The 52,019-nt window shown below is 70.7% G+C and carries 43 protein-coding genes and 3 pseudogenes (1 of these 46 running past the window's edge); 19 read left to right on the top strand and 27 right to left on the bottom strand.

The window, feature by feature from the left end; translation table 11 throughout:
* Positions 1–33: 33 nt before the first annotated feature.
* Both AB0D34_RS26445 and AB0D34_RS26440 read right to left on the bottom strand, forming a co-directional pair.
* Positions 34–2,337 carry a caspase family protein gene (locus AB0D34_RS26445; protein WP_362665423.1) on the bottom strand — a complete coding sequence of 768 codons (2,304 nt, stop codon included), beginning with the start codon at positions 2,335–2,337 and terminating at the stop codon, positions 34–36.
* A complete protein-coding gene (locus tag AB0D34_RS26440; protein WP_362665421.1) occupies positions 2,334–2,714 on the bottom strand; it encodes a hypothetical protein in 381 nt (126 codons plus the stop codon). Before AB0D34_RS26440 ends, AB0D34_RS26445 begins: the two co-directional genes overlap by 4 nt.
* 316 nt (positions 2,715–3,030) lie before the next feature.
* On the opposite strand from AB0D34_RS26440, the pseudogene AB0D34_RS26435 reads away from it, so the two are divergent.
* Positions 3,031–3,252 (top strand): annotated as a pseudogene (locus AB0D34_RS26435) (LacI family transcriptional regulator); the annotation flags it as partial.
* Between the two features lie 90 nt (positions 3,253–3,342).
* On the top strand, positions 3,343–4,368 hold the full coding sequence (locus AB0D34_RS26430) for a prolyl oligopeptidase family serine peptidase (RefSeq protein ID WP_362665419.1): 1,026 nt from the start codon (positions 3,343–3,345) through the stop codon (positions 4,366–4,368).
* A 44-nt stretch (positions 4,369–4,412) separates the two neighbouring features.
* Here AB0D34_RS26430 and AB0D34_RS26425 read toward each other — a convergent pair whose 3' ends face one another.
* Positions 4,413–5,945 carry an alpha-L-fucosidase gene (locus AB0D34_RS26425; protein WP_362665417.1) on the bottom strand — a complete coding sequence of 511 codons (1,533 nt, stop codon included), beginning with the start codon at positions 5,943–5,945 and terminating at the stop codon, positions 4,413–4,415.
* A 13-nt stretch (positions 5,946–5,958) separates the two neighbouring features.
* Positions 5,959–7,782, bottom strand: a complete 1,824-nt coding sequence (locus AB0D34_RS26420; protein WP_362665415.1) for a family 20 glycosylhydrolase — start codon at positions 7,780–7,782, stop codon at positions 5,959–5,961.
* A 247-nt stretch (positions 7,783–8,029) separates the two neighbouring features.
* Between AB0D34_RS26420 and AB0D34_RS26415 the strand changes: the two genes are divergently transcribed.
* Positions 8,030–9,373: an amidase family protein gene (locus tag AB0D34_RS26415; RefSeq protein WP_362665413.1), complete on the top strand. Its 1,344-nt coding sequence runs from the start codon at positions 8,030–8,032 to the stop codon at positions 9,371–9,373.
* Between the two features lie 124 nt (positions 9,374–9,497).
* Here the strand turns inward: AB0D34_RS26415 and AB0D34_RS26410 are convergent, their stop codons facing one another.
* Entirely contained in the window at positions 9,498–9,671 is a 174-nt protein-coding gene (locus AB0D34_RS26410; protein WP_362665411.1) for a hypothetical protein, read from the bottom strand.
* Between the two features lie 470 nt (positions 9,672–10,141).
* Between AB0D34_RS26410 and AB0D34_RS26405 the strand changes: the two genes are divergently transcribed.
* Positions 10,142–10,537: an HD domain-containing protein gene (locus AB0D34_RS26405; protein ID WP_362665409.1), complete on the top strand. Its 396-nt coding sequence runs from the start codon at positions 10,142–10,144 to the stop codon at positions 10,535–10,537.
* A gap of 25 nt (positions 10,538–10,562) precedes the next feature.
* A pseudogene (locus tag AB0D34_RS26400) lies at positions 10,563–11,227 on the top strand (SDR family NAD(P)-dependent oxidoreductase).
* A gap of 4 nt (positions 11,228–11,231) precedes the next feature.
* Here the strand turns inward: AB0D34_RS26400 and AB0D34_RS26395 are convergent.
* From AB0D34_RS26395 to AB0D34_RS26370, 6 genes are all read right to left on the bottom strand, one after another.
* Positions 11,232–11,384, bottom strand: coding sequence for a hypothetical protein (locus AB0D34_RS26395; RefSeq protein WP_362665407.1), 153 nt, complete (start codon positions 11,382–11,384; stop codon positions 11,232–11,234).
* A gap of 89 nt (positions 11,385–11,473) precedes the next feature.
* Positions 11,474–12,979, bottom strand: a complete 1,506-nt coding sequence (locus tag AB0D34_RS26390; protein ID WP_362665405.1) for an SDR family NAD(P)-dependent oxidoreductase — start codon at positions 12,977–12,979, stop codon at positions 11,474–11,476.
* 105 nt (positions 12,980–13,084) lie between these two features.
* Positions 13,085–14,413, bottom strand: a complete 1,329-nt coding sequence (locus AB0D34_RS26385) for a wax ester/triacylglycerol synthase family O-acyltransferase (protein WP_362665403.1) — start codon at positions 14,411–14,413, stop codon at positions 13,085–13,087.
* A 563-nt stretch (positions 14,414–14,976) separates the two neighbouring features.
* A complete protein-coding gene (gene glgC, locus AB0D34_RS26380; RefSeq protein WP_362665401.1) occupies positions 14,977–16,197 on the bottom strand; it encodes a glucose-1-phosphate adenylyltransferase in 1,221 nt (406 codons plus the stop codon).
* 48 nt (positions 16,198–16,245) lie between these two features.
* Positions 16,246–17,400: a glycogen synthase gene (gene glgA / locus AB0D34_RS26375; RefSeq protein ID WP_362665399.1), complete on the bottom strand. Its 1,155-nt coding sequence runs from the start codon at positions 17,398–17,400 to the stop codon at positions 16,246–16,248.
* A 39-nt stretch (positions 17,401–17,439) separates the two neighbouring features.
* On the bottom strand, positions 17,440–18,174 hold the full coding sequence (locus AB0D34_RS26370; RefSeq protein ID WP_362665397.1) for a (2Fe-2S)-binding protein: 735 nt from the start codon (positions 18,172–18,174) through the stop codon (positions 17,440–17,442).
* 210 nt (positions 18,175–18,384) lie between these two features.
* Between AB0D34_RS26370 and AB0D34_RS26365 the strand changes: the two genes are divergently transcribed.
* On the top strand, positions 18,385–19,773 hold the full coding sequence (locus AB0D34_RS26365) for a DMT family transporter (protein ID WP_362665395.1): 1,389 nt from the start codon (positions 18,385–18,387) through the stop codon (positions 19,771–19,773).
* On the opposite strand, the gene AB0D34_RS26360 is transcribed toward AB0D34_RS26365, so the two are convergent.
* A complete protein-coding gene (locus tag AB0D34_RS26360) occupies positions 19,763–20,887 on the bottom strand; it encodes a transglycosylase family protein (protein ID WP_362665393.1) in 1,125 nt (374 codons plus the stop codon). The two genes, AB0D34_RS26365 and AB0D34_RS26360, sit on opposite strands and share 11 nt — an antisense overlap.
* A 282-nt stretch (positions 20,888–21,169) precedes the next feature.
* On the opposite strand from AB0D34_RS26360, the gene gndA reads away from it, so the two are divergent.
* Positions 21,170–22,609 carry an NADP-dependent phosphogluconate dehydrogenase gene (gene gndA / locus AB0D34_RS26355; RefSeq protein ID WP_362665391.1) on the top strand — a complete coding sequence of 480 codons (1,440 nt, stop codon included), beginning with the start codon at positions 21,170–21,172 and terminating at the stop codon, positions 22,607–22,609.
* A 653-nt stretch (positions 22,610–23,262) separates the two neighbouring features.
* On the opposite strand, the gene AB0D34_RS26350 is transcribed toward gndA, so the two are convergent.
* Together AB0D34_RS26350 and panD are read right to left on the bottom strand one after the other, a co-directional pair.
* Positions 23,263–23,613: a GNAT family N-acetyltransferase gene (locus AB0D34_RS26350; RefSeq protein WP_362665389.1), complete on the bottom strand. Its 351-nt coding sequence runs from the start codon at positions 23,611–23,613 to the stop codon at positions 23,263–23,265.
* Positions 23,614–23,650: 37 nt separating this feature from the next.
* The gene (panD, locus tag AB0D34_RS26345) at positions 23,651–24,070 is read right to left on the bottom strand and encodes an aspartate 1-decarboxylase (protein ID WP_099932992.1); all 420 of its coding nucleotides are present in this window, start codon (positions 24,068–24,070) and stop codon (positions 23,651–23,653) included.
* A 466-nt stretch (positions 24,071–24,536) separates the two neighbouring features.
* Between panD and AB0D34_RS26340 the strand changes: the two genes are divergently transcribed.
* A complete protein-coding gene (locus tag AB0D34_RS26340; protein ID WP_362665387.1) occupies positions 24,537–26,222 on the top strand; it encodes a ribonuclease J in 1,686 nt (561 codons plus the stop codon).
* Positions 26,223–26,534: 312 nt separating this feature from the next.
* Here AB0D34_RS26340 and AB0D34_RS26335 read toward each other — a convergent pair whose 3' ends face one another.
* From AB0D34_RS26335 to AB0D34_RS26315, 5 genes and pseudogenes are all read right to left on the bottom strand, one after another.
* Entirely contained in the window at positions 26,535–26,846 is a 312-nt protein-coding gene (locus AB0D34_RS26335) for an SCO5918 family protein (protein ID WP_362665385.1), read from the bottom strand.
* A gap of 52 nt (positions 26,847–26,898) precedes the next feature.
* Positions 26,899–27,303 (bottom strand): CBS domain-containing protein, encoded by a 405-nt coding sequence (locus tag AB0D34_RS26330; protein WP_362665383.1) that lies wholly within the window; start codon positions 27,301–27,303, stop codon positions 26,899–26,901.
* A 52-nt stretch (positions 27,304–27,355) separates the two neighbouring features.
* The gene (locus AB0D34_RS26325) at positions 27,356–28,831 is read right to left on the bottom strand and encodes a DEAD/DEAH box helicase (protein ID WP_362665381.1); all 1,476 of its coding nucleotides are present in this window, start codon (positions 28,829–28,831) and stop codon (positions 27,356–27,358) included.
* Positions 28,832–29,087: 256 nt separating this feature from the next.
* Complete coding sequence (locus tag AB0D34_RS26320) at positions 29,088–29,291, bottom strand: cold-shock protein (protein WP_362665379.1); 204 nt, start codon at positions 29,289–29,291, stop codon at positions 29,088–29,090.
* A gap of 445 nt (positions 29,292–29,736) precedes the next feature.
* Positions 29,737–29,838 (bottom strand): annotated as a pseudogene (locus tag AB0D34_RS26315) (MerR family DNA-binding transcriptional regulator); the annotation flags it as partial.
* 202 nt (positions 29,839–30,040) lie between these two features.
* On the opposite strand from AB0D34_RS26315, the gene AB0D34_RS26310 reads away from it, so the two are divergent.
* Positions 30,041–30,319, top strand: a complete 279-nt coding sequence (locus AB0D34_RS26310; protein ID WP_362665453.1) for an SDR family oxidoreductase — start codon at positions 30,041–30,043, stop codon at positions 30,317–30,319.
* On the opposite strand, the gene AB0D34_RS26305 is transcribed toward AB0D34_RS26310, so the two are convergent.
* Positions 30,232–32,211 carry an ABC transporter ATP-binding protein gene (locus AB0D34_RS26305; protein ID WP_362665451.1) on the bottom strand — a complete coding sequence of 660 codons (1,980 nt, stop codon included), beginning with the start codon at positions 32,209–32,211 and terminating at the stop codon, positions 30,232–30,234. The two genes, AB0D34_RS26310 and AB0D34_RS26305, sit on opposite strands and share 88 nt — an antisense overlap.
* A 150-nt stretch (positions 32,212–32,361) precedes the next feature.
* On the opposite strand from AB0D34_RS26305, the gene AB0D34_RS26300 reads away from it, so the two are divergent.
* Complete coding sequence (locus AB0D34_RS26300; RefSeq protein WP_362665377.1) at positions 32,362–33,339, top strand: lysylphosphatidylglycerol synthase transmembrane domain-containing protein; 978 nt, start codon at positions 32,362–32,364, stop codon at positions 33,337–33,339.
* Between the two features lie 208 nt (positions 33,340–33,547).
* On the opposite strand, the gene AB0D34_RS26295 is transcribed toward AB0D34_RS26300, so the two are convergent.
* The 3 genes from AB0D34_RS26295 to AB0D34_RS26285 all read right to left on the bottom strand — a co-directional run bounded on the left by AB0D34_RS26295 (position 33,548) and on the right by AB0D34_RS26285 (position 37,700).
* The gene (locus AB0D34_RS26295; RefSeq protein WP_362665375.1) at positions 33,548–34,780 is read right to left on the bottom strand and encodes an NAD(P)/FAD-dependent oxidoreductase; all 1,233 of its coding nucleotides are present in this window, start codon (positions 34,778–34,780) and stop codon (positions 33,548–33,550) included.
* Positions 34,777–36,144 carry an FAD-dependent oxidoreductase gene (locus AB0D34_RS26290; protein WP_362665449.1) on the bottom strand — a complete coding sequence of 456 codons (1,368 nt, stop codon included), beginning with the start codon at positions 36,142–36,144 and terminating at the stop codon, positions 34,777–34,779. Before AB0D34_RS26290 ends, AB0D34_RS26295 begins: the two co-directional genes overlap by 4 nt.
* Before the next feature lie 116 nt (positions 36,145–36,260).
* Positions 36,261–37,700, bottom strand: coding sequence for an FGGY family carbohydrate kinase (locus AB0D34_RS26285; protein WP_362665373.1), 1,440 nt, complete (start codon positions 37,698–37,700; stop codon positions 36,261–36,263).
* A 299-nt stretch (positions 37,701–37,999) separates the two neighbouring features.
* Between AB0D34_RS26285 and AB0D34_RS26280 the strand changes: the two genes are divergently transcribed.
* From AB0D34_RS26280 to AB0D34_RS26270, 3 genes are all read left to right on the top strand, one after another.
* Positions 38,000–38,989, top strand: a complete 990-nt coding sequence (locus tag AB0D34_RS26280; RefSeq protein WP_362665371.1) for a hypothetical protein — start codon at positions 38,000–38,002, stop codon at positions 38,987–38,989.
* 39 nt (positions 38,990–39,028) lie between these two features.
* The gene (locus AB0D34_RS26275) at positions 39,029–40,552 is read left to right on the top strand and encodes an amino acid permease (protein WP_362665369.1); all 1,524 of its coding nucleotides are present in this window, start codon (positions 39,029–39,031) and stop codon (positions 40,550–40,552) included.
* A gap of 160 nt (positions 40,553–40,712) precedes the next feature.
* Entirely contained in the window at positions 40,713–41,798 is a 1,086-nt protein-coding gene (locus AB0D34_RS26270; RefSeq protein ID WP_362665447.1) for a mechanosensitive ion channel family protein, read from the top strand.
* Positions 41,799–42,137: 339 nt separating this feature from the next.
* Here the strand turns inward: AB0D34_RS26270 and AB0D34_RS26265 are convergent, their stop codons facing one another.
* The gene (locus AB0D34_RS26265; RefSeq protein ID WP_362665367.1) at positions 42,138–43,670 is read right to left on the bottom strand and encodes a M1 family metallopeptidase; all 1,533 of its coding nucleotides are present in this window, start codon (positions 43,668–43,670) and stop codon (positions 42,138–42,140) included.
* A gap of 206 nt (positions 43,671–43,876) precedes the next feature.
* Here AB0D34_RS26265 and AB0D34_RS26260 point away from each other — a divergent pair, with 206 nt between their 5' ends.
* From AB0D34_RS26260 to AB0D34_RS26235, 6 genes are all read left to right on the top strand, one after another.
* Positions 43,877–46,096 carry an NADP-dependent isocitrate dehydrogenase gene (locus AB0D34_RS26260; protein ID WP_362665365.1) on the top strand — a complete coding sequence of 740 codons (2,220 nt, stop codon included), beginning with the start codon at positions 43,877–43,879 and terminating at the stop codon, positions 46,094–46,096.
* Positions 46,097–46,307: 211 nt separating this feature from the next.
* Complete coding sequence (locus AB0D34_RS26255) at positions 46,308–47,171, top strand: helix-turn-helix transcriptional regulator (protein ID WP_362665363.1); 864 nt, start codon at positions 46,308–46,310, stop codon at positions 47,169–47,171.
* Positions 47,168–47,398, top strand: coding sequence for a DUF397 domain-containing protein (locus tag AB0D34_RS26250; protein WP_362665361.1), 231 nt, complete (start codon positions 47,168–47,170; stop codon positions 47,396–47,398). The genes AB0D34_RS26255 and AB0D34_RS26250 overlap by 4 nt, the downstream gene beginning before the upstream one ends.
* Before the next feature lie 70 nt (positions 47,399–47,468).
* Positions 47,469–48,002 carry a hypothetical protein gene (locus AB0D34_RS26245; RefSeq protein ID WP_362665359.1) on the top strand — a complete coding sequence of 178 codons (534 nt, stop codon included), beginning with the start codon at positions 47,469–47,471 and terminating at the stop codon, positions 48,000–48,002.
* Positions 48,003–48,019: 17 nt separating this feature from the next.
* Complete coding sequence (locus AB0D34_RS26240) at positions 48,020–48,805, top strand: N-formylglutamate amidohydrolase (protein ID WP_362665357.1); 786 nt, start codon at positions 48,020–48,022, stop codon at positions 48,803–48,805.
* Positions 48,806–48,863: 58 nt separating this feature from the next.
* Positions 48,864–50,087, top strand: coding sequence for a cytochrome P450 (locus tag AB0D34_RS26235; RefSeq protein WP_362665355.1), 1,224 nt, complete (start codon positions 48,864–48,866; stop codon positions 50,085–50,087).
* 9 nt (positions 50,088–50,096) lie between these two features.
* Here AB0D34_RS26235 and AB0D34_RS26230 read toward each other — a convergent pair whose 3' ends face one another.
* The 3 genes in view from AB0D34_RS26230 to AB0D34_RS26220 are tightly spaced (at most 59 nt apart) and all read right to left on the bottom strand, a layout consistent with a single transcriptional unit that may run on beyond the window.
* Positions 50,097–50,591 carry a hypothetical protein gene (locus AB0D34_RS26230; protein ID WP_362665445.1) on the bottom strand — a complete coding sequence of 165 codons (495 nt, stop codon included), beginning with the start codon at positions 50,589–50,591 and terminating at the stop codon, positions 50,097–50,099.
* A gap of 5 nt (positions 50,592–50,596) precedes the next feature.
* Positions 50,597–51,172, bottom strand: a complete 576-nt coding sequence (locus AB0D34_RS26225) for a sigma-70 family RNA polymerase sigma factor (RefSeq protein ID WP_362665353.1) — start codon at positions 51,170–51,172, stop codon at positions 50,597–50,599.
* 59 nt (positions 51,173–51,231) lie between these two features.
* Positions 51,232–52,019, bottom strand: partial view of a S8/S53 family peptidase gene (locus tag AB0D34_RS26220; RefSeq protein WP_362665351.1) — the 3' portion only. The gene runs 640 nt beyond the window's last position; the window shows 788 of its 1,428 coding nt (coding positions 641–1,428); its start codon lies off the right edge, out of view; it ends in the stop codon at positions 51,232–51,234.

The following is a 52,019-nucleotide window of genomic DNA, read 5'->3' as shown; positions in this document are numbered from 1 at the left end:
GTACCGCTTCGTGTACTTGCTTCCCACCTGGTGCTACTTCCTCTGGAACCTCAAGATCCCAGTCTCCAGGTGTCCACGATCAAGGGGAAGCTTCAAAGCCCTGTTGAGCAGCGGATGGTCCAGGTTCTTCTGTAGTTCCTCCCAGGCCGTGCGGTCGGTTGTCGAGGAGCCCGCGAAGCTCGACGGGTCGTACGACGGCGTGGAGACGAGCGCCAGGATGGCACCGCTGCGCGGGTCAAGGGCGACAACGGCCCCCTGGCTCTCGCCCAGCGCCCGGAAGGCGGCCTCCTGCGCGGCGGAGTCGATGGTGGTGGCGATGTTCCGGCCCTTGTTCTGGCTGGATCGGGTGGCCGTGAGGACGTCGTCCTCCGTACTCTCCAGCGAAGAGGTGCCATAGAGCTGCGAGGCATAACCCGTGACGGCTGCGTAGAGCGGGCCGTCCCTGTAGGTGCGCAGGTAGGGCGGGCCGCCTCGGGTGGCCTTTGCCCCGGTGACCGGTGCGCCCTCCACCAGGATGTCCCCGCGAGGGCGGTCGTAGCGTGCGACGGCCCGGTCTGCGGGTGGGCGCAGCAGCGCCACGGTGGCGATGGTGGTCATGATGAGCAGCGTGGCCGCGGCATACCGGAGCCTGGCCGTCAGGGGACGGCCGGTGAGCGGGGACCAGGTGCTTCCCACGACGTACAGCAGGGCGCCGCCCGCGAACACGAAGAACCCGTCCGCCTCATGGGTGCGCGTGACGAGGATGCGAATGCCCAGGGCCGCCACGCCGCTGACGCACAGGAGAACGGCTGTGGCGTTCCGTCCACTCACGACGTATCGGTCCGTGAACCAGGTCCTCGACCAGGTGGAGACGACGACCGCAACCGTGAGTCCCACCGTGGCCGCGAGCACCAGCACAGGCCAGAGCCCCGGATCCCAGAGTCGCTCGGTCGCCCCCGCCATCATGAGAGCGCCCCCGACGGTCTTGCTGCCGAGCGTGAACCAGCGGGCCGCCGGTCCTGGATGCGAACTCCCAGGGGACGGTTCGGTCTTCCGCAGGGTTACGACAGGGGGCTCGGGGTGTTCAGCCACCTCTGCCCGGACGGTCAGCGTGCAGTCCCCTGTCGCGGAACGCACCACTACGTTGCCGTGGCCGACGCCCGGCGACTCCGCGAGCACCGACAGCACGATCCCCTGGTCGCCGGGCCGCACGCGCAGCCAGTCACTGTCCGAGGAGATCTCCAAAGTCGCCCGCACCACAGGTGGACCCAACACCTGCACGGCGTGTTCGGGACCCGGCCGGCCGGCCGTGGTCATGCCGAGGTCCACGTGGGTGTGAGCGGTCCGGGGAGCCGCGGCCGCCAGTGTCCGCCGCGCCGCTTCACGCACGCGTGTGTCGGGGTCCTGGGCGAGCCGGTCCAACTCGCCGAAGGCATCCAGCGCCTGCTTGGTGTCGCGGCCGTTGAGCAGATCCCGCAACGCGGCGACCTCGCGGAGTCGCTGTTCGTGTCCGATCGGCTCGGCCTGGACAGCGCCTCCCGTCGGCAGAGTCCCGCTGTCCCGGCGCCGTGCCGTGCGTGCGATGGTGAGGTCGCCGTACGCGCCGAACATCCACAGTTGCGGATTCTGGTTCGACGTGGCCGCGCGCACGCGCCCGCCGACGTACTCGGCGAGTTCCGCGAGCCCGACCACGCCGTCTCCGCCGAGGTCGGCGTCGCCGGTCCGCAGGCCTTCGATGAGCGCGCCGGTGAAGAGGGACGGCCCGGCACCCATGGTCGATCCGGCAGCCGGGCTCACCACCATGCGGGTGCCCTCGAAGGCGTACTCCACAGCGCTCGACGCGGTGAGCACCGCCCGGCCCCGCTCCCCACCGACGCGCTCCAGCGCGGTGAAGCTGTCCACGACGTGCACCTCGGAGTCAGCGCGGCTGAACAGGCCGCGTTCGAAGGCACCCGCGTAGCAGCAGTCCAGCAGCACCGCGGCCCGTCCGGCGCGGCTTCGCATCATGAGTCGGCTGACGTACTCGGCAGGAACGGCCGTCGACTCCAGACGTCCTCGGACGGTGTCCGCGGCCGCGAGAAAGAGCTTCCCGCCCTCGTCCTTCAGACCGTGGCAGGCGAAGTGCAACAGGAGCGTGTCCGTCACCGTGCAGTCCGCGAAGAAGTCCTCCACCCCACGACGCAGTTCGTGTGCTCCGGGGTCGACGAGCACCTCGACCGTGAAGGCGCCGATCGCCGGGTCGCCCAGGACACCGGCGAGCTCGGTCGCATCGCGCATCGGCGCCCGCAGGGCTCGCAGTCCAGGATCCTCGTAGGTGCTCGTGGCCACCAGCAGTGCGTGGCGCCGTCGTTCTTTCATGAACGGTCTGCCGTCACCGCCGCCAACCACTCGTCGGTCAACCGCTGCTGAACCGCACTGTCGACCCCGGTGAGTTCGAGCCGATTTCCGTCGATCTCCAGCACGACGGTCCGTGAGCCGGTCCGGGACATCCAGTCACGGACGATCGCGACGGCGCCTTCCAGCAAGGGCAGCGACGGTTGCAGGACAACCAGCAGAGCGCCGATTGTCTCGACTCCGCCGGACCGGGCGCCCGGCGGGGTGGGCCCACCCGGGAGCGGGCCCACTCGGTCGACGTCAAGCCCTAGCAAGTCCTCACGCAACGCATCGAGTTGCCAGGTTTCGGGGGCGGGATCCGTCTCGGACCCGAGGGCGAAGATACCCAATTCCCTTGCCATACGTCCTCCCCCGTACGGGCCCCGTCAGTCGGGCGGAACCGGGCCTCAGCGCGTCCAGTGTGGCAGCGAAGACGCGCTGCGGCGACCTGGTTCTGACTTCCCGTCAGCCCCTGAAATCGTCAACCACCGCTCTGAGCACACTCGTTGCACCATGTTCCACCCGTCTCATGGCCAGGCTCGCCGCAATCCACGGCCGTTCCAGAAGCGTCGCCCGGACCCGCCGGAACGAGTCGTACAGGGTGTCCAGGAGGCGGTCGGTCTCGGGGGCGGGGAAACGCGGGGCCGGCAGGAGAGACACGCGGACGACACGGGTGCGGCGCTCGGCCACCGGCGGATCGTGCGCATCGCGGGCCCGCCGGGGCCCGCGCACACCGAGCGCCGCATCCGCGCGCCCGCGGAGGCCGCGCGGCGCGGGCTGACCGGTGTGTGGTCGGTGACCACCTGCTCCACGGATGCGGAGGGCGCGGCTGTGACCCGCCAGGTCCTGGAGGCGCCCGCTGCGCCGACCGTGCTGATCCACGACCACGACGTGATGGCCCGACCGTACGGCTGCCACGCGACTGACCGCACTGCTGGACGGCGACGCGGACCTCCTGACAGGCACGGAGGCTAGGGGGACAATGGCCGTATGCGGTTCAGGGGAACGCTCTGTGTCACCGCCGCACTGGCCCTGTCGGCCGCGGTGGGCTGCACGAGCGGCGACAGCGAGGACCGGGCACGCCCGAGCAGCCCGGCGGCCTCGACGCCCCGCACCACGAGCCCGGCCCCGACTACCGCCACGCCGGCGGACCCCGTGTCGCTCCCGGCCCTGATCCAGCGCGACCACAAGGGCTCCGGCCTCAAGCTGGGCAAAGTACTCACCCGCACCTCTGCCTACACGAGCCACGAGGTGACGTACGAGTCGAACGGCCTGACCGTCTCGGGCCTGATGAACATCCCCGAGGGCAAGGGCCCCTTCCCCGCCCTGGTGCTGGCACACGGCTACATCGACCCGGCGATCTACACCACCGGCCGGGGCCTCACCCGCGAGCAGGACCTTCTCGCCCGCAACGGCTATGTGGTCCTGCACACCGACTACCGCAACCACGCCCGCTCGGACAAGGACCCCGACAACGACGTGGGCCTCCGCCTCGGCTACACCGAGGACGTCATCGGTGCGGCGCTGGCTCTACGGTCCTCTGGCCGCCCGGAGATCGACACCGCCCGCCTGGGTCTGCTCGGCCGCTCGATGGGCGGCGGAGTCGTCTACAACACCCTGGTGGTGGCCCCGGGCCTGTTCGACGCGGCGGTCGCGTACGCCCCGGTCAGCGCGCACCCCGAGGAGAACATCGACCAGTTCCAGCGCCCCGAGGGCGACCCCCTCGTCGCCGAGATCGAGTCCGAGCACGGCACCCCCGAACAGAACCCGAGGTTCTGGCGCGAGGTCTCCCCCGTCACCTACGCCGGGCGCGTCACCGAGCCGCTGCTGATCCACCACGGCACCGCGGACACGACCTGCCCGATCCGGTGGACCCGGCACGCCGTGGCCGCGTTCGAGAAGGCGGGCAAGGACGTCGAACTGCGCACATACCGGGGTGAGGGGCACACCTTCTACTCCCAGTGGGCCCGCTCCATGAACGTCACCATGGCGTTCTTCGAACGGCATCTGAGCTGAGGAGTGGCCACCGGATCGCGCACGTCCCGGTGGCCACCCCTTCCTCACACCTGAGACCGGTACAGGCCGAACTCGTTGATGTGTACGGCACTTCGGGCCTGGGTCACCCGCAGCCGCCACCGCCGGGCCCGCACCGGAGCCGTGAGCAGCAGGATGCGGCTCGCGCCGATCGTTCCGGCGTCCGCGACCTCCGTCCAGGCGCCGTCACGGAACGCCTCGACGACGAAGCTCTCCACCTGCTGACCGTGCCGGATGTCCTCCGCGAGACGGATCCGGTCCACTTCCTGGTCGCGGCCCAGGTCGAGAGTGACGCGTCCCGGTGCCGTGGCCCTGCGGGCGCCCTGTGCCAGGTCGCGGGGCAGCTCGCGTTCGATCCGTTCGCGGAACTCGCGCAGCCGCACGACGTCCGTGCTGTGCAGCAGGCCGTCCGTGTCCGGTGGGACGTTGAGCAGCAGTACGGCGTTGCGGCCCACCGAGCCGAAGAAGATCTCCGTCAAGTAGTCCACGGACTTGGGCTGTTGGTCGGCGTGGTAGAACCAGCCGTCGCGGATGGAGACATCGCATTCGGCGGGCCACCACTGGAGGTAGTCCGTCGCGGGCTGCGCCTTCACCAGCGCGGCCCGGCTGCCCTCGTCGGGGGTGTCGTAGGAAAGGGCCCAGTCGGTACGGCCGTACTGGTTCTCCTTGACCGGGATGACGCTCCACTCGTCCTCGCGCGCGATGCCGCTCTCGTTGCCGACCCAGCGCAGGTCGGGGCCGGTGACGGCGATCGCCGCGTCCGGGGCGAGGGACCGCACCAGGGTGTACCAGCTGTCCCAGTCGTAGCTCTCCACCTTGTCGGGCGGGATGTGCCCCTGGGCGCCGTCGAACCACACCTCGTCGACCGGTCCGTACTCGGTGAGCACCTCGTACAGCGTGTTGAGCATGTGGGCGCCGTAGTCGGTCGCGTCCAGGGTGTAGAGGCGGTCCGGCGCACGGTCGTCGCCCGGCACGAGTGTCGGGATCGTGCGCGGGGAGCGGGTGCTGCCGTTGGCGTACACGCCGTGCAGGTACTGGTTCTCGTCGGCGGGCGAGATGTAGACGCCGACCTTGAGGCCGTACCTGCGCATGGAGTCGGCGAAGGAGCGCAGCACGTCCCCCTGGCCGTCACGCCAACTGCTGGAGGCCACCGTGTGGTCGGTGTAGCGGGACGGGTAGAGGACGAAGCCGTCGTGGTGCTTGACGGTGAGGATGGCGAGCTTGAAGCCGCCGTCCTTCAGGGCCGCCGCCCACTGGTCGGTGTCGAGTCCGGTGGGCTGGAAGACGTCCGGGTCCTCGTCGCCGGTGCCCCACTCCAGGCCGGTGAAGGTGTTCACGCCGAAGTGCAGGAACGCCGTCCGTTCCAGGCTCTGCCAGGCTATCTGCCGTGCGGTGGGCCGGACTTGGGAGGCTGTGCGGACGAGGTCGGCCTCGGTGTCGTCCGCGGACACCGGGATGCGGTAGAAGCGGTCGTCGGAGGCCGCCACGGCGAGCCGGGGTACGCCGGTCACGGCGAGCGCGGTGGCGGCGGTGACGAAGAGGCGTCTGGAGACAGTCATGGGATGGGACTCCTCAGCTCAGGTGCCAGACGGTGGGGGTGTGTTGGTCCGGCGGGTACTGCACGATCCGGCCGTCGTCCGTGACGCTGAGCGCCATCCGCGTGATCGCGTTGACGAGCCGGTAGCCGCCCCCGGCGGGCGCCAACTCCCAGCGCTGCAGGGTGCTTGACGTGTCACAGGTGTCCCAGGTCGCCTCGACTCCGGGCTGCAGCGGCACGTTGAGCGTGAGCTTGCCGCCGCTGATCGCGAGGCAGCCGGCCGCCGAGCGGAGGGTCGCATAGCCGTCCGCCGTGCGCTGCACGGTGGCCGTGAAGGACCGCCCGAAGGTGTACGTCCCGTCTTTCACCGGCACCCGGGTCAGGTCCCGCCAACCGGGCGCGTGGCCGATGGCCGTACCGCGGGCAACGAACTCGGCGTAGGTCGAGTCGGGATGCGGATCGCCCCACGTGGCCTGGGCGATGTGCCGCAGCGCCGGCCAGAGCCGTACGGCGACCTCGTTCTCGGTCTCGCCGCGCCCGTTGTCCGGCCACAGGCTGATCTTCGCGCCGGTGACGCCTTGTGCGGATGTCAGCTTCTCGCCCTCGAAGCTGCGCGGATCCCAACTCTGGTCATAGAGCGACTCGGTGTCGCTGTGGAAGCCGCCGCGAATCAAGTACAGCGAATAGGCGGCGTTCATCACCGAATAGCCCTGCGCGATGAGTTGACTCGGTTTCACCGCCACGTCGAGCCAGTGCTCGACGGTGGTGTCGGTCTTCACCGGCACGGTGTTGGCACCGGTCAGACCGTCGTTCCAGATCCGCAGCTTCACGCCCTTGCTCGCCGCGTAGTCGTGGACCCGGTTGATGAAGTCGACGAACGCGTCCTGCGGGGTTGCGCCCGAACCGTACTTCTCCTGGGCGTACTTGAGGATCTGCGGGTACTTCGCGAAGTCGGAGCCGAGCATGTACTCGTCGGCGCCCATGTGCCAGGACTTCGCCGTGAAGACCTGGGCGTACTCGTCCATCAGGCTCTTGTAGTAGTCGAAGGACGCCTGCTGGGTGATGTCGAGCCGCGAGGGCTGCTTGTTGCCGTCGGAGTCGGTGAGCTGGAGGTCCGGGCGGTTCTCGATCCACGGGTCGATGTGCCCCGGGGAGTTGATCTCGGGGATGATCTCGACGTGGTACTTGTCGCCGAGCGCGACGAGTCGCCGTATCTCGTCCTTGGTGTAGTAGCCCCAGGCGTTGGCCTCGGGGTGGGCGTCGCTCCTGACCTTCAGCTCCACGAGCAGCTGGTTGAGCTTGTTGTAGGACATCTCGCGGACGAGGTTCTCCAGCCAGGGCAGCGAGATGTGGATGTAGCAGGCGCACACGCCGACCCCGCGCTCCTTGTAGCGCGGCACGTCGACCGTGCGTCCGGCGGGTATGCGGTCTCCCTGGGCGAGGAGCTGAAGGAGGGTCCGAGTGCCGTAGAAGGCGCCGGTCTCGGTGGCGCCGGTGATCGACAGGCTCCGGCCGGCGCGGAGTTCGTAGCCCTCGGCGCCGAGGGTCTTCCTGGACGGCTGGACGTCGATAACGATGTCACCGGTCCGCGCTCCGCCCGGTACGACGGAGACCTTCCCGTGGCCCGCCGTGCGGAGATCGCCGGCCAGGGTGTCGGCGACCCGGCGTTCGGTGGGGGTGTCGGCCACCAGCCGGGTGCCGTCGGACCGATACGCGTAGCTGCCGGACTCCGCGGTCCACTCGGTCAGGGCGGGCACGGTGACCGGCGGTGCCTGGTCCGAGCGTGCGACCGCCGGAACGGGTGCCAGGAGCAGCGTCAGCAGCGCCACGACAGGGGCGAATCTCAGCCGTTTCCTCATGAGCGACTCCCTATTCATCGGATGGCTGATAATTGAGGCCACCCAGATGGCTGTCAACGGGGCTGAATGAGCCGAGAGTTGAACCAGAGATCGGATGACCTGCTGGTCAGTGCACTCCCCCGGCCTCGCCCCTCGCGAAAAGTCCAAGAAGACCGGTCCGAATGTCCAAGCGCGAGTGCTCTCGACGCGAGGTCCGCCGCCGGGCAGAGTTCTTCCCACGTACTCGCGAGTAGCCCTAGGAGCGCACGTGACCAGCTGGGTCGGCCGCACCGCCGCCGAGATCGCCGCCGCCGTCCGTGAGAAGCGGGCCACGCCCCGGGAGGTGGTGGCAGAGCACCTCGCCCGGATCGAGAAGCTCGACGGGCGGATCGGGGCGTTCCGGGTGGTGCGCACCGAGGCGGCACTGGCGGAGGCCGACGAGGTGGGCTCCCGCGGCGACCTGGGCGAACTGCCCCTGGCCGGGGTGCCGGTGGCCGTCAAGGACAACCTCTCCGTGCGCGGCGAGACCAACCGTGTCGGCTCCACCGCGACCCCGGAGACCCCCGCCGAGGCCGACCACGTCGTCGTGGCCCGGCTGCGGGCCGCGGGTGCGGTGGTCGTGGGTCTGACGAACGTACCGGAACTGTGTGTCTTCGGCACCACGGAGGGCGTCCACGGCACCTCCCGCAATCCCTGGGACACCTCGCGCACCGCGGGCGGCTCGTCCGGCGGCAGTGCGGCCGCCGTCGCCGCGGGCCTGGTCCCGCTCGCCCTCGGCAACGACGGCATGGGCTCGCTGCGCATCCCGGCGGCCAACTGCGGCCTCGTCACCCTGAAGCCGGGGTCGGGGGTGGTCCCGGCGGGCATCGGCGAGGGCGACTGGTTCGGCATGTCCGAAAACGGCCCGCTCGCCACCACGGTGGAGGACGCGCGCCTGCTGCTTTCGGTCATCGGGGACGAGGAGTTCGTACGCCGGGACGCGCCCGCCACGCTCGACGTCGCCGTGTCCCTGCGCAGCCCGCTCGCCGGGGTCACGATCAGCGCGCCGTACACGAACGCGGTCCGGGAGGCCGCCGGGCTGCTGATCAAGGCGGGGCATCAGGTGCGGCGCGCGGACCCGCCGTACCCGCTGTCGCTGAGCCTCACCTCGCTCGCCACCTGGACGGCGGGCACGTCGGTGGACGCGGCGGGGCTCGACCCGCGGCTGTTGGCGCGGCGCACGCGCGTGCACGCGGCGATCGGCCGGCGCTTCGTCAAGACCGTGCGGACGGGCACGGCCCGGCAGGCACTGCGCGAGCGCCTGGAGCCGTTCTTCGCCGAGCACGACGTGCTGCTGCTGCCGGCGCTGGCCCGTCGCTCCCCCAAGGCCGAGGCCTGGCACGAGCGGGGCTGGCTGCGCAACGTCCTGGTCAACACCAACTACTCGCCGCTGACCCCGCCGTGGAACCTCACCGGCTGGCCGGCCATGTCGGTCCCGCTCGGCACCCTGCCCTCGGGCGCCCCCACCGCCGTACAGCTGGTGGCGAGGCCGGGCTCGGAGACCGTACTCCTAGAAGTGGCCGAGGAGTTGGAGCGGCGGCAGCCGTGGCGGCGAACGGCACCGCTGGACTGAGAGCGGTCCTCAAGGGGCCCCGGAAAGGCAGGAGCCGCGGCCGGTCGTCGGCCGCGGCTTCTCTGATCGGCGGGGGCGTGGGACTCGCACGCCCCTGCCGTCGGCGAATGCGAAGGTACTGCGGTCAGTCCACGCTGGGCAGGATGTGGGGCTCGGCGAGGTCGTCCTCGTAGCCCGCGAGACGGATGGGGGCGGAGCGCGCCCACACGTCGAGACTGCCGATGTCCCCGGGCCGTTGGCCCGCGCGCTCCGGGCGTTCCTTGGGGCGCTGTTCGCGATTCGTCTTCTCCGGTGTCACCGCGCACTCCTTATGTGTCGGGCTCACCCTCGGGACGTACCTGTCCAACCTACGGTCGGTGCCTGGACGTCCGCTCGGGTCTGGGTCGAGATCGGGTTCGGACGCGGTGGCGCCGTGCAACTCAGGTGAGAGCAGGCCGTGGTGACCGGCTTGTCCCGGGACGGACTGTGGGTGTGGGTGGGACCCCGTACTGCCGTCCGTCCGCTACAGATTAACCAAATGAGCGGAGGGCCGCTCGATAGGGGCTGAAAACATGGCGTAACCATTACGAGTCACCCGTGGTCTTCGGCCACTGTATGGCGGATTTTGCCCCCGTTGCACGCTATTTGGGAGTCACCCGGTCGGCCTACACCGTCGCGCGGCTCTTCGACCGACCGTGGTCATGTAGTTCAAGTCCCGTTGGCCGAATCGCAAGCAGCCCATGATCTGCTGACGTTCGGCAACGGCTGGACCGGCGGAAGGTCTGACGTATGGAGCTGCGCAGCGTCGAAGAGCTGATGGATCTGCTGTACGCCTGTCGGCATCAGCACGCGTTGCGGACCGCCGCCCTGCTGCGCCGCAGCCGTCCCGCCGACAAGGAGCTCCAGGTGGCGGGGCTGGTCCACGACATCGGACAGCTGCTCGGTCCCGCCGAGGGCGCCGCTCGCGCCGACCGCGCGGCCGAGGCCGTACGCCCCCTGCTCGGTGAGCGCGTCCACCACCTCGTACGCCACCACGGCCCCACCACCGACGAGGACCTGCTGCGCCTGCGCGAGGCCGTCGAGGAGAGCGGGTCCGCCGGCTTCGACGCCGGGGTCCTGGAGGACTGGCGCGCGGTGCTGGAACTCGTAGCCGCACGCAACTCCCTTCTGGAGTCTGTCGACTGACGGTCCGTCATGAGACCGTACGGCGATGACGGCGTCGTACGGACTGCACGGCAGGGCCGCCCTCGTGACCGGCGGCACCCGCGGGATCGGGCGCGAGGTCGCCCGCCAACTGGCCGGCGCCGGGGCGCTGGTGTGTGTCACGGCGAGGGACGCGGAGGACGTGCGGCGGGCCGCCGGCGAGCTCGGCTCATCGGGCTCGCGGGCAGCGTCGCCGATCCCGCTCATCTGCGCGCCCTGGTGGACCTCGTCCTGCGCGAGTTCGGCCGGCTCGACGTCGTGGTCGACAACGCGGCGACGAACCAGCCGTACGGCCGGCTGGTGGATGCGGGAGCACGGGGGGTCGGTGGTCAACGTGTGCGCGGAGGGCGCCACGCATGTCGGGCCGAACGTCGGGGCGTACGGCACCAGCAAGGCGGCGCTGCTGCCCCTCACCCGGCAACTGGGGCGAGCTGGACCCCGTCGTCCTGCCGGCGGGCCGGATCGGTGAGCCCGGGGGCGTGGCGCGGGCCGTGGTGTGGCTGGTGTCCGACGCCGCCATGGGGGTGCCCCCGCGCGAGCGCAGTTCGAGCGTGGGGGAGGATCACCGGGGCGGATCTGCTGGTGGACGGGGGCACGCGGGTGCGGGCGGCGCGGCCGGGCGGTCACGCCGTCCATGACCGGCTGCGGTCTTATGCGCCGCCGGACTCCTGAGGCCTCACGGGAAGAGCGCGATGCCCATGAGGATGATCAGGGCCGCGAGGACGACGAGCCCGATCATGCCCCAGCTCCAGGAGTGCCGGACCGGAGGGTCGCTCGCGTGGAACTCCTCGTCGAACGCGCGCGGATCGATGCGGTGTGAACGTGCCATGACGACTCCTGGCGGAGAACTGACCGGTGTCCGGGTTCCCCACCGCCGACGGCCCACACGTCAGGGCCGTCGGCGACGCTGCCGCCGGTTCACCACTTCCCGGGCGCGTAGTCCTTCAGGAAGACCCCGTAGACGTCCTCCCCGCCTTCGCCGAGCACGATCGGGTCGTAGACGCGGGCCGCGCCGTCGACCAGGTCGAGCGGGGCGTGGAAGCCCTCCTCGGCGAGGCGGAGCTTGTCGTAGTGGGGGCGTTCGTCGGTGATCCAGCCGGTGTCGACCGAGGTCATGAGGATGCCGTCGGTCTGGAACATCTCCTGGGCGCTGGTCCGGGTGACCATGTTCATCGCGGCCTTGGCGGCGTTGGTGTTGGGGTGGCCCGCGCCCTTGTAGCCGCGGCCGAAGACGCCCTCCATCGCGGAGACGTTCACCACGTAGGCGCGGCCGCTCCTGGCCTTCTTCGCCGCGTCGGCCATGGCCGGGCGCAGGGCGCTGATCAGGATGAACGGCGATGTGTAGTTGCAGAGCTGGGTCTCCAGGAGCTCCACCGGGGAGATCTGGTCGATGGTCTGGACCCAGGTGTTGCTGTCGACGACGTCGGGGACCAGGCCGCCCGCGTCGATGGCGGTGCCGTCGAGGTGCCGGGCGACACTGGCGTTGCCCGCGACCAGGGCGAGGTCGGCGACCTGCTGCGCGTCCATGCCGGAGATCCCGGCGGGCAGGGACGCGAGTCCGTCGACCGCGCCGGAGCCGAAGGCCCCGATGACGTGATGGGCGGGGAGCTCACCGGCGGGCAGCGGGGCGCTCTCGCCGTCGACCAGGGCGGCGTAGGCGGACGGCAGCCGGCGTACGGTCTGCGTCGCGTTGTTGACGAGGATGTCGAGCGGGCCCGCCTCGGCGACCTGCTCGGCGAGAGCCACGGCCTGCGCCGGGTCACGGAGGTCGATGCCGACGACCTCCAGGCGGTGGATCCAGTCCCCGGAGTCGTCCATGGCCTTGAAGCGGCGGATGGCGTCCTTCGGGAAGCGGGTGGTGATCGTGGTGTGCGCGCCGTCGCGCAGCAGCCTCAGCGCGATGTACATACCGATCTTGGCGCGGCCGCCGGTGAGCAGGGCGCGCTTGCCGGTGAGGTCGGCGCGGACGTCACGCTTGGCCCGGTTCAGGGCCGCGCAGTCGGGACAGAGCTGGTGGTAGAAGTAGTCGACCTCGACGTACCGGGTCTTGCAGGTGTAGCAGGAGCGCGGGCGCTGGAGTATCCCCGCGATCCGGCCCTCCTCGGTGATCGACGACGGCAGGATGCCCTCGGTCTCGTCGTCGATGCGCTGGGCGGAGCCGGTCGCCGTGGCCTCCGTGACCGCCTTGTCGTGGGCGGTCTTGGCGGCCCGGCGCTCCTGCCTCCGGCGCTGCTTGACCGTGCGGTAGACCCCGGCGGTGGCCCGGCGCACGGCGATCGCGTCCGGGTGGTCGACCTCCAGCTTGTCGAGCTCCTCCAGCACGCCGAGGCAGACGGCCAGCCGCTCCGGGTCGATGCCGGGGCCGTACACGACCTCGTCACCGGGCTCGTGCATGGTCGCCGAGCCGTCCTCTGTCACCGTCATCGCGCTGCCGTTTCCCTGATCACCCGTGCGGCACCCTGGCCGCGTCCGCTGGTCGAACGCGGAATTTTACTTCAGCCCCGGGCCCGCACGGTAAACCGGAAACGATCAAGAACCGCAGGCGACCATCAGCTCCTTCACCTCCGCGGACAGGGCATGGGCGAACCGGTCCAGGTCAGGCACCGCTTCCGCGTCGGCGACCAGGCCGTAGTGGACCTGTCCCCGGTACGTGGAGATGGCGACCGCGAGGGACTGGCCGCGGGCGAGCGGGGCGAAGGGGTAGACCTCGGTGACCGGGTTGCCGCCGAGCTTCAGGCCGATGCCGGGCAGCGGCACGCTGGTGACCAGGATGTCGAACCAGAGCCGGGCGCCCTGGCAGACCAGAGGGCCGGCGAGGCGGTGTCCCAGGGCAGGGACATGATCGGCGAGCAGGGCGACGGCGCCCGCGCCGCGGTTGGGACCGGCGTCCTTCTTGCGGTCCATGGCCGCCCGGACCGTGTCCAGGCGGCCCAGCGGGTCGGGGTCGTCGACCGGAAGCCGCACCAGGTACCCGGAGAGCCGGTTGCCCTGCGGGTGCGCGGTCCGCGGACGGCGCTTCGAGACGGGGATCAGGGCGCGGGGTGCCACGCCCTCACTGCCGTCGCCGCGCTCGTCCAGCCAGCGGCGCAGGGCGCCCGCGACGACGGCGATCAGGACGTCGTTGACGGTGCCGCCCCGGCTCTTGCGCACCAGGTGCACGTCGTCGAGGTCGACGACCACTCCGGCGGTACGACGGGTGCCGCTCGGTTCGGCGGCGAGCGCGGCGGAGGAGCGCACGTCAACGGAGGACAGGGCGACCGAGGCGCCGATGTCGAGGGCGCGGCCCATGTCGGAGACGGCGCCCCGGACGAGGTCGGGCAGCTTGCGGACGTCCGGCAGCAGTTTCTTGGGCGGCTCCTCGGGGCGCGGTCTGCGCGCGGGCAGGTCCATCGGGTCCAGCACGGCGGCCGCGAGCGTCAGCGCCCGCAGTCCGTCGGCCAGGGCGTGGTGGAACTTGAAGAGCACGGCGAAGGAGACACCGTCCTCCCCCGGCAGCACATGCGCCTCCCACGGCGGCCGGTCGCGGTCGAGCGGTCGCTGCATGAGCCGGCCTGCCTCGGTGTGGAAGTCCGCGGTCGGGGCGTGCAGCAGGACGTGCCGGAGCGGGTCGAAGCCGGGGTCCGGTTCCCGGGCGGCTCCCCCGAAGGCGTACGGGAAGCCGAGCGGCCACACGTCCCGGATCCGCATCCTGAGGCCGGGCACGGCGGCGGCCCGGCCCGCGAGCAGATCGGCCGCGTGGGCACCGGCGGTGGGCGAGTGTGCCGCGAAGACGCCGAGCGCTCCCAGGTGCATCGGGTGCTCGGCGGATTCCATGTTCCAGAACGCCAGGTCGAGTGGTGCGAGCAGGTCAGAAGTCAATGGCTTGCCTCGCGTCGACGAAGGGTGAGCAAGCAGTCAACAGCCCTCCCGTGATTACGGTCAAGTACGATCAAGCTACGCACAGTTAACGTCAGGTTAAGTCCCGCCCCCTCCGAAAGGGGTGAGCCTCATGGTGCGGATGTGATCAGCCGTCAGTTGTCGCACAGTCCGCCGGAGTCGGCCGGAGTCGGCCGGGAGGCGTCCCGGATGAGGGCCGGATGAGGGCCGGATGCGCGGCTTCACCCGTTCGGCGTCAGGTTCAGGACCTCGCGGTCGTAGGTGAGCAGGCGCGGGTGTCCCGGCCGGCCATCGGGGCCTCGTGGCCCTGTGGGCCGCTCTGGCCGCCGCGATCCCGGCAGGGTCCTCACCTCCGTCTGCACCCCACCCGGCACGGCTCTGGCGGCTTCGGGCACGGCGTCCTCGCCCGGCTGGAGTGCGCCGTTGCTGCCCTTCATGGGCCGACCGGGCCGGAGGCTCGCCGACGCCATCGGGGTGCGGGCACCGGCCACCGCCCGAGTTTCACGCTGCCGCACGGCAGCGGCCTGCCGAGCCCGGTGGTTGCGCTACGACACCAGTTGCCCCTTCCCGAGCGCGATCACCCCGCCCTTGGACACGGTGTACAGCTCCGCGTCCCGCTCCGGGTTCACACCGATCGTGGCGCCCGGTGGGACCTCGACGTTCTTGTCGATGACGGCTCCGCGGACCACCGCGCCGCGGCCTATCTTGACGTTGTCGTGCAGGACCGAGCCCTGGACCACGGCCCCCGGGTCGACCACGACTCCGGGGGACAGCACGGACCGGGTGACCTGGCCCCGGATGAGGCAGCCCGCGCTGATGATGGACTCGCTGGCGATGCCTCCGGCGTTGAAGCGGGCCGGGGAGAGCTGCCCGGAGTGGGTGTAGATGGGCCACTGCCGGTTGTAGAGGTTGAAGGCGGGGCGCTCGGCGATCAGGTCCATGTGGGCGTCGTAGTACGCGTCCAGGGTGCCGACGTCCCGCCAGTAGCCGCGGTCGCGGCTGGTCTCGCCGGGGACGTGGTTGGCGCTGAAGTCGTAGAGCTGGGCCTCGCCGCGGTCGGTGAGCTGCGGGAGGATCGAACCGCCCATGTCGTGCACGGAGTTCTCGTCCTCGGAGTCCCGTTGCAGGGCTTCGATCAGGGCCTTCGTCGTGAAGATGTAGTTGCCCATCGAGGCGTAGACGGTCTCCGGGTCGTCCGCGAGCCCGGGCGGGTCGGCGGGCTTCTCCAGAAAGCGCTCCACCGTCAGGCCGTCCGAACCCGGGGAGATCACCCCGAACGACGGGGACTCGGAGCGCGGGACGCGGATGCCGGCCACCGTGACACCGGCACCGGACTCGATGTGCTGCGCGAGCATCTGGCGCGGGTCCATGCGGTACACGTGGTCGGCGCCGAACACCGCCACGTACTCGGGGCGTTCGTCGTAGACCAGGTTCAGCGACTGCAGGATCGCGTCCGCACTGCCCAGATACCAGCGCGGACCGAGGCGCTGCTGGGCCGGGACCGGGGTGACGTAGTTGCCGAGCAGGCTGGACATGCGCCAGGTGGTGGTGATGTGGCGGTCCAGCGAGTGCGACTTGTACTGCGTCAGGACGCAGATGCGCAGGATGTCGCCGTTGACGAGGTTGGACAGGACGAAGTCGACCAGGCGATACGTTCCTCCGAAGGTGACCGCTGGTTTGGCGCGGTCCGTGGTCAGGGGCATCAGGCGTTTGCCTTCTCCGCCCGCAAGTACGATTCCGAGCACCGAAGGTCCGCCACGACGCATGGCCGCTCCCCTCACCTGGTTGAACCCATGCCTGCCCTTGTGCGGGGCCTAATACGCCTGTTTGAGGATCTCCTCGTAGAGCCGGACCGTACGCCGCGCGACCGCGTCCCAGCCGAACTCGCCCACCGCGCGCTCCCGTCCCGCCTCGCCCATCCGACGGGCCGCCTCCGGATCGCCGAGCAAGGAGTCGAGCGCCCGCGCGAGGGCCGGCTCGAACTCGTCGTCCACGGTCACGAGCAGACCGGTCCTGCCGTCGTCCACGACCTCCGGGATACCGCCGACCCGCGAGGCCACCACAGGAGTTCCGCAGGCCATCGCCTCCAGGTTGACGATGCCGAGGGGCTCGTACACCGAGGGACAGACGAACACGGCCGCGTGGGTGAGGAGTTGGATCACCTCGGGGCGCGGCAGCATCTGCGGGATCCAGTGCACGCCCTCGCGGACCCGGCTCAGTTCTTCGAAGAGCTCACGGAACTCCCGGTCGATCTCCGGGGTGTCGGGAGCTCCCGCACACAGCACGACCTGCGCGGCCGGGTCGATGTCCCGGACCGCGCGCAGCAGATGGGGCACGCCCTTCTGGCGGGTGATGCGGCCCACGAACAGCACGCACGGGCGGTCACGGTCCAGGCCGATGCGGTCCAGCACCTCGGTGCCGTGGTCGGGTTGGTACAGGGCGGTGTCGATGCCGTTGTGCACGATGTGGACCTTGGCCGGATCCAGCGCCGGGTAGCAGCCCAGGATGTCCTCGCGCATCGCTCCGGAGACGGCGATCACCGCGTCGGCGGACTCGATCGCGGTGCGCTCGGCCCAGCTCGACAGGGCGTATCCGCCGCCGAGTTGCTCGGCCTTCCACGGGCGCAGGGGCTCCAGGGAGTGGGCGGTCATCACATGCGGGATGCCGTGCAGGAGCTTGCCGAGGTGGCCTGCGAGATTGGCGTACCAGGTGTGGGAGTGGACCAGTTCGCGGTCTTCCAGCCCCGCCGCCATGGACAGGTCCACGGAGAAGGTGCGCAATGCGTCGTTGGCGGTGTCCAGCGCGGACCAGGGCCGGTGGCGGACGACACCTTCCGTGCGGCCCTCGCCCCAGCAGTGCACATCCAGGTCGACGAGGGACCTCAACTCCCGGGCGAGGAACTCGACATGGACACCCGCGCCGCCGTACACGTCCGGCGGGAACTCCCGGGTCAGCAGGCCCACACGCACCCGGAACCCCCTGTCTTGGCGACTGGTCGGCTTTCATGGTCACCCAGATGCGCCGCGCGGGGAAGAGCGCGGGGCTCGTGTGAAGCAACAGTCACCGCACACGCCACCCCCCGGCAACCGGTAGTACAGGCAGCAGCTGCGGCGCCGGAGCGTGGTGCTGTCGAGGGTGCCTGCGAGGAGCGGATGGGCGAGGAGTTCGGCGGCGAGCTCGCGGGCGCCGGTACCGCGGTGGCCCAGTTGCCGGGCGGCGCCCGCGAGGGCCGAGCTGGCGTTGCCCCACAGCAGCCCGGTGGCGAGCCGGTACTCGGCGTGCAGCCTTGCCGCCAGCGGTTCGAGGTGGCCGTGCAGCACGACCTCGGTGATCGTCGCGGCATCGCCCGGCAGCGGCTGCACGGTGTCCAGCCACAGATCGTCGGGGGCGCTCGCGTCGGGGTCCCAGTGCAGGCGGTGCGGCGACAGGTCGGGGATGTGGCCGTACAGGACGGCGCAGCCGAGCGCAACCGACCACAGCCTGGCCGCGAGGCCCAGGTGGGCGATGGAGGCGGCGATCCGGGGCTCGGGGGCATGCAGGGCCCCGGCGACCTTGCGGACGCGAAAAGTCATGGTATTTCCGTAAACATCCGGCGGCCGGTTCTCGTAGACTTGTGCGAGAGTCGGCAGCGCCGGAGGAGACGCCTCGGCAGGGCTGCCGAGGGTGCGCAGTACGAAGAAGCCGCCGAGCGGCCGCAGTGCCATGAGATCCGGGTCGAGGTCCACGACCAGCAGTAGTACCAAGGCCCCTAGGGGAGCCCTCCAGGGGGCCTCCACCCCGTGTCACCCGCCTTGGGGAGGACACGGACCCTTTTGTACTCCATCGGCAGTAGGACCCATTGCCTGCTCAGGTACGACGACGGGAAGAAGTTTTCCGGGCATCGTGTTGGTCATGGAAGACGACCGTTCGTCGCGCCGGGCAGCCAGCCCCCGCCTCACGCAGAGGAGCAGCTCATGAGTGCCCTCGCGTTGTCCGTGCTCCTCTCCCTCGTCTCCGCCGTCGCCTACGCGGGCGGAGCGATCGTGCAGGAGCAGGTCGCGGTGTCGCACCCCGACGAGCAGTACGCCCCGCTGCGCCGGCCCAGCTGGTGGGCGGCGGTCGCGCTGAACGGTCTGGGTGGCCTGCTGCACGTGGTGGCGCTCGCCTACGGTCCCCTCAGCCTGGTCCAGCCGCTGGGCGCCCTGACGATCGTGTTCGCGCTGCCGATGGCCGCGCTGTTCGTGGGCCGTAAGGCCGGAGCCACCGCCTGGCGGGGCGCGATCATGGCGACGGTGGGTCTGGCCGGGCTGCTCTCCCTGGTCGGAGCGTCCGATGCGCAGTCGCTGAGCACGGCCCAGCGGATCTTCGCCGGGCTGGTGACGGCCGTCGCGGTGGTCGCGCTGATGATCGCGGGTCGGGCCGCACACCGGCACCCGGTGGTGCGCAGCGTGCTGCTCGCGACCGCGTCCGGCATAGCGTTCGGTATGTCCTCGGTGTTCACCAAGACGGTCGCCGTCGACTGGAGCGGCGGTGTCTCGACGGCGGACCTCCCCTCGCTGGCCGCGATCGGCGTCCTGGCCACGGCCGGACTGATGCTGTCGCAGGCCTCCTACCGGGGCGCCGGTCTCGCGGCCCCGCTGGCCACGCTGACGGTCGTGAACCCGGTGGTGGCGGCCGCGGTCGGCATCACGATGTTCGGCGAAACCTTCCGCTACGGCACCACGGGCACCGCGCTCGCCCTGAGCTGCGGTGTGGTGGCGGCGGGCGGTCTGATCCTGCTGACCACGGAGCGGATCCAGCGCACCCACGCCGAGGCGGAGTCCGCAGCGACCGAGCCCGGGGGCGCGGTCGTCCCGGCGCCGGTCGAGGGGACGGTTCCTGCGGCGGCCCTGCGCGGAGGCGCACTCGCCGAGGCACCGGCCACGGCGAGCTTGCGCACGGGCGCCAACGCCGAGGAACCGGCCATCGCGGCCCTGCCCGGAGGCTCGCTCGCCAAGGAACCGGCCATCGCGGCCCTGCCCGGAGGCGCGCTCGCCGAGGCACCGGCCACCGAGATCCTGCGCGAGGGCGACTTCGCCCAGGCACCGGTCACGGCGCCCCTGGGCGACAGCGTGGCCGCGGCGGCGGTGCTGCGCGAGGGCGCGCTCGTCGAGGAGGTCGCCGCCCTCCGCCAGGAACTGCTCGTCCCGGCCCCCGCCGCACCGACGGCCGTCGAGACGGCGCTGCCGGAGGGCTCGGGCCCGTCCGACGAGTTCCTGGACGACCTGGGCTCCGAGCCGCCGGCGTACTACGGCCCCTTCTACGGCGCCGCGTACATCCCGATGCCAGTCCTCGACCGGCGCCGCAGCCGTGTCAAATCCTGACGCCGCCGGCCCTGAGATAGGCCACCGGGTCGATGTCCGTACCGAAGCCGGGCCCCGTCCGCACCTCGAAGTGCAGATGCGGGCCCGAGCTGTTTCCGGTGGACCCGGAGCGGCCGATCCGCTGCCCGCCGCCCACCGACTGCCCCGCCTTCACGGAGATCGCGGACAGGTGGGCGTACTGCGTGTAGCGGCCGTCGGCGTGCCGGACGACCACCTGGTAGCCGAAGGAACCTCCCCAGCCCGAGGTGACGACCTGGCCGGCCGCGACCGCCTTCACGGAGGTCCCGGTGGGCACCGCGAAGTCGACGCCGGTGTGGTAGCCCTTCGACCAGGCCGAGCCCGCCTTGCGGTACGGCGTGCCGAGCGAGGCGTTCACGGGGGCGGCCAGGCCCGTGTCGGTGGCCTTCTTCGTGCTCTCCTCGGTGGCGGAGGAGGAGGTGGCCTTCTTCACCGAGGCGGTGTCGGTGGTGGTCGTGCCCGCACCGGCCCGCAGTTTCAGGCGCTGCCCTGGCAGGATCAGGTCGGGGTCGGCGCCGACGGTCTGCCGGTTGGCCGCGTAGAGCTGCCGCCAGCCGCCGCGGACCTTCTGGGCGTCGGCGATCCCCGAGAGCGAGTCGCCGCGGACCACGGTGTACATCTCGGCGGTCCCGGCCCGCGACTGCGGGGTGGTCTGCGGCTGCACGTCCTGGACGGAGGCCGACCTCTTGGTGAGGGGCTGGATGTCCGGGCCGGCGCCCCCGCGCGTGAGCCCGGCCCGTACCGAGCAGGTCGGCCAGGCGCCCGGCCCCTGTCCGTCCAGCACCTTCTCGGCCACCGCGATCTGCTGGTCCTTGGTGGCCAGATCCGCTCGGGCCGCGTACCGGGTGCCGCCGTACGCCTCCCAGGTGGACCGGGTGAACTGGAGCCCGCCGTAGTAGCCGTTGCCGGTGTTGATGCTCCAGTTGTTGCTGGACTCGCAGGCGGCGACCTTGTTCCAGGTGTCCACGTCGGCCGCGTGGGCGGTGCCGGTACCGATGAGCGGGACCGCGATGCCGACGCCACCCGCGGTGACGGTCAGCGAGGCGCGGTTGATCCTGTTCGGCTGATACCGGCGATGCCGGCCGCGTACGGCCATGGAGGCCTCCCCCTACAACACGTCATGCGTCAGGAGGGGCAAAAGTAAGCGCCGCGAACAGGCCATGACAAGACGGCAACCGGCCGCGTCGGGGCGGGTGTCGAGCGCCAGTCCCCGGCTGAACACCACCCTGAACGCAACACGACGCGCGAACCGTATCCCTGGTGTGCGGACAGTCCCCCGACAGGCCAGGATGGCCCGTGGTCGATACTGACAAGCACGACCGGCAGCAGAGCGTTACTTGACCTACGCGATCCACGGGATCTTTTGGGAGCAGGCGGTATGAGCACAACAGCGCAGATCGGCGTCACGGGCCTCGCGGTCATGGGCCGCAACCTGGCCCGCAACTTCGCCCGCAACGGCTATACGGTCGCCCTGCACAACCGGACCGCGTCGCGCACGCACGCCCTGGTCGAGGAGTTCGGCTCCGAGGGCGACTTCATCGCGGCCGAGACCGCGAAGGAGTTCGTGGCGGCGCTGGAGCGGCCGCGCCGTCTGGTCATCATGGTGAAGGCCGGTGAGCCGACCGACGCGGTGATCCAGGAGTTCGCCCCGCTCCTCGAGCCCGGCGACATGATCATCGACGGTGGCAACGCGCACTTCGCGGACACCCGGCGCCGGGAGCGCGAACTGCGCGAGCAGGGCATCCACTTCGTGGGCATGGGCGTCTCCGGCGGCGAGGAGGGCGCGCTGCACGGACCGAGCATCATGCCGGGCGGCCCGAAGGAGTCGTACGACTCTCTCGGCCCGATGCTGGAGAAGATCTCCGCGAAGGCGGCGGACGGGGCGCCCTGTGTGACGCACGTCGGTCCCGACGGGGCCGGGCACTTCGTGAAGATGGTCCACAACGGCATCGAGTACGCCGACATGCAGCTGATCGGCGAGGCGTACCAGCTGCTGCGCGATGTGGCCGGGTACTCCCCCGCCCAGATCGCCGACATCTTCCGCACCTGGAACACGGGCCGCCTGGACTCGTACCTGATCGAGATCACGGCCGAGGTGCTGTCCCACGTGGACGCCGAGACGGGCAAGCCGTTCGTGGACGTCGTGGTGGACCAGGCCGAGCAGAAGGGCACCGGCCGCTGGACCGTGCAGATCGCCCTCGACCTGGGTGTCCCGGTGTCGGGTATCGCGGAGGCGGTGTTCGCGCGGTCGCTGTCCGGCCACGCGGAGCTTCGGGAGGCGTCCCGCGGTCTCGCCGGGCCGAAGGCGTCCCCGCTGTCGGAGGCGGAGGCCGGTGCCTTCGCGGACCGTGTCGAGCAGGCGCTGTACGCCTCGAAGATCGTGTCGTACACGCAGGGCTTCCACGAGATCTCGGCCGCCCGTGAGGAGTACGACTGGGACATCGACCTCGGTGCCGTCTCCGCGATCTGGCGTGGCGGCTGCATCATCCGCGCGGCGTTCCTGGACCGCATCCGCTCCGCCTACGACACCCGCGCGGACCTGCCGAGCCTGCTCTCCGACGACACCTTCGCCCAGGAGATCGCCTCGGCGCAGGACGACTGGCGTGACGTGATCATCGCGGCGACGCGGCAGGGTGTGCCGGTGCCCGGCTTCTCGGCGGCGCTCGCCTACTACGACGCGCTGCGCGCCGAGCGGCTCCCGGCCGCGCTCACCCAGGGGCAGCGGGACTTCTTCGGTGCGCACACGTATCGGCGGACGGACCGGGACGGCTCGTTCCACACGCTGTGGGGCGGGGACCGGTCCGAGGTGACGGGCTGAGCATCGCTCTGACATGGAGGAGGGCCACCGGTGCGGTGGCCCTCCTCCACTGTGTTCACGAGGCTGCCGTCAGCTGAGCGGTGGCCCCGGCTCCGGGTTCGGCACGGGCTCGGGGCCCGGCGGGATCGGGGACGGCGACGGATCGGGGGCCGGGCCGGGACCCGGGGTCGGGTCCGGAGGCGACGGGGGTTCCGGGGTCGGACCCGGCGTGGGGACCGGGCCGGGGCCCGGAGTGGGCCCCGGGGGGACGGGGTCGGGGTACGGGTTGGTCATGGGGTCCTCCAGCCAGTCGGACGTCGGCTCTGGACTACTCCCCCGCGTACCCGTGAGCCCTCCCGCCAGTCACCCACGCGCGTGAAGCGTGAGGCCCGCGTGGGGGTGCTCGGCGTGCGGGACGGGGGTGTTGAGGCGGGCAGACCTGCCACGGCGTACGACACCGACATGACCCGGCACACCGACCTGCCCCACCCGCGGCCACGCAACCCACCACACGGCCGACCCGACCACCGCCCGCGCAGAGCGCTCAACGTACGAACGGGAACTGCTGAGGTGCGGCGCAGCTCGGAGGGCGGGCGAGCAGGCCACGGCGTACGACACCGACGTGACCCGAGCAGAGGAGTGCCCCACCGGCGGCCGGGCTCGGCACCGACCGCTCAGAAGCCCTCGGGGTGGGCCTTGAGCCAGTCCTTCGCCGCGCGGAGCAGTTCCGGAGCGGCTGCCGGGGCCTCGTCCGGGTGGCGTTCGGCCCACTTGACGACGTACGGGCAGAGCGGGGCGACCTGGCTGTCTTCGCGGGCCGCGATGCCGTAGAGCTCGCGGGCCAGGGAGCCCGCGATGCCCTTTCCCTCGTGGGCCGGTTCCACGATGGTGTGGACCGGGACCAGGGCACGCTCGGGCGATTCGAGGACGAAGTACTGGAGGTGGCCGACGGCTTCGTCTCCCCCGGGACCGAAGGCCTCCAGGCGCCCGGCCTGTCGGTCGTCACGGATCTCGATGTCGCTCATGAACACGCTCCTGGTCCAAGGTCGTCGGGCGGCAGGGTCAGGCCGGCACCGCCTGGGGGCTGCGCTCCTGGTCGGAACCCGGCACCGGCTCGGACGGGTCGGCCCCCAGCGCGACGATGCGGTTGTCGCGGTCCACGTGCACGACCCGGGGTTCGAGTGCCCGCGCCTCGGCGTCGGTCACCTGAGCGTAACTGATGATGATCACCAGATCGCCGGGGTGCACGAGATGGGCAGCGGCACCGTTGATGCCGATCACCCCCGAACCCCGCTCGCCTTCGATGACGTACGTCTCCAGCCGGGCGCCGTTGGTGATGTCGACAATGTGGACGAGCTCACCGGGCAGCAGATCGGCGGCGTCGAGAAGGTCCGCGTCGATGGTCACCGATCCCACGTAGTGCAGGTCGGCCTGGGTGACGGTGGCGCGGTGGATCTTGGACTTGAATAGAGTACGCAGCATTTGAGGGCTCCTGCTGTTCGGCTCCCTGCCTGCTTGTGCAGGTCAAGGGCGGTTTTCACTCTACAACGGCGGCTTCGAACTGATTTCGGCGTCAGAGGTCGACAGGCCGAACCAGGCTACGGAACGGCACTCCTGACCGCACTGAGAGCCCCGTCACTGAAGACGGGAACGATGCCTCCCACAAGCGATACGTCCGCCTCACGGTCAGCGCGGCGGAGTCGTCACCCGACGCGGTGCGGGCGGAGCCGACCGTCACCGGCAGGGCGGCCGTGCCGTTCCATGCCGACTCACGGAACACCCTGGCGGACCGCGCCTTCCGCACCGGATCTGCTCGCGCAGGTCGCCGCCGGGGCGCCAGGGCGCAAGCGTCCCGGGGCACCCTCTGCGGACGCCCCGCCCCTTCGGGAAGAAGAGATCCCACAGACCGATGGATCATCCCGTCCGGCTCTCCGGGTAACGTCAAGGCATGAGTCATCCGCACCCCGAACTGAAAGCCGCCCCGCCCCTTCCCGAAGGAGGGCTGCGGGTCATCGCCCTGGGCGGCCTGGGGGAGATCGGCCGCAACATGACCGTCTTCGAGCACGCCGGCAAACTGCTGATCGTCGACTGCGGCGTGCTGTTCCCCGAGGAGACCCAACCCGGCGTGGACGTGATCCTGCCGGACTTCACCTCGATCCGGGACCGGCTGGACGACATCGTGGCCGTGGTGCTCACCCATGGCCACGAGGACCACATCGGTGGCGTGCCGTACCTGCTGCGCGAGCGGTCCGACATTCCCGTCGTCGGCTCCAAGCTGACGCTGGCGTTCCTGGAAGCCAAGCTCAAGGAACACGGCATCCGGCCGCGCACGGTGCGGGTGCGGGAGGGCGACCGGCGCGGCTTCGCCCCCTTCGACTGCGAGTTCGTCGCGGTGAACCACTCGATCCCGGACAGCCTCGCGGTCGCGATCCGCACCAGGGCCGGGTTGGTGCTGCACACCGGTGACTTCAAGATGGACCAGTTCCCTCTCGACGACCGCATCACCGATCTGCGCGCCTTCGCCCGCCTCGGCGAGGAGGGCGTGGACCTCTTCCTCACCGACTCCACCAACGCCGAAGTACCCGGCTTCACCACCTCCGAGCGTGAGCTGAACCCGGCGATCGAGCAGGTGATGCGCACCGCGCCGCGCCGGGTCATCGTCTCCAGCTTCGCCAGCCATGTGCACCGCATTCAGCAGGTCCTGGACGCCGCCCACCAGCACGGACGCAAGGTCGCCTTCGTCGGCCGTTCGATGGTCCGCAACATGGGTATCGCCCGCGACCTGGGGTATCTGAAGGTCCCGTCCGGTCTGGTCGTGAGTACGAGAGAGCTGGAGAAGCTCCCGGACGACAAGATCACTCTGGTGTGCACCGGCTCCCAGGGCGAACCGATGGCCGCCCTGTCACGGATGGCCAACCGCGACCACATGATCCGCATCGGCAAGGGCGACACCGTCCTGCTCGCCAGCTCCCTCATCCCGGGCAACGAGAACGCCATCTACCGGGTGATCAACGGACTCACAAGGTGGGGCGCCCACGTGGTCCACAAGGGCAACGCGAAGGTGCACGTCTCCGGGCACGCCAGCGCCGGCGAACTCGTGTACTGCTACAACATCGTCAAACCCCGTAACGTCCTGCCGGTGCATGGCGAATGGCGCCACCTGCGAGCCAACGCCGACCTCGCCATCCGTACCGGCGTCGACCCCGACCGGGTCGTCATCGCCGAGGACGGCGTCGTCGTCGACCTCGTCGACGGGCGGGCGTCCATCACTGGCAAGGTCCCCGCCGGCAACGTCTACGTGGACGGCATGGAAGTCGGCGGCGCCACCGAAGCGTCCCTCAAAGACCGCCTCACCCTCGCCGAGGAAGGCGTCGTCACAGTGGTGGCGATCGTCGACGCGGACACCGGCGCCCTCGCCGAGGCGCCCGACTTCCTGGCCCGCGGCTTCGTCCACGACGACACCACCTTCGAGTCGGTCGTCCCTGTCATTGAGAAGACCCTGTCCACCGCGGCCGACGAAGGCGTCGGGGACGCGCACCAACTCGAACAGCTCCTCGCCCGCGCCGTGGCGAACTGGGCATTCCGCACCCACCGCCGCAAGCCCCTCATCATCCCCGTCATCATCGACGCCTGAGCCACAGGTCGGCAGGGCCGGGGTGGGACGTGGAGGCGAGCGCCGCGGCCTGGAAACAACACCACGGCCCTGCAGCACATCAGCTACAGCAGCGCCTGGGGGGCACCGAGCGCCAGCTGCCCGCCCATCACGTCCTGGAAGGGCCGCTCCTGGCCGTGCTCGACAGCAGGCTGTACTGCGTCCACCGCGGCGCAGGCCCCCGGTCCAGCATCGAACGGGTCGTATCGGACCACGTGTCCCAGCCTGCGCCCAGGGCGGTGATGGCGGCGATGCTCACTGCTGCTTTGACGACGGCTCGAGCCTGCCCGTGGGTCAGACGGCTGCGGCGGTCCCGAGCATCGCGGAAGCCTCTTGGAACGGGCTGAGCGTGCGCGTGGGTGCAGGGGCTTGGGATTGGTCGCGGCAGGTGAAGCCGAGTTGGGTCATGGCCCGCAGGACTTCGCCGGCGCTGAAGTCGCGGCGGTCCTGGCGTGTGACGACCTGCCCGACCTGCTTGACGGGGTAGGTGCGACGGCCGATGATCACGGACGCCCCGAGGGCTTGCTCAGGCTTGACACCCTTCATCGATTCCAGGACGCCGCTCTTGGTGAGTTCGAAGGGGAAGCGGGCGATGACGCAGCGCATGATGCCTCACAGGGAGAAGAACGAGGGGATGATTCTGCCGCGGTCGAGGCGGTCAGCGGGCAAGGGCGAGGATGCCCAGGGCGTTGCCGTGCTCGTCGACCACAGGCAGGGCCTCGAGCCGGCGGCAGCGCATCGCGTGCTCGGCTTCGACCATCGTGGTCACTGGGGAGGCGAAGGGCCGTCGGTCGACGAGGATGTCCCGCAGCTGGACCCGGTCCGTGTACACGGAGCTGCCGCGGACCGCGGTGAGCTGGGCCTGCGTGAGAATTCCGGTGCACACCCCGTCGTCGTCGCAGACGAGCAGGTACCCGGTGCGGGCGCTCGCCATGACGGACAGGGCCACCTCGACGGTCATGTCGTCACAGACCTGCGGTCCGGGGGTGTCCATGCCGTCGGCCACTGTCCTGGGTACGGGGGCGGCGCCCGTCGAGCGGGGCTGCATCTGAACCATCGTCAAAACGTGCCTCCTGCAGAGGTGGGCCGGTGTCTCGAACGTGTACATGAAGTCCTTACGCCGCCGGGTCGAACGAGGACTGTCGGGTCCTGCGCCGGGCGGCCGAGGCGGGGCTGCGTCGGCCGCGTGAGGACGACGTGCTGCGCTGACGCCGTTCGGCGACCGGCGCAGTGATCGTCACGGGGATGCCGGAGGGTGTCCGGGCACCGGTGATCTGGCCGAGTGCCTCTTCGCCGGTGCGGACCTGGGTGGTCCGGGGCGTGATGCCGGCGGCGGTCATGAGGCGGGTCATGTCGCGGCGTTGGTTGGGGGTGACCAGGGTGACGACCCGGCCGGATTCGCCGGCGCGGGCGGTACGGCCGCCTCGGTGCAGGTAGTCCTTGTGGTCGGTGGGCGGATCGATGTTGACGACGAGGTCGAGGTTGTCGACGTGGATGCCGCGGGCGGCGACGTTCGTGGCCACGAGCACGGTGACGTGCCCGGTCTTGAACTGGGTCAGGGTTCGGGTGCGTTGCGGCTGTGACTTGCCGCCGTGCAGGGCGGCGGCCCGCACCCCGCTGTCGAGCAGGTGCTGCGTCAAGCGGTCGACGGCGTGCTTGGTGTCCAGGAACATGATCACCCGGCCGTCACGCGCCGCGATCTGTGTCGTCGTCCAGTGCTTGTCCGCACCGTGGACGTGCAGCACGTGATGCTCCATCGTGCTGACCGCACCCGCGGACGGGTCGACGGAGTGGACGACCGGGTCGGTGAGATAGCAGCGGACCAGGCGGTCGACGTTGCGGTCGAGGGTGGCGGAGAACAGCATCCGCTGACCCTCGGGGCGAACCTGGTCCAGGAGGGCGGTGACCTGCGGCATGAAGCCCATGTCAGCCATCTGGTCCGCCTCGTCCAGGACGGTGATCGCGACCTGGTTCAGCCGGCACTCCCCGCGGTCGATGAGGTCCTTCAGCCGGCCCGGCGTCGCGACGACGAGCTCGGCACCGCCGCGCAGCGCATTGGCCTGCCTGCCGATCGACATTCCTCCGACGACCGTGGCGAGACGCAGCTGCACCGAGCGGGCGTAGGGGGTGAGCGCGTCGGTCACCTGCTGGGCCAGCTCACGCGTCGGCACGAGGACCAGAGCCAGCGGCTGACGGGGCTCGGCGCGCTGTCCGGCGGTGCGGGCCAGCAGGGCCAGGCCGAAGGCGAGGGTCTTGCCGGAGCCGGTGCGCCCGCGTCCCAGGACGTCACGGCCCGCAAGGGTGTTGGGCAGGGTCGCGCCCTGGATCGGGAACGGGACGCTCACGCCTTGTGCGGTCAGCGCCGCCAGCAGCGGCTTGGGCATGTCGAGGTCGGCGAACGCCTCGACCGCGGGAAGCGCGGGAGTGATCGTCTCCGGCAGGGCGAACTCGCCCTGGACCGCTGCGGCCCGCCGGCCGTAGCCGCCGGAACGGCTCGGGCCCCCTGAACGCCTCGGGGCGGGCGAGCCGAATGCGGCGCCGCCGGTACGGCTGCGACGGGAAGAGCGGTCATTCGTGCGTGTGGAGTTCATCGAGAACCCTTCCTTGATACGGCGCGCACCAAGGAATTCCCGCAGCGAAAGAGCAGCGCTGGGAATCACAGGAACGGGCCGAACGGAATGCGAAAGAAAAACATGGAGTGCGGCGCATCTGGCGCTGGTGGCATCGACGGGATACTCACGCCCGGCGATCGCGAAATCCCGGAAACCTGCCGGGCTGGGAAGGAACCCGCAGCTGGGGCCCGCACCCCGAGGGATGCGGGCCCCAGCGACGAAGTGCGCGTCAGCGTCAGGCGAGAACGATGTTCTCGGCCGTCGGGCCCTTCTGCCCCGCCGCGATGTCGAAGGTGACTTTCTGGCCTTCAAGCAGCTCACGGAAGCCCTGGCCGGCGATGTTCGAGAAGTGGGCGAACACGTCGGCACCCCCACCGTCCTGCTCGATGAAGCCGAAACCCTTTGCCGCGTTGAACCACTTCACAGTGCCTGACGCCATGGCATATCTCCTCTTGGGCAGTACGCCGGACCCGCGATGCGCGGATGCCGGGTCGCCGCAATGATGCCCCGAAAACGACCGGCATACGAAAACGCCCAGCGGCTGAAAACACCGGCGAAGGCGCTTGGAGTTTTGGGAACCACGACTGCAACTGAGATCGACAGTAGCACGAGGTAGCGGCCCAAGCACTGAAAATGACTCCATCCTGCCGATTACAGCAAAAGCGCTCCCCGCGCGAGACGTCAAACCCTCACCTCGCGACTATAGATATTGCCCCACCTGGAGTGCGAAGTTTCCGGAAAATCGGCCGCTCTTCACAGCAGGAAGGGCACGAAATTCCGGTGGCGGCCCCGGGTCGGCCCCCCAGGCCGTCCGGGACGCCGGCCGGTGGCATCCGTCGCGTGGCGCTTCCATGCAGCCAGCCACGCAAGTGGTGGCCGGGGCAGCGCAGTTGGTAGCGGGAGTAGCGACGGTGGCCGCCTGGGGAGCGCAGCGGGGTGATGAGGCGGGCGTCGCCGAGGAGACCCGGCAGGTGGTCGAGGAGCAGGGCCGCAGGTGTGTGTCTCCTGCTGCCGGGCGACCTGTGCGAGCCGGAGTTCTGCAAGGACGTCGTCGAGCGCGCACCGCACGGGAGTTCGCCAAGTTGAACATCCTGGTCAACAACGCCGCCTACCGCAACAGCAAGCTGCACCTGGAACAGGTGACAACCGACGACTGGGACCGGACGTTCAGGATGGACAAGGGCGACCCTGGTCACCTTCACCAAGTCCATCGCCCCGCACCTGGCGGCGTGGAGAGTGCGGGCCAACGTCGTGGCCCCGGGCCCCACGTGGACGGTGCTGAACGTCGCCGACCGGCACATGCCGCCCGGTGACCTGGCCCAGGTGGGCAGCGAGACGCCGATCGGCCGGCCGGCGCAGCCGGAGGAGATCTCGCCGGCCTATGGGTTCCTGGCGTCGGACGCGGATTCCAGCTTCGTCACCGGCGAGGTCATCGCGGTCACCGGCGGGGAGACGGACACCCGCTGACGGAGGTCCGCATCGACCGTATCCGTCACCTCGCCGTCGGCTGAGGCGAACTGGGTCCGGTACAGCTCGGCGTACCGTCCGTCGAGCGCGAGCAGTTCCTCGTGGGTGCCCCGTTCCGCGATCCGGCCGTCCTCGACCACCAGGATCAGGTCGGCCGTGCGGATCGTCGAGAGGCGGTGGGCGATCACGATGGCCGTCCTGCCGTCCAGCGCCTCGGTAAGGGCCTCCTGGACGGCGGCCTCCGAGGTGTTGTCCAGGTGGGCGGTGGCCTCGTCGAGGATGACGACACGCTGGCGGGCCAGCAGGAGGCGGGCGATGGTCATGCGCTGGCGTTCGCCGCCGGAGAGCCGGTAGCCGCGTTCGCCGACCACGGTGTCGAGGCCGTCGGGGAGGGAGCGGACGAGGTCGTCGAGCCGGGCCCGGCGCAGGGAGTCCCACAGCTCGCCCTCGCTTGCCTCCGGGCGGGCCAGGAGCAGGTTCGCGCGGACCGTGTCGTGGAAGAGGTGGCCGTCCTGGGTGACCATGCCGAGGGTGGCCCGCAGGGAGCCGGCGGTCAGGTCGCGGACGTCGACGCCGCCGATGCGGACGGCGCCCTCGTCGACGTCGTAGAGCCGCGGCAGCAGTTGCGCGACCGTCGACTTGCCCGCGCCGGAGGAGCCGACGAGGGCGATCGTCTGGCCGGGTTCGGCGCGGAAGGAGACGCCGTGCAGAACCTCGGCGCCGCCCCGGGTGTCGAGGGAGGCGACCTCCTCCAGGGAGGCCAGGGAGACCTTGTCGGCTGAGGGGTAGCCGAAGCGGACGTCGGAGAACTCGACGGCGACCGGTCCCTCGGGGACCTCGCGGGCGTCCGGTTTCTCCGCGATCAGCGGCTTCAGGTCCAGTACCTCGAAGACCCGCTCGAAGCTGACCAGCGCGCTCATCACCTCGACGCGGGCCCCGGCCAGCGCGGTGAGCGGGGCGTACATACGGGTCAGGAGGAGGGCCAGGGAGACCACGGCGCCCGGCTCCAGGGTGCCGCGCAGGGCGAACCAGCCGCCGAGGCCGTAGACCAGGGCGAGGGCGAGCGCGGAGACCAGGGTCAGGGCGGTGATGAACACCGACTGGGCGGTGGCGGTCCGTACGCCGATGTCCGCCACCCGGCGGGCCCGGGCCGTGAACTCCTCGGACTCCTGCCCGGGGCGGCCGAAGAGCTTGACCAGGGTGGCGCCGGGCGCGGAGAAACGTTCGGTCATCCTGGTGCCCATGGCCGCGTTCAGGGTGGCCGCCTCCCGCTGCATCCGGGCCATCCGGCTGCCCATGCGGCGGGCCGGGATCACGAACACCGGGAGCAGCGCGAGCGCGAGCAGGGTGATCTGCCAGGAGAGGGTGAGCATCACCACCAGCGTCAGCAGCAGGGTGACCAGGTTGCTGACCACGCCCGACAGGGTGTTGCTGAAGGCGCGCTGGGCGCCGATGACGTCGTTGTTGAGACGGGAGACGAGCGCTCCCGTACGAGTGCGTGTGAAGAACGCGACCGGCATGCGCTGCACATGATCGAACACAGCCGTGCGCAGATCGAGGATGAGACCCTCCCCGAGCGTGGCCGACAGACGTCTGGCATAGACGCCGAGCGCCGCCTCGGCGACCGCGATCAGGGCGATGAGCAGGGCCAGGCGTACGACCCTGCCCTCGTCGTCGCCCGACACGATCGCGTCGACGATGTGTCCGGCCAGTACGGGGGTGGCGACGGCGAGCAGCGCGGTCACCACCCCGAGTACGACGAAACGGGCGATTCGGGTACGGTGCGGGCGGGCGAACGCGCCGATGCGGCGCAGCGTCGCCCGGGCGAACGGGCGGCGCTCCTGCTCGGCGTTCATGACACTGTGCAGCTGTGTCCAGGCTGTGGTCTCCATGCTCATGGGAGAGAACCTAGGACCTCAAGCATTGTTGAGGTCAATGCCCGGACCTCTACCGCTCGACCGAAGGACTCGATGACCGTACGTAAGACCCTGGCCCCGCTTCCGCAACCCGCCGTTGGCGCGGCGCGGAGAACCTCTCCCGATGTGACAGCGGTAGAACTCCCCCAGGGACGCCCTCCCCAGCGCCTCCCCGTCCGCCGTATCCGCCAGATCCTGTGTCTGGTCCCGCTCCTGCTGGTCACCGTCGTGGCGGTGCAGCACCGGTCCGTGCTCGTCGAGGGCTTCGGACATCTTCGGCATGCCGAGTGGCCGTGGCTGCTGGCGGCGGTGGGTGCCACCTGCCTTACCTGGGTGGCCGCCTCCTTCACCCGGCAGGGTGCGGTGATGCAGCGGCTGCCCCGGCGGCGGCTGCTGGCCACGCAGTTCGCGGCGGGCGCGGCCAACCATCTGCTGCCGACGGGGCTCGGGGCGGGCGCTGTGAACCTGCGCTTCATGACCGTGTGCGGGGTCCCGCTCGCGCGCTCCTCGGCGGCGCTCGCCCTCTATCTGCTGGCGGAGTCGATCGGCCGGCTCGCCCTGCTGGCCGCGCTCTTCGTCGCCTTCCCCAACGCGCTGCGGATCGGCACGCTGCTGCCCGACGAGTCGGCCGGCCCACTGCTGCTGGGTGGCCTGGGCGCGGTGCTGGTGGTGGCCGTGGCTGTGCTCGTGTGTGTCCGCCGGGTGCGGACGGCCGTGGGTTCCTTCCTGCGGACCGCGCTGGGCGAGGCCCGCTCAGTGCACACCCGCCCGTCCCGGGCCCTAGCCCTGTGGGGCGGTTCGCTCGCCTTCCCCGCACTGCAGGCGGCCGGTCTCACCGCGGTCGGGCAGGCCCTGGGCCTGCCGGTGCCACCCGTGCACATGGCTCTCGCGTACCTCGCGGCGACCTGCGCGGTGGCACTGGTACCGACTCCGGGTGGTGTGGGCTCGGTGGAGGCGGCGCTGGTGGTCGCGCTGGTCGCGGCGGGCGGCCCGGTGGCCGTGGCCACGGCGGTGGTACTCGCCTACCGGATCATCACGGTCTGGGTGCCGCTGGTGCCGGGGGCGCTGACGCTGGGGGCACTGGTACGGCTGAAGGTGATCTGACGGCCGCCGGTTGGGGACGGGGCTCCGGGGCGGGCCCCGGCGGCAGGTACCGCGCCGGACCACTCGGTGGCCGCGGTCCGCGAGCTGCCGCACCGCTTCGAGGCCGGTACGGCGATTGGCGCCGGTCGCCACAGCGAGAGGCACATTGCCGGTGCGTTCCGCTGCCATCAGCGAAGGACCTGCGCGACCTCAGGGCGGGACGGCTTCTTCACCGGTGGGTGAGACGCACACGCACCGGGCCGCCCTCGGGGTCCACCTGGTGCGTCCAGCGTGCCGGCAGGGTGATGGTCCGGTTCGGGACCGCCGGCGTCCGGAGGCGTTCGTGGTGCAGGGCGCGGCCGTCCTGGGTGACGCTGAGGAGTGGACGGGGCACATGGGCCGTCGTGCGCAGCACATACGGCAGGCGGTCGGTCGGGGTGACGCGGTTCGGGGCGATCCAGCGCAGGGGCGGATCGGCCAACAGAGGGATGCTGTCCGGCCGTTCGGCTCCCGCTCCCGCGAGCCACTCCAGGACGGCACCGGCCACATGCGCACCCTCCCGTGCCGCGGTCGCCGCGCTCTCCACGGGGTGCAGCACGCTGCCGACGGCGAACACCCCGGGTCGTGACGTGTGCAGGGAACCGTCGACGACCGGGCCGCGGGTGCCCGCGTCGAGGGCGAGGCCGCCGCGCCGGGCCAGTTCGTGGTCCGGCAAGAAGTCCCCGGTGAACACGACGGTGTCGCAGGGCAGTACGACCGTTCTGCCGTCGCGGTGACGTACCCGGACGCCCGACAGCCGTCCGTGGCCGAGGAGTTCGGTGACCGTGGTGCCGGTGAGGAGTGGAATGCCCTGTCGCAGACGGGCGTCGGCGGCTCGCGCGGATGGGGCCTGCGGGCGGGGCAGGTCGGTGACCATCGCGACGACCGCGGCTCCCGACGCCCGTACGGTGGCGGCGGCAGCGTAGGAGACACCCTCCGCGCCGACCACCACCGCGCGCTCGCCGACGTGTTGGCCGTACAGGTGCACGGCCTGCTGGAGTTCGCCGGTGGTGTAGACACCGGCCGGGCGGGTGCCGGGGACCAGCCGTGCGGAGCGCGGGCGTTCGCGGGCGCCGGTGGCCAGGACGACCGCCCGTGCCGTGATCGTCTCCGGGCCGCCCGGGCCGACCGTGTTCAATGCCGACGGGCCTGTCCAGTCGAGGGCGGTCACACCGGTGCGTACGGCGGCTCCAGCGCTCTCCGCCGCCATGACGAGGAGTCGGGCGTAGGCGGGTCCGGTCAGCGGGCGCAGCCAGGTGCCGTAACCGCCGTGGGCACAGTGCCGTGGCACTCCCCCGGCCTGTTGCTCGCGGTCCAGGACCTCGACCCGGGCCACTCCGGCGGCGGCGAGGCGGGCGGCCGACGTGAGTCCGGCGGGACCCGCGCCGACGATCAGGACATCGACCTCACGCGGGGCACTCATGACTGTCCCTTCTCGAACAGCTCCCGTACCGCCGCCCCGCAGTGGGACCCCTGGCAGCGTCCCGCCCGGGCGCGGGTCCGGCGGCGCAGGCCGTCCAGCCCGGCCGGCGGGATCGTGGCGGCGAGGGCGTCGCGGATCTCACCCCGGGTCACGCGCTCGCAGTGGCAGACGAGGGTGCCGTACTCGGGGTCCGCGGCGATGAGTTCGGGCCGCTGGTAGGGGCGTGGGAAGGCCTCGCCCAGGTTCGGCATACGGACCGGTTCCAGTTCCTCGGCGGGCCCCGGGTCCAGCCCGGCGTCGGTGAGCAGGTCCGTCACGTAGGCGGCGATCGCGAGCGAGGCTGTCAGTCCGGTCGAGCGGATGCCGCCGACGGTGACGTACGTCCGCTCGGGGTGGGCGGAGATGCGGTAGTCCTCGTGCTCGGTGGCGGCGCGCAGGCCCGCGTAGACGGCGGTGACCTCCTCGTCCAGCAGACCGGGCAGGATGCGGCGGCCCTGGTCACGGAGCAGGTGCAGCCCGTCGGCGGTCGAGAAGGTGGCCCGTTTGTCGTCGAGGTCCTCGGCGGTGGGGCCGAGCAGGACGTTGCCGTACACCGTGGGGGCGACCAGGACACCCTTGCCGAGGGCCGTGGGGACGGGGAGGAGGATGTGCCGTACGAGCTCGCGGGCGAACTTGTCGAAGACGAGGAGCTGGCCGCGGCGCGGGGTGACGGTGAAGTCGTCGTGGCCGAGGGCGCGGTCGAGGGTGTCGGCGTGCAGGCCTGCGGCGTTGACCAGCCAGCGGGTGCGCAGGATGCCCCTCGGGGTCGTCAGATGGTGGCTGCCGTTCTCGTAATGAGCCTGCTGGACCGGTGAGTTGAGGTGGAGGTCGACTCCGTTGCGGACCGCCTGGGTGGCGTACGCCAGGGTCGTCGTCCAGGGGCAGATGATGCTCTCGCCGGGCACGTGGAGAGCGCCGAGCGCGCCGGGGCCGAGGTGGGGTTCGCGGTCGTAGAGCTCTGCCGGGCCGATCAGACGGGTGTCCGGGTAGTCGTTGCGCTCGGCCTTCTCCGCGAGGCGGGGCAGTGCGGCGAGTTGGTCCTCGTCCCAGGCGACGAGGAGGGCGCCGACGGGGTCTACGGGGATGCCGGACGCTGCCGCGTAGGAGGCGAGCAATCGTGAACCCTGTTGGACCAGGCGGGCTTCCAGGGAGCCGGGGGTGGCGTCGAAGCCGGTGTGCAGGATGGCGGTGTTGGCTTTCGAGGTGCCCTGGCCTATGTCGTCCTGGGCCTCTACGAGGGCGATGCGGAGGTGGGGGTGGTGGGCGAGGGCTCTGGCTATTGCGCTGCCGATCACACCGGCGCCGACGATTGCCACGTCATACAGCGACGAAGGAAGCGGGCCCTGGCGAGTGACGTCTTTCGGCTGCGGCTGCGTCGTGGCTGGTCGCGCCCACGCGGCGGAGCCGCCTGTTGATACGGCCCGCGCCTCTTCGGGGCGCTTCATCCGGCCGTTCCGTCGAGCAGCGTTGCGACCGCTCGCCGGAAACCGGCCAGCCGCTCCGCCGCTTCCTCCGCCGACACCCGCGGCTCGTACACCGCCGCCGGCTTCCAGTCCGGCAGGGCGTCGGGCAGCTCCAGACCCGGTTCCGCGCCGAGGCGGGCCAGTACGCCCACACCGAGTGCCGTCGCGTCCGGCAGTGCCGACACCTCCACGGGGCGTTGCAGCAGGTCGGCCTGGGTCTGCATGAGCAAGGAGGAACGGGTGAGGCCGCCGTCGACGCGGAGGGCGTCCAGGGGGGAGCCGAGGTCAGCCGCGGCGGCCTCGGCGAGGAGTACGACCTGGGCCGCAAGGCCCTCGCACAGGGCACGCACCACATGCCCGGGGCCGGTGTCCAGGCCGAGGCCCGTGAGGGAGCCGCGCAGGTCGCCCCGCCACCAGGGGGCCGCGAGTCCGGCGAGCGCCGGGACGAAGGTGACCCCACCGCTGTCGGGCACCGAACCGCCCACCGCGTCGAGGTCTGCGGCGCCCCCGATCACGCCCAAGTCGGTGAGCCAGCGGACGGCGGAGGCGGCTGTGTACACCTGGCCGTCGAGGCAGTAGCCGGTCCGCCCGTCGAGTCGCCAGGCCACGCAACTGACCAGTCCCGAATCGCCGCGCCGGGGCACGGAACCGGTATGGGCGAGCAGGAACGCACCTGTTCCGTAGGTGCACTTGGCGCCGCCCGGTGCGGTGATGCGCTGGGCGAGCAGGGCGGCCTGCTGGTCGACGGCCAGACCGGTGAGCGGGATCTCCGCGCCGAACTCCCTTGTCACACCGATCGGTTGGGCGTTGTCGACGACCTCCGGGAGCTGCTCGTCGGCGAGCCCGTACAGGTCGAGGGCGCGTGCCGACCATTCCGCGCGGTCGAGGTCGAGCAGCTGGGTGCGTCCGGCCGTCGCGGCGTCCGTGACGAACGCGCCGGTGAGCCGGTGCACGAGCCAGGCGTCGCTGGTGGTGACGGCTCCCTCGCGGGTGAGGTGCCGTCGTATCCACGCCATCTTGGGCGCCGCGAAGTAGGGGTCGAGGGGAAGGCCGGTGAGCTCCCGCAACTCGTCGGCGCACCAGGAGAGTTCCGTGCACACGCTCTGTGCCCGGCGGTCCTGCCAGACGAGCGCGTCGGTGAGGGGGCGGCCCGTCGCAGGGTCCCACGCGAGCACGGTCTCGCCCTGGTTGGCGAGGCCCAGCGCGGTCACCGGTTCGCCTGCTTCGGCAAGTGCGCGCGAACCCGCCTCGATCACCGAGTCGTAGAGCTCCGCGGGGTCGGCCTCGACGAGTCCGCCGGGCAGGTGGCGGGGCCGCACCTCGGCGAATCCGGCGCCGATGACACCGCGTTCGGGGCAGATCACCAGGGCCTTGGTGCCGGACGTGCCCTGATCGACGGCGAGCACCGGACCGGCCATCACGTTCCTCCCCGAACGTCCCTCCCGAGTGATCACTGGCCGACAGCCTGCCGTCGCGGTCCGCGCCGCGTCAAGCCACCTCCACTTGCGCCGACATCGCCGCGTTGACTGGCTGATCACCAATCAACTCACGTTCTGTCAAAAGAAGTTATTGATGATCCGGAAGCCGCTGTGGTGTCGATTCCGCGCCCCTATAGTGACCGCCGACCGACGTGATCTCCTCAACCGCCGCCCCGAGGAGGGCTGTTGTTACTCCAACCTGCCGTCCTGCCCGGTCCCACGTCCGGGGCGGGCAGGTGATGGCCAGAGAAGGAGCACGCCCCGTCTACGATCCCGCCGGCCACGATCCGGAGCTGCGCGCGGCCCTCCAGGAGGTCCGTACCGGGCGCTGGATGTCGATGCGCACCCTGCTGGAGCGGACCACCGCCTGGTGGCAGTGGACCCAGCGGACCCAGGTGCTGGCCGCGGCGGCCGCGGGCACCGACGTGGTGCGGACCTGGCTCACCGAGGAGCCCGGCAGCGTGCCGGGCACGGTGATGCGGGCCCGGGTCGCCGTGGAACGCGCGCTGCGGGCCCGGCGCGAGCAGCACCGCCGTACGCACGAACTGTGGATCGAGGCATGGGACGTCAGCCGGACCGCCGCCCGGGTCGCGGCCCACGATCCGGTGCCCTGGGTGTGCCTGCTGGCCCTGGCCCAGCTCGATCGCAGGCTGCTGTGGGAGGAGCACCGGGCCGAGCCGCCCGGGCCGATGCTGCCACCGGGGCCGTGGGGTCTGCTGGCGGAGGCCGGCAAGCGGGACCCGTACAACCGCGAGGCCCACCACCGCATGCTGCAGTTCATGTACGCGCAGGCGTCCTCGGGACGGCTGGCGGAGGCGGTCGGCTTCGCGCACTGGGCCGCGGAGTCGGCCCCGCCGGGGTCCGCGCTGCATGTCCTGCCGCTGTACGTAAGGGTCGAGCGGTACCGGCGCGGCGGTGGGCGCGGTGCCGCGCTCGACCTGCACTGGGTGGCCGAGGACGCCATCCGGGAGGCGGGCCGGGCCCACGGGCGATGGTTCGCGCACGCCGGCGCCGAGGAGCGCAGCCAGCTCGACCTCAACCATCTCGCCCACGCCCTGTGGGGAGCCCTGCGGTTCGAGGAGGCGACCGAGGTGTTCGACGCGCTCGGTCCGTACTTCACGCCGCTGCCCTGGTCCTGTCGCACCGACGCGGACGGCGGACAGGCCGAGGCCGTACAGGTCTTCCTCCAGGCGCGGGCGCGCAGCCGGTCCGCGACGAACGGCACCTGACACCCGTACTTCTCCCGCCACTTCATCGGAGGTCCTGGCATGTCATCCGAACCGACAGTCTCTTCAGGAGTCCCGCAGCCCGACGAGGAGCAGCGTCTGCGGGAACTCGGCTACCGGCCCGTGCTCGCCCGGCGCATGGGCGGCTTCGGCAACTTCGCGATCAGCTTCTCGGTGATCTCGATCCTGTCCGGCTGTATGACCCTGTACGGCTTCGGCATGGGCGCGGGCGGCCCCGCGGTGATGCTGTGGGGCTGGGCGGGCGTCGGGCTGTTCGTGCTGTGCGTGGGACTCGCGCTGGCGGAGGTCACCAGCGCCTATCCGACGTCCGGCGCCCTGTACTACATGGCGGACCGGCTCGGCGGGCGGCGCTGGGGCTGGTACACGGGCTGGCTGAACCTGCTCGGTCTGCTCGGCGCGATCGCCGGCATCGACTACGGAGCCGCCCTGTTCGCGGGCGCGTTCGCCAACCTCCAGTGGGGCTTCGAGCCGACACCGGAGAAGACCATGCTGATCTTCGTGGCGATCCTGTTACTGCACGCCGTGCTGAACCTGTTCGGCGTCCGGCTGGTCTCCGTGCTCAACTCGATCAGCGTGTGGTGGCACCTCGCCGGTGTCGCGGTCATCGTCGGCGCCCTGTGGATCGTCCCGGACAGCCACCAGTCGCCGTCCTTCGTGTTCACCGAGTTCGTCAACGACACCGGCTGGCACAACCCCGTCTACGTGGCCGCGATCGGCCTGCTCCTCGCGCAGTACACCTTCTCCGGCTACGACGCCTCCGCGCACCTGTCCGAGGAGACCTCCAACGCCTCGGTGTCGGCGGCGAAGGGCATCGTCCGCTCCATCTGGGTGTCCTGGATCGCCGGGTTCGTGCTGCTCGCGGGGCTCACCTTCGCGATCCAGGACTACGACGCCACGCGGGCCAGCGCGACCGGGGTGCCGCCCGCGCAGATCCTGCTCGACGGCCTCGGCACGGACGGGGCGAGCGCGCTGCTCGTCGTGGTGATCGTGGCGCAGCTGTTCTGCGGCAACGCCGAGGTGGCCGCGGCCAGCCGGATGGTGTTCGCGTTCAGCCGGGACAAGGCCCTGCCGGGTTCGGCGCTCTGGCGGAAGGTCAGCGCACGTACGCAGACGCCGGTGGCGGCCGTCTGGCTGTCGGTCGTGGTCGCCGGTGTGCTGGCGCTGCCCTCGCTGTACTCGGCGACCGCCTACGGCGCGGTGACCGCGATCAACGTCATCGGGATCACGCCCGCGTACGCCATCCCCGTACTGCTGCGGTTGCGCGCGGGGAGTCGTTTTCAGCCGGGTCCGTGGAGCCTGGGCCGGTGGAGCAAGCCCATCGGATGGACTGCTGTGGTGTGGGTGGCGTGTGTGACGGTGCTGTTCTGTCTGCCGCAGGCCTCGCCGGTGACGGTGGACACGATGAACTACGCGTCCGTGGCCCTGGCGGTCGTACTGCTCCTCGCCACGGTGTGGTGGTTCGTCGCCCGGCGTTCGTACGGAACGCCCACGAGCGCCGCGTACTCCGACCGGGAACAGGCCGAACTCGCCGAGGGCATCGTCTGAAACCCCGCCATCCGGCGCGAGGCCAGGTACGAACTCCTGTGCCGGATACGGCAGGATGAGCGGTCGCGTCGGCCACGGAACCTTCACACGGCCGACGCGACCGCACATCCCGCAATTTCGAACAGGTGGCAACGTGACGGCATTTCAACGGGATCTCACCATGGACGACATGGTCGGCGCCGGCATCGCCGTGGTCGCGGGCCTGGTGGCGGCTTTCCTGCTGCGCATGCTGCTCAAGTGGCTGGGCAAGCACGCGGACCGCACCAAGTGGGGCGGTGACGACGTCCTCGTGGCCGCGCTGCGGACCGTGGTGCCCTCGGCGGCGGTCGCGGGCGGCATCGCCGTCGCCGCGGCGGCGCTGCCGCTGACGTCGGCGGTGCAGCACACCGTCAACCAGGTCCTGACCGTGCTGCTGATCTTCGTCGTGACGGTGGCGGCGGCGCGGCTGGTCGCGGGGCTCGTGCGGACGGTCACCACGTCCCGCTCCGGGGTCGCCGGTTCGGCCACGATCTTCGTGAACATCACCCGAGTGCTGGTCCTGGCGATCGGCTTCCTGGTGGTGCTCCAGACCCTGGGCATCTCCATAGCGCCCCTGCTCACCGCCCTGGGCGTCGGCGGTCTGGCGGTCGCGCTCGCCCTCCAGGACACCCTCGCCAACCTCTTCGCGGGCATTCACATCCTCGCCTCCAAGACGGTCCAGCCCGGCGACTACATCCGGCTGGCCAGCGGCGAGGAGGGCTACGTCGAGGACATCAACTGGCGCCAGACGACGGTCCGGGCGCTGTCCAACAACCTGATCGTGGTCCCCAACGGTGAGCTCGCCAAGACGAACATGACCAACTTCATGCGTCCCGAGCAGCAGTTGACGATCCTGGTGCAGGTCGGGGTGGCGTACGACAGCGATCTGGACCACGTCGAGCGGGTCACCTGCGAGGTCGTCACCGAGGTCATGACGGAGGTCGAGGGCGCGGTCCCGGAGCACGAACCGCTGGTCCGCTTCCACACTTTCGGCGACTCCCGCATCGGGTTCACGGTCATCCTGGGCGTCGGGGAGTTCAGCGACCAGTTCCGCATCAAGCACGAGTTCATCAAGCAGCTGCACAAGCGCTACCGCGAGGAGGGCATCCGCATTCCGGCACCCACGCGGACCGTGGCGATCCAGCAGGGGTCGGTGTCGATTCCGCAGCAGCGCGGGGCGGAGACCGTGATCGAGCCGGGCGAGGTGTCCTCCGCGCGGCTCGACTAGGTCACACACTTCGGACCGGGCGGGTCTTGAGGAACGGCGTATCGGGCCTGGCGCGTACGGGGCCCCGAACGGCCGGAACGGGCCCTCGGCACCGGCCTGCCAGTCCCCCGCGCCAGGCGCCCGGCACATCGGCACCCGGCGGCTCCGCGAAGCCGTAGCCGTAGCCGCCCGGACCGATCGGGAACACCGGTGCCGCCAGCCGGACCAGCGACAAGAAACCGCACGCCGGTCAGCACCCCCGCCCCAGACGTCCAGCACCTCGACACCCCACGGCTCCACGCAGCCGCAACCCCGCGGACCGTCCGGAGCGATCGGGAACACCGGTGCCGCCGTGGTCGGTTACAGGGTGGCCGAGTTGTCGTGCGGGTCGCTCGGGCGGCTCTGGGGGGTGCGCAGGGTCGATGTCGCCGGGGTCACGGTCCAGTCCGGGTGGCCGGGCATTCTCGGGGTCTTGGTGCCGTAGAGCCAGTCCCGCAGGAAGCCGGACTGGTCGGTGCCGGAAATCTCCGAGGCTACGGCTATGTAGTCGGCGGTCGAGGCCGAGGCGTTGCGGAAGCGCTCCAGGAAGGTGGACTCGATCGCGGCGAAGACCGTCTCGCCGACCTGCCGGCGCAGCGCGTACAGGACGAGCACACCGCCGAGGTAGCGCTGACTGTCGAAGAGGTTGGCCTCGTTGGGGGCGGCGACCGGGCCCGAGGACTTGCGCCACTGGTCGCCGCGCGCGTACGTGTCCTTCATGCGGGCTTCCATGGTGGTGAGGCCGAGGGAGTCGGTCCAGCCGCGCTCGTAGCGGTACAGCAGCCCGTAGAAGTCGGCGTGGCCCTCGTTGAGCCACAGGTCGGCCCACGAGGCGGGGCTCACGCTGTTGCCGAAGTAGGAGTGGACCAGCTCGTGCATCATGTGCGAGCCGATGTTCTTCTCCGCCTGGAGCAGGTAGTTCGGCTTGTACAGGGTGAGGGTCTGGGTCTCCAGGCCGGTGAAGTCGAAGGCGTTCGAGGCGTCGTTGTTGCAGGGCAGCAGGCCGTACGTCTCGAACGGGAAGGCGCCGAGCCGCTGCTCGATCCAGCTCACCAGGTTGGGCGTGAGGGCGAGCGCGGGCTCCAGGGCGGCGGCCCGGGCGGTCGGGACGACATCCCTGAGCGGAAGGCCGTGCGGGCCCTGCCGGTCCTTGATCACATAGTCGCCGACGGTGATCTGTGCGAGTTCCGTGGCCATCGGCTCCCGGGAGCGGTAGCAGTACGCGGTCCGCCCGTCGGCGAGGTCCTCGGTGCGCACCAGGTTGCCGTTCGCGACGCCCCTGAGACCGGCGGGGACGGTGATGCGGAAAGTGAAGTCCGCCTTGTCCGAGGGGTGGTCGTTGCACGGGAACACGGTGTGCGCCGAGTTGGGCTGGGGGCAGATCGCGAAGCCGTCCGGGGTGGGGACCCAGGCGGTGTGGGCGAGCACCGCGCGCGGGTCCGCGGTGTACGTCACGGTCACGGTCGCCGTGGTCCGTGCGGCCAGCGAGGTCACCGGCGTGATACGCAGCTTCTCACCGACCTGCTCCCGAGCGGCCGGGACGCCGTCGAGAAGTACCTCGCGTATGACGAGTCCCAGCGCGTCCAGGGAGAGGCGGCTCAGCTCCTGGGTCGTGGTGATCCGCAGCGTCGCCGTCGCGTCGACCAGCCGGGTCGTGGCGTCGTACGCGAAGTCGAGGTGGTACGCGGAGACCCGGTAGCCGTCGTTGCCGAGGCTCGGGTAGACGGAGTCCCCCAGGGTCTCCGGGCCAGGAGTGGCGGTCGCCGGGTCGGCGTGCGCCGGGGAGTCCAGGGACAGGGCCCCCACCGTGCCGAGCAGAGCTGCCGGGGCCGTCACTCTGGTGCGATATCTCATGGTCCGCTTTCTCTCGGGCGGCCGGCTGGTCGGGTCCGGCCGTCGGAAGGGTGTGATCAACCTGCATGACCACAAGATCGGACGGATGAGTTGCCTCGGAGGATGTGCGGGTTCTCGGACAGCGTGCCCGTACCCCTGTCGAACCGAGGTCGATCACGAGATATCTTGATGTCGAGCAATGTTGCAGACGTGGAGCGGAGCACCCGGTGACTGACTCGACCATCATCTATACGCACACTGACGAGGCCCCGGCCCTGGCGACGTATTCCTTCCTGCCGGTGGTCCAGGCGTACGCCTCGCAGGCGGGTGTCTCCGTGGAGACGCGGGACATCTCGCTGGCCGGGCGCCTGATCGCGGTGTTCCCGGAGTACCTGACCGAGGACCAGCGGATCCCGGACGCCCTGCACGAGCTGGGCGAGCTGGCGAAGACGCCCGAGGCCAACATCATCAAGCTGCCGAACATCTCGGCGTCGATCCCGCAGCTCAAGGCCGCCGTCGCCGAGCTGCAGGCCCAGGGCTACGCGCTGCCGGACTACCCGGACGACCCGAAGACCGACGAGGAGCGGGACATCCAGGCCCGCTACGACAAGGTCAAGGGCTCCGCCGTGAACCCGGTCCTGCGTGAGGGCAACTCCGACCGCCGCGCCCCCGCGTCGGTCAAGAACTACGCCAAGACCCACCCGCACCGCATGGGCGCCTGGTCCTCGGACTCCAAGACCAACGTGGCCACCATGGGCGTGGACGACTTCCGCTCCACCGAGAAGTCCGTCGTGATCTCCGAGGCCGGCTCGCTGCGGATCGAGCTGGTCGGCGACGACGGCTCCACCACGGTGCTGCGCGAGTCCGTACCGGTCCTGGAGGGCGAGGTCGTCGACGCCTCGGTGCTGCACGTGGCTCCGCTGCGGGAGTTCCTCACCGCGCAGATCGCCCGCGCCAAGGCCGAGGACGTGCTGTTCTCCGTGCACCTCAAGGCCACGATGATGAAGGTCTCCGACCCGATCATCTTCGGTCACGTGGTGCGCGCGTTCTTCCCGAAGACCTTCGCGCAGTACGGCCAGACGCTCGCCGCGGCCGGCCTGACCCCGAACGACGGTCTGGGCGGCATCTACAAGGGCCTGGAGTCCCTGCCCGAGGGTGCCGCGATCAAGGCGTCCTTCGACGCCGAGCTCGCCGAGGGCCCGGCGCTCGCGATGGTCGACTCCGACAAGGGCATCACCAACCTGCACGTGCCGTCCGACGTGATCGTCGACGCCTCGATGCCGGCCATGATCCGCACCTCCGGTCACATGTGGGGCCCGGACGGCCAGGAGGCCGACACCCTCGCGGTGCTGCCGGACTCGTCGTACGCCGGTGTCTACCAGGTCGTCGTCGACGACTGCCGGGCCAACGGCGCCTACGACCCCTCCACCATGGGCTCGGTCCCGAACGTCGGCCTCATGGCGCAGAAGGCCGAGGAGTACGGCTCCCACGACAAGACCTTCGAGATCAAGACCACCGGCACGGTCCGCCTCGTCGACCAGGCCGGCAACGTCGTGATCGAGCAGACGGTGTCCGCCGGTGACATCTTCCGCGCCTGCCAGACCAAGGACGCGCCGATCAAGGACTGGGTGAAGCTGGCCGTCACCCGCGCCCGCGCCACCGGCGACCCGGCGGTGTTCTGGCTGGACGAGACCCGTGCGCACGACGCCAACCTGATCGCCAAGGTCAACGCGTACCTGCCGGAGCACGACACCGAGGGCCTGGACATCCGCATCCTCGCTCCGGTCGAGGCGACGAAGCTGTCCGTGGAGCGCATCCGCCGCGGCGAGAACACCATCTCGGTGACGGGCAACGTCCTGCGTGACTACCTGACCGACCTCTTCCCGATCCTGGAGCTGGGCACCAGCGCCAAGATGCTGTCGGTGGTCCCACTGATGGCGGGCGGCGGCCTGTTCGAGACGGGCGCCGGCGGCTCCGCGCCGAAGCACGTGCAGCAGCTGGTCAAGGAGGACTACCTGCGCTGGGACTCCCTCGGTGAGTTCTTCGCGCTGGTGCCGTCGCTGGAGCAGTACGCGACGGCCACGAACAACCCGAAGGCCAAGGTTCTCGCCGACACCCTCGACCGCGCCACGGCGACCTTCCTCAACGAGGACAAGTCCCCGACCCGTCGCGTCGGCGGCATCGACAACCGCGGCAGCCACTTCTACCTGTCCCTGTACTGGGCCCAGGAGCTGGCCTCGCAGACCGACGACGCGGACCTGGCGAAGGCCTTCGCCCCGCTCGCCGAGACCCTCTCCTCGAACGAGCAGAAGATCGTCGACGAGCTGAACGCCGTCCAGGGCAAGCCGGCCGACATCGGCGGCTACTACCAGCCCGACCCGGCCAAGGCGGCGAAGGTCATGCGTCCTTCGACCACGTGGAACGAGGCGCTGGCGTCCCTGAGCTGAAGCGGTCCCGCTGTGTGATCCCGCCCCGGTCGGCAGTTGCCCGGCCGGGGCGGCGTCGTCTCTCCGCCCTCAGGAGAGCGGAGAGACTTCCCCCACGCAATTGCGTGTATCAAATGTCTTAAGCCAACTCATCTCGGGTACAAGCTTGTTGATGGGCTGACGCACTTGCGTGGAGCAATACTCCACCATTTCGGTTGCGAGGGGTGAGGCGATGGCCACGGCTGGGGGGCCCACAGTACGACGGCGTCAACTCGGCGCGGAGTTGCGGCGCCTGCGTGAACTTGCCGCAAAGCGGATCGAGGACGTCGCCACCCACCTCGAGTGCTCCATGTCGAAGATCAGTAGGGTCGAGACGGGGCAGGCCCCGATCAAGGCCCGGGACGTGCGTGACCTGCTCGCATGGTACGGCGTCACCGATCCGGTGCGCATCGAGACCGTCATGCAGATCCACAAGGACGCTCAGCAGCAGGGCTGGTGGACGCACTACGGCGAGGTACTGCCTTCAGGACTGGCCACCTACGCGGGCCTCGAAACCGACGCCCGTGTCCTGCGTTCGTACGAACAGACGGTGGTGCACGGCCTGTTGCAGACCGAGGACTACGCCCGTGAGGTGATCGCCACGGCGAGGCCCAACCAACCGCATGAGACGGAGCAGTTGGTGTCCTTCCGCAAGGAACGCCAGGCCCTGCTCACCCGGCAGCCCGATCCGTTGGAACTGTGGGTGGTGATGGAGGAGAGCGCGTTGCGCCGACCGGTCGGAGGCAAGGAGGTGATGGCCGCGCAGTTGCGGCACCTCGCCGAAATGACGGCCCTGCCGAACGTCACGATCCAGATCATGCCGACGGCCAAGGGCGCCCACGCGGCCTTGGGAGGACCCTTCTCCCTGCTGGAGTTCGAGCCTCACACACCCACGGTCGTCTACGTCGAATCCGCGGCCGGCAACGTCTACCTGGAAAAGGAACGCGACGTCCGCACCTTCATCCAGACCTTCGACCTGCTCCGAGCGGCGGCTCCGGATCCTCACGAGGCGCCCGCCCTGATGGAGAAGCTCACTAGGGAGATACAGAACTCATGAACCCCCAGGACGGTCGCCGTCCGCCGCAGGCCGGTCTCGAGGATGCCGTGTGGCGCAAGAGCAGCCGCAGCAACAACAACGGCGCATGCGTCGAGATCGCCGTTGTCGAGGAGGTGGTCGCGGTCCGGGACACCAAGGACCCGTGCCGACCGTCCCTCGTCTTCTCGTCACGCGAGTGGCGCACGTTCCTCGCGGCGGCCGCCGACGGCCTCCCGCACCAACGCTGAGCGACCGTTCAGGGGGCTGCTCGTGTACGACGTCCTGTCCTCCCAGCCCGTCGCGTCCAGCCCGTTGTACATGACGGACGCCTTTTGGACCGTCGCTGTCACGGTCGTCTTCGGATGCGGCGGGATCTGGACCGCGTTCCGCACGACTCACCCCCGACGCAGGCTCACCTGCACGGTGAGCCATGCGCCGTTGGTGCGGGGCCCCGTGGACGACAGCCTGGAAATCCGTCGCAACGGCACCCCGCTGACCGACCCGCACCTCGTGACGGTGGTGCTGACGAACCCCGGGAGACGGGACATAGGCAGCACCGACTTCGACCGTGCCCAACCGTTCCGCGTCCGGCTGGCCGTGCCCTACGCGGCGTTGCTGGACACCGAGTCCCAGCCCAGCGACGACCAGGCGCCGACGGGTCACATAGAGGGCACCGAGCTCCACATAGGTCCCGGACGCCTCGGCTCCGGGACTACGGCCACCTACCACGTGCTGGTCGACACGCTCCCCACTCCCGACTGCCGCCACTCGCTGCTGGACGTCCGGGTCCAGTGCACGACAGCGCCGGCATCGCGCGGCATCTCCCGTACCGTCCCCCTCGTCCGTCCCTGAACACGGTGGAACAGCTCATGCCCCTTGCCGCGCCGCCCTTCGCGTTCCTGCCCGGCGCCGCCGCGTCTCCCGTGATCCTGCACGTTCCGCACTCCGCGCGCGAGATTCCGGCCGACGTACGGGCGGGGATCGTCCTGGACGACCGCGCGCTGGAGCGGGAGCTCGATCACATCGTCGACGCGCACACGTCCGAGCTCGCCGCGGAGGCGGCTCGGTCGGCCCGGGTGGTTCCCTGGCGGTTCGTGAACCGGCTGTCCAGGCTCGTCGTCGACCCCGAGCGGTTTCCGGACGAGCGGGAGGAGATGCTCGCCGTGGGCATGGGGGCCGTGTACACGCGGACCACGCACCGGGAGGAGCTGCGGCCCGCGGAGACCGACCCCCAGCCGCTGATCGCGCGCTACTTCCGGCCGTACGCCCGGGCCATGACCGAGGCCGTGGCCCAGCGGCTGGCCGTCGTCGGGCGGGCCGTGATCATCGATGTGCACTCCTATCCCAGCGCGCCGCTGCCCTATGAGCTGCACGGCGAGGGGCCGAGGCCGGCCGTCTGTCTCGGTACCGATCCCTTCCACACCCCGCCCGGGCTGGTCGCCGCGGCGAGGGAAGCGTTCGGCGACGTCGGCATGGACAGTCCGTTCAGCGGGACATACGTACCGCTGGAGTTCTACGGCCGTGATCCCCGGGTGAGTGCCCTGATGGTGGAGATCCGGCGGGACACGTACATGACCGAGCCGGGCGGGCCCGCCGGACCGGGGATCCACACCCTCGCCCGGGCCCTCGCCGCTCTCGTGGACGCCCTGGACTGACCTCCGCCTGGAGGACTCCCGCGCGACACCCGCCCGGGCTGCGGTGAGGGTGGGTGGCATGACCGAGGAGACCACCACGCTCGCGGAGCCGACCCCGCCGCCGGTGAGGGACTGGCCCGCGCTGGATCTGACCGGGCCGGAGTTCGACCCGGTGCTCGCGGAGCTGATGCGCGAGGGGCCGCTCACCCGGATCCGGCTGCCGCACGGCGAGGGGTGGGCGTGGCCGGCCACCCGCTACGAGGACGTCAGGGCGATCACGAACGATCCGCGGTTCAGCCGCGCCGAGGTGACATGCCGTCAAGTCACCCGGCTCGCACCGCATTTCAAGCCGCGGCCCGGTTCGCTCGCCTTCGCCGACCAGCCCGACCACAACCGGCTGCGCAAGGCGGTCGCCGGGGCGTTCACCGTGGCCGCGATGAAACGCCTGCGGCCCCGGGCGCAGGAGATGCTCGACGGGCTGGTCGACGGGCTCGTACAGGAGGGGCCGCCCGCGGAGCTCGTCGAGCGGGTGCTCGAACCCTTCCCCATCTCCGTCGTCAGCGAGGTGATGGGGGTGCCCGCCGCCGACCGGGACCAGGTGCACACCTGGACCCGGCAGATCATCTCCACCTCCGGCGGGGCCGAGGCCGCCGAGAGGGCCAAGAACAGGCTGTACGGCTGGATCACGGACACCGTCCGGGCCCGCGCCCACAGCACGGGCGACGACGTGTACTCGCTGCTCGGAGCCGCCGTGGCGGGCGGCGAGATCGGCGAGACGGAGGCCGTCGGGCTCGCCGGGCCGCTGCAGATCGACGGCGAGGCCGTCACCCACAACTGCGGCCAGATGCTGTACCTGTTGCTGACGCGGCCCGAGCTGATGGAGCGCATGCGTGACCAGCCGGAGGCGCGCGCCACCGCCCTCGACGAGTTGCTGCGGTACATCCCGCACCGCACCTCGGTCGGGCTCGCCCGGATCGCCCTGGAGGACGTCGACCTGCACGGGCTGCGGATCAGCGCGGGCGACGCCGTGTACGTCTCCTATCTCGCCGCCAACCGCGACCCGGACGTCTTCCCCGACCCGGACCGTATCGATCCCGACCGGGACCTGAACCCGCACCTGGCCTTCGGCAACGGCTCGCACTACTGCACGGGCGCCGTACTGGCCCGGCTGCAGACCGAGCTCATGATCGGCACGCTGCTCGACCGGCTGCCGGGACTGCGGCTCGCGGTTCCGGCCGACGAGGGCCGCTGGCGCCGGAAGACGATGATCCGCGGGCCGCAGACCTTGCCCGTCCTGTGGTGAGCGTGCGGTTCAGACGGTCAGCCAGTCGGTGACGATCACTCCTTCGCCGGTCCGCAGCCGCAGCGCGAAGGGGCCGGCGGGGGACGCCTCGTAGGTGAAGCGGCCCATGTCGTCGGTGGTGAGGGGGGAGCCCGCCTGGGGACCGCTGAGCACCTCGATCCGGGCCGACTGGGGCGGCAGCACCTGCCCCATCAGGCCCTGCGGGGTGAGTTCGACGTCGACCGTCACCTCGCCCGCGTGGAAGGTCAGCATCCGCGGCGTCCCCGTCGCTCCCCTGACCGGAAGGGCGTCCACCACCGAGTCGAAGGACAACTCGGCGATCCGGCTGTCCAGGTCGTGCAGCGCGAACGCCTCCACGGCGATCTGCCGCAGGGTGGGCGGTACCGGGTCCAGGATGGCCGCGGCCTGCCGGAGCTCCTCCTCCAGGAGTTCGAGGGCGAACTCCTCGTCGGGCAGCGCCTCTTCGCCGAAGTCGAGGACGTCGTCGCCGAGGTCGTCGTTCATGTCGCTCATACCGCCCCCCGGGCTTCGAGCCGCGCCCGCAGCCGCCTCAGGCAGCGCTGGCGCAGTGGTCCGATGCTGCCCACCGCGATGCCCAGAGCGGCGGACACCTCCTGGTAGCCGGGCTTCGGCGAGGCCATCAGGATGCGCAGCAACTGCCTGCAGCGCTCGCCGAGTTCCTCGAACTCCTGCCACAGGTACCGGACGCGCTCGCTCTGGGCGGCGGCCTCCTCGGAGTCGATGAACGACTGCTCGGGCGTACGGTCCTCGCTGATCCGGTCCAGGAGCTGCGGATCGTCGGTGACGGTGAGCCGCCTCAAGCTCTTGAGCACCTTCAGGCACTCGTGGCGCGCGGTGCTCGCCAGCCACGACTTGGCCTTGTCGGGTTCGCGGATGCGCCCGAGGTGCTGGGCGAAGCGGAACCACACGGTCTGGTACACCTCGTGCGCGTCGGCGTCGGAGAGCCGGTGCGAGCGCACCACGGCCCACACCAGTGGGCTCAGCCCTTCCACGAGCGCCTTCCAGGCCGCCGCGTCACCGTCGACGGCGGACTGGACCAGCGCACCGACATCTGCTCGGTCCACGGTCCCACCCCTCGTGTACGGCAAGTCATCGTACGCCGTGGAAGGGACCACTCCAGCCGTCATGCGCCGACAGGGCGCTGCACGACCGGCACCGGACGCCAGCCGGCCGGCTTGAGCGCCGGTACGTGCGCCCCGCGCACTTCGGCGAACTGAGAGTTGGCGGCGAGCAGTTGCTGACGGGCGGCGCGCGGGTCGGTCTCCTTGTTCGCCGTCATGTGGGCGGCGACCATGCCCGCGGCGACCGGGGTGGCGAAGGAGGTGCCGCTCCAGTGCGCGTATCCCTCGAACATGACCTGGTCCGGCTTGGCCGTGGTGCCGTCCTCGCTCAACACGCCGACGTGGGACGGGGACTGGCAGGTGCACACGTAGGTGAAGCCGTACCGGCATGCCTCGTAGGTGGAGTGCTGGTACGCGTACGGCACCGGCGCGTCGAAGCCGGTGAGGGCGCTGGTGAGGCGCTCGCCGGGGGCGTAGACCTTCACCCACGGGCCGTGGTTGCTGAAGCAGGCGCCGAACTCGCCGTCACCGCGCAGCGCGCCGACCGACAGGACGACGTCCCGGTATTCGGGCAGGTCGGCGTAGGCGGCGGGCCAGAAGGAACTGGCGCTGGCGTTGTTGCCGGCCGCGGCGACCAGGAGGGTGCCCTGGGCGCGCAGTTCCTCCATGAACGCGTCCATGCCGAGGAGGCCGTCGGTACGGCCGTTGGAGGTGCCCGCGGAGAGGCTGATGATGTCCGGCCAGCCACCGGCGACGGCCTCGAAGAGCTTCTCGCCGAGCTCGGACTCCAGGATGGCGCCCGCGTCGTTGAGGGTGTTGCGGACGGTGATGTCCGTGTTGGGTGCGACGG

The organism is Streptomyces sp. NPDC048420 (assembly GCF_040651535.1).
Lineage (GTDB): Bacteria > Actinomycetota > Actinomycetes > Streptomycetales > Streptomycetaceae > Streptomyces.
Note: the sequence above shows the minus strand (reverse complement) of the source record. Positions and strands in the feature narration are given on the sequence as shown.

Coding starts and splice junctions, on each gene's coding strand:
- AB0D34_RS26445 (WP_362665423.1), bottom strand. CDS start 2,337: ATGAAAGAACGACGGCGCCACGCACTGCTGGTGGCCACGAGCACCTAC.
- AB0D34_RS26440 (WP_362665421.1), bottom strand. CDS start 2,714: ATGGCAAGGGAATTGGGTATCTTCGCCCTCGGGTCCGAGACGGATCCC.
- AB0D34_RS26430 (WP_362665419.1), top strand. CDS start 3,343: ATGCGGTTCAGGGGAACGCTCTGTGTCACCGCCGCACTGGCCCTGTCG.
- AB0D34_RS26425 (WP_362665417.1), bottom strand. CDS start 5,945: ATGACTGTCTCCAGACGCCTCTTCGTCACCGCCGCCACCGCGCTCGCC.
- AB0D34_RS26420 (WP_362665415.1), bottom strand. CDS start 7,782: ATGAGGAAACGGCTGAGATTCGCCCCTGTCGTGGCGCTGCTGACGCTG.
- AB0D34_RS26405 (WP_362665409.1), top strand. CDS start 10,142: ATGGAGCTGCGCAGCGTCGAAGAGCTGATGGATCTGCTGTACGCCTGT.
- AB0D34_RS26395 (WP_362665407.1), bottom strand. CDS start 11,384: ATGGCACGTTCACACCGCATCGATCCGCGCGCGTTCGACGAGGAGTTC.
- AB0D34_RS26390 (WP_362665405.1), bottom strand. CDS start 12,979: ATGACGGTGACAGAGGACGGCTCGGCGACCATGCACGAGCCCGGTGAC.
- glgC (WP_362665401.1), bottom strand. CDS start 16,197: ATGCGTCGTGGCGGACCTTCGGTGCTCGGAATCGTACTTGCGGGCGGA.
- AB0D34_RS26365 (WP_362665395.1), top strand. CDS start 18,385: ATGAGTGCCCTCGCGTTGTCCGTGCTCCTCTCCCTCGTCTCCGCCGTC.
- AB0D34_RS26360 (WP_362665393.1), bottom strand. CDS start 20,887: ATGGCCGTACGCGGCCGGCATCGCCGGTATCAGCCGAACAGGATCAAC.
- gndA (WP_362665391.1), top strand. CDS start 21,170: ATGAGCACAACAGCGCAGATCGGCGTCACGGGCCTCGCGGTCATGGGC.
- AB0D34_RS26350 (WP_362665389.1), bottom strand. CDS start 23,613: ATGAGCGACATCGAGATCCGTGACGACCGACAGGCCGGGCGCCTGGAG.
- panD (WP_099932992.1), bottom strand. CDS start 24,070: ATGCTGCGTACTCTATTCAAGTCCAAGATCCACCGCGCCACCGTCACC.
- AB0D34_RS26340 (WP_362665387.1), top strand. CDS start 24,537: ATGAGTCATCCGCACCCCGAACTGAAAGCCGCCCCGCCCCTTCCCGAA.
- AB0D34_RS26335 (WP_362665385.1), bottom strand. CDS start 26,846: ATGCGCTGCGTCATCGCCCGCTTCCCCTTCGAACTCACCAAGAGCGGC.
- AB0D34_RS26325 (WP_362665381.1), bottom strand. CDS start 28,831: ATGAACTCCACACGCACGAATGACCGCTCTTCCCGTCGCAGCCGTACC.
- AB0D34_RS26320 (WP_362665379.1), bottom strand. CDS start 29,291: ATGGCGTCAGGCACTGTGAAGTGGTTCAACGCGGCAAAGGGTTTCGGC.
- AB0D34_RS26305 (WP_362665451.1), bottom strand. CDS start 32,211: ATGGAGACCACAGCCTGGACACAGCTGCACAGTGTCATGAACGCCGAG.
- AB0D34_RS26295 (WP_362665375.1), bottom strand. CDS start 34,780: ATGAGTGCCCCGCGTGAGGTCGATGTCCTGATCGTCGGCGCGGGTCCC.
- AB0D34_RS26285 (WP_362665373.1), bottom strand. CDS start 37,700: ATGGCCGGTCCGGTGCTCGCCGTCGATCAGGGCACGTCCGGCACCAAG.
- AB0D34_RS26280 (WP_362665371.1), top strand. CDS start 38,000: ATGGCCAGAGAAGGAGCACGCCCCGTCTACGATCCCGCCGGCCACGAT.
- AB0D34_RS26275 (WP_362665369.1), top strand. CDS start 39,029: ATGTCATCCGAACCGACAGTCTCTTCAGGAGTCCCGCAGCCCGACGAG.
- AB0D34_RS26270 (WP_362665447.1), top strand. CDS start 40,713: ATGGACGACATGGTCGGCGCCGGCATCGCCGTGGTCGCGGGCCTGGTG.
- AB0D34_RS26265 (WP_362665367.1), bottom strand. CDS start 43,670: ATGAGATATCGCACCAGAGTGACGGCCCCGGCAGCTCTGCTCGGCACG.
- AB0D34_RS26255 (WP_362665363.1), top strand. CDS start 46,308: ATGGCCACGGCTGGGGGGCCCACAGTACGACGGCGTCAACTCGGCGCG.
- AB0D34_RS26250 (WP_362665361.1), top strand. CDS start 47,168: ATGAACCCCCAGGACGGTCGCCGTCCGCCGCAGGCCGGTCTCGAGGAT.
- AB0D34_RS26245 (WP_362665359.1), top strand. CDS start 47,469: ATGACGGACGCCTTTTGGACCGTCGCTGTCACGGTCGTCTTCGGATGC.
- AB0D34_RS26240 (WP_362665357.1), top strand. CDS start 48,020: ATGCCCCTTGCCGCGCCGCCCTTCGCGTTCCTGCCCGGCGCCGCCGCG.
- AB0D34_RS26235 (WP_362665355.1), top strand. CDS start 48,864: ATGACCGAGGAGACCACCACGCTCGCGGAGCCGACCCCGCCGCCGGTG.
- AB0D34_RS26230 (WP_362665445.1), bottom strand. CDS start 50,591: ATGAACGACGACCTCGGCGACGACGTCCTCGACTTCGGCGAAGAGGCG.